This is a genomic window from Trueperella sp. LYQ141 (genome assembly GCF_046599555.1).
Classification (GTDB): Bacteria; Actinomycetota; Actinomycetes; order Actinomycetales; family Actinomycetaceae; genus Trueperella.
This window is the reverse complement of sequence record NZ_JBKIWQ010000011.1, coordinates 1-55,044: the sequence shown is the minus strand read 5'-3', so window position 1 is coordinate 55,044 and position 55,044 is coordinate 1. Positions and strand designations below refer to the sequence as shown.

The following is a 55,044-nucleotide window of genomic DNA, read 5'->3' as shown; positions in this document are numbered from 1 at the left end:
CGATGGTACTGCACCCGCGAGGGTGTGGGAGAGTAGGACACCGCCGTCACACAACCACATAACAACACATAGGCGCGAAGAGAAAAAACACTTCTCTCCGCGCCTAACACACACCCAAAAACACACATAATAACTTCCAATACCTAAAAGAAGAAAGAAAGGGCTCGTTGGCTCGCTCTACACGGTTCAACCCCTACACTGCTGATATTTCAGGTAATAACGCTCAAACGTACGAAGATCTGCGACCGAGCTACCCACGTGAGAAACTTGCTTGCTTAAACATAACTCAGGGTCAGACCATCGCAGATATCGGAGCAGGTACTGGAAAACTCACCCAACAACTGCGTACTTTCAGCGATAACGTCTGGGCTGTTGAACCGTCCGAACAGATGCGAGAACACCTGAAAACCCTGTTCCTGCCCACACAGCAGAGTCATTGCCTCGCAGGTCGCGCTGAGCAGCTCCCTTTTCCAGATGAGTCTATCGACGTTATTACCTACGGCCAGTGTTGGCATTGGCTGGATGAAATACGTGCCAGTGCTGAAGCTGCGCGGGTATGCCGTGTCGGTGCGCGTATCGCAATTATTGGTAACTACTTAGATATTCGCCACGATTGGGTACACCGCCTGAGTCGCATCATGCGTTCCGGGGATATTCGTCGTGCAACTGAAGCGCCAGATTTACGTGTTCCTGGTCATCACGGTCATATGGAATATATGTTTTCTGAGCCGTCCCTAGAGTACTGCGAGTGGACGGATCAGATTACCGCCCATGACGTTTTTCTCTTAACGACGACTCGCGCCTCATGGATCTTAGCAGACACGGTGCAGCGCGAACGCACGCAGGAAAATCTGCAGTGGTATTTGTACGATCATCTGGGGTATCGCCCTGATGACGTCATCGACTTACCGTATCGCATGTTTATGTGGGTAGCTATTCGCAATGATTGTTCGTGGACACCGGCCCACGAACGACTTATTAAACGCTGAATAGCTCATCTTTCATTGCAGGTACACGGTTACGCTCCGCTGTATAAGACAGATAACTCTATATATGTATTCCGCATTAGAATAGGGAGGAAAACGCATATATAGAAAGAAGGTCCTCTCGTGCCTCAGCTTCGCTCAGCAACGTCAACCCACGGTCGTAATATGGCGGGTGCGCGGGCATTGTGGCGCGCGACGGGAATGACGTCGGAAGATTTTGGTAAACCCATCATTGCCGTGGTGAATTCCTTTACTCAGTTTGTCCCTGGGCATGTTCATCTACGCGATATGGGGCAACTGGTTATTCGCGCAATAGAAGCAGCAGGGGGAATCGGCAAAGAATTTAATACCATTGCGGTGGATGACGGAATCGCGATGGGGCATTCTGGCATGCTTTATTCGCTTCCTTCGCGCGAAATCATCGCAGATTCCGTGGAATATATGGTCAATGCCCACTGTGCTGACGCAATGGTATGTATCTCGAATTGCGACAAAATTACTCCTGGGATGTTGATGGCGTCTTTGCGACTAAATATTCCGACGGTGTTCGTCTCCGGCGGGCCGATGGAATCTGGTGCAGCTATTGAGGGCGTCGTCAATCACCGCACAAATCTGGTGGACGCAATTGCTGAATCTGCTGACGATAGCGTTAGTGACGCTGATCTAGCGTTGATTGAGGAACATGCCTGCCCGACGTGTGGTTCGTGTTCAGGGATGTTTACGGCTAATTCAATGAACTGTTTGACAGAAGCCCTGGGATTATCCTTACCCGGAAACGGGACGACGTTAGCTACTGCTGCGAAACGTCGGGATCTATTTCTTGAGGCGGGTAGGCTTATTGTTGATTTGTGCCGTCGCTACTATGAAGATGACGATGAATCCGTATTACCCCGATCGGTAGCCTCGCCTGCTGCGTTTCGTAATGCGATGACGATGGATATTGCTATGGGCGGGTCAACGAATACGGTATTGCATATCCTTGCGGCTGCTTACGAAGGGGAAGTGGATTTCAGTATTTCAGATATAGATGCGTTGAGCCGGCAAACGCCCTGTTTATCGAAGGTTGCCCCGAACTCAACGACGTATCACATGGAAGATTTCCACCGTGCTGGTGGTATTCCGGCAATCCTTGGAGAGCTCTATCGAGGCGGATTGCTCAATCCGCACGTTCATGCTGTGCATGCCCCTGATTTAGAGAGCTGGCTGAATACGTGGGATATTCGCAGTGAGCATCCGGATCAGCGCGCGCGTGATCTCTATTTGGTGGCACCGGGTGGGCAGCGCACCACACAGGCATTCTCACAAGAGTGCTGGTACGAAACCCACGATGTTGATTCCGTGCAGGGGTGCATACGAGATATTGACCATGCATATACGAAAGACGGCGGCTTGTGCGTCCTGTATGGAAATTTAGCGGAGGATGGTGCAGTAATTAAAACTGCTGGTATTGACGAATCTCTCTTCCGCTTTGTTGGTCCTGCTCGAGTGGTGGATTCGCAGGAAGCAGCAATTGAGATGATTTTAGGTAAAAAGGTACAACCAGGGGACGTCGTTGTTATCCGCTATGAAGGGCCGCGAGGCGGGCCAGGTATGCAAGAAATGCTTTACCCTACGTCGTTCCTGAAAGGCCTTGGCCTGGGTAAGGTCTGTGCGTTGATTACGGATGGGCGTTTTTCTGGGGGCACATCGGGAATCTCTATCGGGCATATTTCACCGGAGGCAGCTTCTGGTGGTGCTATTGGTCTGGTACGAGACGGAGATAGGATCATTATTGATGTAACCCGACGCGAGTTGCGCCTTGATATTAGTGATGAGGAGTTAAACGCTCGTCGAGAAATGAAAGGCAATCTTCCGTGGCGTCCTGATGAACCGCGAGAACGGGAAGTATCGCGTGCACTGCGTGCCTATGCGTCGATGGCTAGCTCTGCCTCAACAGGTGGCGTTCGCGTTCTGCCGGAAGAAAGGCAGTAAGAACGCAATCATAGAGATCTCTTCCTGATAGACAAGGACAGATTGGGCGCTAGTCCTAGATCGGCAAAAAATATTCTGGCATATCGGGCAGAGTCAGCTAAATCACGGTGGAAAATGGCTATCGGATGTCGTGTTAAGCGGGCAGACGTAGCACAATAGTGGACCGTGAATAATGGGAAGATACCTGCTGACGTTGACCGTCTCGATGCGTATGCGTTGAGCCATCTTGATCTTGTGGAGAAATCTCAGGTTGTCCTGAGGCTAGGAAAGACCTTACTTTCCTGCGGTGCTGGAGCATATCGAGTGAAGTCTGCGATGTCTCGGGCAGCCCGGGCAGTAGGGTTGTCGCGGCACGAGTCGCATGTCTCGCTTATGGAGATTATTACTACCTCCTGGCAAGGGCATAACTATCGAACTGAAGTAGTGGAAATTCGCTCAATCGGAGTGAATGTTGACAAGCTCGATCAGCTCATGGCGTTATGTATTCGGCTCCATCACGATATGACTGTTGCAGAGTTAAATGCAGCATTGGATGAAATTGATAAGCGTACACGCCATTATCCGATCTGGGCGAGCGTACTTGCCTCAGCTATTGCTTGTGCGGCGTTCTCGTTCCTGAACTCTGGGCGATTGGTCGAATGTGCGACGGTATTTGTCGCGGCTGGCGCGGGGCAATGGATTCGTCGTCTGTTGCTGGGGCGCAAGGTGACGCATTTTGCCGTGTGGATTACCTGCGCGGCTGCTTCGACGTTGTTGTACATCGGTATTATTGCAGGAGCGACACACTTTGGCGTGATCTCGGGGGCGCATCATGCGGGGGTTATTTCGGCGATCCTGTATCTTATTCCGGGATTCCCGCTGACTACTGCGATCCTTGATTTCGTTCGAATGGATTTCTGGTCGGCACTTACCCGTATGAACTATTGCTTGATGGTCATCGGATCGGCTGGTTTATCAGTATGGATGGTTTCGCACTTCTTGGGATGGCCGGTAGAAGGCCCCGCTCCGGAACCGTTGAATTATTGGGTGCTTTTCGCGTTGCGAATCGTGACCAGCTTTGCGGCTGCCTATGGATTCGCGGTGCTATTCAATGCGCCGTGGAAAGTTGCTGCTGCGGGCGGTGCGATTGGAGCTTTCGTCAATACGGGGCGTTTAGTTTTACAAGGTCATGACATGTCCTGGCAGCTAGCTGTAGGTATGGCAGCCTTTGTGGCTGGATGTTTGGCAACACTTGTGGCCTCCCGAACCATGCATTCGCGGGTGTCGCTATCGGTTCCTGCAGTTGTCATCATGATTCCGGGTGTGCCGTTCTATCGGGCGCTTGTGGCTTTGAACGAAGGGGATTTCTTCTCAGCATTAGGTCCGATTTCTGAAGTCTTTTTCGTCGTCATGTCGATTGGTTTTGGTCTGGCGGTTGCTCGAATCGTCACTGATCCAGGCTGGTTATTTGATTCCGAAACTGCGGTGCTGCCTGATGATCTCGATAAGACGGCGCGCGCAGCGCATTATTAAAACTTGCTGATCGTCAGAATGTGCGGGCTGTTACTACGGTAACAGCCCGCACATGTCATATCTGGAGGGAGGGGGAAACGAGGGGAAAGCGAAACCTCTGGGAGCTAGATCGGGTTAGCGAGTTGTGGCGTCTTTTCTCCGTTATAGAACCGCAGTAACATGCGCCGTGCGGGTGTCTCTAGCAATCGCGCCAATGTGTGTTCTGCGTTTGGAATATGCAGAACACTAGAACACAAGAGCTGAGGGAACACCGATAACACATGCCAAGGCAGCACAAGTAAGCAAGATAAGACGAGAGATGACTGGGCAGAAGAGAGTGAAAATAGGGGATACAAAAAGGAAGATGCAAGAGGCGAAAGGAATTCAGGTAGGGCATACGTAGGTCGAGATTTCTGAAAGGCAAAACAGCGAGCTTTGAAACAAAAAGAATGTCGAAGAACGCAAAATCATCCTCAGCTTGGTCCTCCGCTGCTGCGATACACCAGGAAAGGCAAACACCGTGCTATTCATGTCCATACTCTTAGCAGGTTCGAAAGAAAGCGGGATCAGATTGAAAAGCGTAAAGAGGAAAACAGAAAGTGGGCTGGCAACAATTGCCAGCCCACCTATTTCTATGCCGTAGATAGGATTAGAAGAATCCGCCGAGAGAGCCAAGGATTTGACCGCAGAAGATCTTGGCGATCATTGCAACGGGATAGACCATGGCATAGCCCAACGCGACGCGAGGATCCGCATTGGTGCGGTCGTTAGCGAAGGCCAAGACAGCAGGTTGCGTCTGTGCGCCACCGATAAGGCCGGCTAGGCGCGTACCACCCATCTTGACGATATACCGCATGGAGAAATACAAGCCGCCGCCGACAATCGAGGTAATGATCGCTCCGAGTAGGAGGATTTTTGCCCATGACCCGCCAGTGAAAGCAGTTGATATTTGCGACCCTGCAGTGGTTCCGGCGTATGCCAAAAAGACGAGAAGACCAAATTCTGCGAGAACCTGGCAGGCGGTGTACGGCAAGGCGGTGACGATGCGCCCGATACGACCAATACGACCCATGATTAACCCGACAATAAGGGTGCCGGCTGCAGAACCAATGGAGAATGTTAACCCAGAGGGGGTGAGGATTTTCCATTCGCCGATAATGATACCGAGAGCCATACCAATGCCCAGAGCTACTGGGTTGATGTCATACATACCTTTAGAGGAATCGCCAAAATAATGCGAGATCTCTTTCATCTTTCCGATGGGTGCGACGACGCGAACGCGGTCGCCTAGTTGCAGTACAACTTCGGGTTGGGCCAGCATATCCGTGTCACCACGTCGGATACGAGACATAGAGCCGCCAAACTTGCCTTCCAGATCGACCTGTTCCACCGTCTTTCCCGCGATCTTGGGATCAGAGACGGTAATGCGTCGGAAATCAAGGTAGCGACGATCCGCCATGAGGGAATGCGAGGATCCGTGCCCGAGGTGAGCAATAACGCGATCGACTTGTTCACGAGTACCGACCACGGTAATTAGATCGTCATGCAGAAGCTGCTCTTCTTCTTCGGGAATCCAGATTGGCCCGACTTCTCCTCGGCGAATTCGCGAGAAATGCACGCCATCGCCTACGAGTTCGAGAATGTCGGCGAGACGTGGGCTATCCTGGCGCTCCACTCGGACGGTGCGATTGATAATCGGAGAGGGGGTGTCCTTATCTGTACGGCGCTTCGATAAGGCGAGCATCGTCCAGCCAAGCATGCCGATTACTCCGAACAGATAAGCGATTGCATATCCCACGGTTGCGGTTGCTGGATCACCAGAGGCCTGGCCAGCGGCCGATAGGGTCGGTGTATTGGTGATGGCTCCGGCGAAAGTTCCCGCGATAAGCGCCCAATCCATGCCGAGCCAACGCCCAATGACGGCGGCAGCGACTGCTGCCAGCGCGAACATAACCAGCATGAGTACCAGCGGACCGAATGAGGATTTCAGGGTGTGGAAGAAGTTTCGCCCAGAGTTGATTCCAATAGCGAATGCAAACAATGCGAGCCCGAGGATACCGAGATCATGATTGATGTGGAGCTCATATCCGGCAGCTAATCCCCAGGCAGTAATCGCGATGGCGAAAAAGAGAACGGCTGCGGCTCCGAGAGAGATTCCGCGAATACGGATGTGGGCGAAGAGCATTCCTACTCCCACGAGAAGGAAAAGCAAGAGGACTTGATTGTGGGAGAGAGCAGAGAAGATGAAAGACAAAAGGAACTCCTGGTTAGATTTGACTTTGCAGATGCTGCTTCAGCGTCATCGTTGAGCACTACACGAGTACTAACTTAGATGGTCGATATGGCGAGATTGTGGCCCTAAGGTCATAGCTCACCTCATCAGAGCGTATGTTGTGCGGAATGGTGGGGCGAGAGAATGGCGTAAAAACACAATTTTTCTCTAGTAATGCTACGGATGCACAGTGATCGGTAAAACGAGCGGGATATATAGGTTGGAGAAAATGCATCCATGATGTGAGATATCGGGAAGTATTTTTGGTGTGCTGACGGGTGTGCATTAGCCTAGTGGCATGGCTAATCGTCGTTCCATTATTCTCGTAGTAGTCCAGCGCACCTGCAGGTAACGCTGTTCTGCGGTGCGCCCCTCGATAACCGAGGGGTTTTTTCATGTCAGTGATGATATGAAAAAGAAACGAACGGTGAGAAAACGGAAACGTCGAAGAGCATGGGACACATCCGAGGAGGAGAAATGGCTAAAGTGCCTACACCGCCTGCTACACGTGAGCCAGCGGCGGCTGTGAGTCGAGAACGCATGACGGGTGCTCGTGCAGTTATTCGTTCATTGGAAGAACTCGGGGTTCGGGACGTCTTTGGTCTGCCGGGTGGGGCAGCATTGCCGCTTTACGATGCGATCTTTGAATCGACGAAGATCCGGCACATTCTCGTTCGGCACGAGCAGGGGGCTGGGCATGCGGCCGAGGGCTTAGCAGTATCGACTGGTCGCGTTGGGGTATGTATGGCAACCTCAGGACCGGGGGCATCGAATCTGGTTACTGCACTCTTGGATGCCAATTTGGATTCGGTTCCAATCGTGGCAATCACTGGCCAGGTGGGGGCGTCCTTGATCGGGACGGACGCTTTCCAAGAGGCCGATATTATTGGGGCAACTCTACCGCTGGTAAAGCACTCATTCTTAATTACCGACGCGAATGAGATTCCGGCGCGTCTGGCGGAGGCATTTCATTTAGCGGCTACGGGGCGTCCGGGGCCGGTGCTTGTGGACGTGACGAAGAGTGCACAAACCGAAGAATGTGAGTTTATCTGGCCGCCTCGGTTGGATTTACCTGGTTATAGCCCGCAGGCGAAACCTAATCAGCGGATGGTCCGGGAAGCGGCGAGAATCATTTCCCAAGCACGCAAGCCTGTGTTGTATGTGGGTGGCGGGGTCGTTCGGGCGCGTGCTCATAAGGAACTAGCAGAACTTGTTGATCTGACCAATATTCCGGTTGTGACGACCTTGAATGCTCGGGGAGCTTTCCCAGATTCGGATAAGCGCCATTTGGGTATGCCGGGTATGCATGGCACAGTTCCTGCGGTTGCGGCTATGCAAAAAGCCGATTTGCTTATTACCTTGGGCGCTCGTTTTGATGACCGAGTGACGGGAGTGCTATCCCATTTCGCTCCTGAAGCGCAGGTCATTCATGCAGATATTGATCCGGCAGAAATTGGGAAGAATCGAGCGGTTGATGTCGCTCTGCTAGGTGATGTGCGCGCTAGTCTTAGCGCCTTGAATCACGCGTTGCCGGAGGCATACGACCAGTATGGGCAGGCGAATCATGATGCCTGGTGGGAGTTCTTGAACAGGTTACGGGCAACCTATCCGGTGGGGTATGAAGAGCCGGATGACGGCTTGCTTTCGCCGCAGTACGTCATTTCCCGCTTGGGGGCTCTCGCTCCGGACGCTATCTTCACCACAGGTGTGGGTCAGCATCAGATGTGGGCACAACAGTTCATTCCGTGGTCTTTCCCTGGGCAGCTTGTTACCTCGTGTGGAGCTGGCACGATGGGGTTTGGGGTTCCGGCTGCAATGGGAGCGCAGGTAGGTAATCCGGATTCGGTAGTGTGGTGTATCGACGGAGATGGCTCATTCCAGATGACGAACCAGGAGCTGGCGACCTGCCGGTTGAACGATATTCCCATCAAAGTGGCTATCATGAATAATTCCTCGCTGGGGATGGTGCGTCAGTGGCAAAATCTGTTCTTCGATAAGCGTTTCTCGCATACGGATCTGAATACTGGGCACGGGACGAAACGAATCCCAGATTTCAGCAAACTCGCACAAGCATACGATTGTGCTGCGATTGTCGTTGACAATGCTGCCGATGTCGATGCGGCGATTACTCAAGCTATGCAGATTAATGACCGTCCGGTGGTTGTGGAGTTCGTTGTTTCCCCGGATGCGATGGTCTGGCCGATGGTTCCAGCAGGGGTATCTAATGATGATATTCTCTACGCTCGCGATTTACGGCCGGTGCAAGAAGAGGAGGAACAGGCATGATCTCACATCGTCGCACGTTATCGGTGCTGGTGGAGAATAAACCTGGAGTGCTTGCCCGAGTGTCTGGCTTGTTTGCGCGACGGGCATTCAACATTCATTCTTTGGCTGTTGGGCCGACGGAGGATCCAGATTTATCGCGTATCACGCTCGTCGTCGATGCGAATAGCGCTCCGCTTGAACAAGTGACTAAGCAGCTCAATAAGCTCGTTAACGTCATCAAAATTGTGGAATTGGAAGACGAGCAATCAGTTTTGCGCGAGCTTATGCTCGTCAAAGTACGGGTAGATGACAGCTTGCGGGCAAATGTTATCAATGTGGTGGATCTCTTCCGTGCGCATATCGTTGATGTGGTTCCGGGAGCGCTGACGATTGAGGCAACTGGTTCACAACAGAAAACGAAAGCCTTGCTCGCGGCCTTAGAACCGTATGGCGTAACGGAGATTGTGCAATCTGGGGCGGTGGCGATCGGGCGTGGGAGCGGATCAATGAGTGAATCCGTGGCTCGTGAACGCCGGATGATCCGGCAAGCTGAAGCAAACCCGTCGGATTTTGGGAAATAACATAAAATCACTAGCAGACGTGCAGAGATAAAGTGCCGTAGTTGAAGGAGAAAAACGTGGCAGAGATTGTGTACGACGACGATGCAGATTTGAGCATTATTCAGTCGAAGAAGGTTGCCGTCATCGGGTATGGATCGCAGGGGCATGCCCATGCACTGAACCTTCGGGACTCCGGGGTTGATGTTGTAGTGGGTTTGCGTCCGGGCTCAAAATCCGAACAGAAAGCACGCGAGCAGGGGCTGAATGTTGCAACGATTGAAGAGGCTACCCAGGTGGCCGATGTCGTCATGATTTTGGCTCCCGATCAGCACCAGCGCACGATTTATGCGGAGCAGATCGCACCGCATTTGAAGCCAGACGCGGCACTGTTCTTTGCGCACGGCTTTAATATTCGATTTGGTTACATTACTCCGGATGCGGGTCACGACGTGTGTATGGTTGCTCCTAAAGGTCCGGGGCATATTGTGCGCCGTCAATATGAGGACGGGCGCGGGGTGCCCGATATTGTTGCGGTAGAGCAGGACGCTTCTGGGCAGGCTTGGGATTTGGCTTTATCGTATGCCAAAGCGATTGGCGGTACCCGAGCTGGAGTCATTAAGACGACGTTCGCTGAAGAGACGGAGACGGATCTTTTCGGTGAGCAAGCAGTACTGTGTGGAGGCGTTTCGCAGCTTATTCAGTATGGTTTTGAGGTGCTGACGGAAGCTGGCTACCAGCCGGAGATTGCCTATTTTGAGGTGCTCCACGAGATGAAGCTCATCGTTGATCTTATCAATGAGGGAGGGCTGACCAAGCAACGTTGGTCGATCTCTGATACGGCAGAATACGGTGACTACGTCTCTGGCCCGCGAGTGATTAATGAGCAGGTCAAGGAGAATATGAAGCAGGTGTTAGCCGATATTCAGGACGGATCGTTCGCTGCGCGGTTCATCGCCGATCAAGATAACGGCGCGGTGGAGTTTGCACAGCTACGCGCTCGCGGTGAAGGTCATCCGATTGAGAAGGTCGGTGGAAAGTTGCGCAAGATGTTTGCCTGGCAGCAGATTGACTCGGACTATACGGACGGTTCTGCAGCGCGCTAAGCGATGTTTTCCGCTTTTCCAAAGACCAATGGGGAAAGGCAGCGCCGAGATTGTGTGTTACCGGCCAGCGGACGCAGCGAAATATTGCTGAGGCGGCTGGCCGGATATAACGTCTCTAGATGCGCGCAGAAGGGAAACGCCGAGAATCGATCGGTTTAGCTGTGCTGAAAACTGCCAGATGGTGAGGTGCACAGGTAGATTGCTGGTTGTGGATGTTAGCCAGCAACCATCGTCATTGGCTAGTAGCTAATGGCTTATCAGAGTAATAACTCGTGATCTTGTAGTGCTTGTGGGTAGTTTGCTGGCTACTCACGAGTACTGCCGGGTGGGGCAACAGCTAATAGCTACCAGCCATCGGCGCTACAGTTGGAAGCTGGAGAGGCGATGCTTGGCGCTTGCCAGCAGTGATATTCCACAGAGGCACCTTGCAATAACGAAGTAAAAACGTCAAAAACCAAAGCGGCCTTCGCGTCATCAGCGAGGGTCGCTTTTATCTCCCCGGAGCTGCACATTTGTCTTTATACTGGTAGCGGGTGCGAACGATGAGGTTCGCTCACGTCGCCTTAACCGTCGGTGCCAGCCGCGTGTATGAGGTGTACGGGCAAGATCGTGGCATATGGAGAAATAATGGTTTCTTTCCGAGTCGAAGAGGATCTCATTGGGTCGCGTGAAATTCCTGCGGATGCGTATTACGGAGTCCATACTCTGCGCGCAGTAGAAAATTTCCCGATTTCTGGGGTGCGGATCAGCGATGTTCCGGAGTTTATTCGGGGCATGGTGCAGGTCAAGAAGGCAGAAGCCTTAGCGAATCGCGATAAGCGAGTATTATCGGGGCGCATTGCTGAAGCGATCGTGGCTGCCTGCGACAAAATCTTAGATGAGGGCGTGGGGATGGATCAGTTCCCCGTAGACGTTTTCCAAGGCGGTGCGGGTACGTCCGTCAATATGAATACGAATGAAGTAGTGGCGAATCTGGCCTTAGAGATCCTGGGAGAGGAAAAAGGTCGGTACGACATTATTCATCCCAACGATCACGTGAATAAATCACAGTCCACCAATGATGCGTACCCGACAGGCTTTCGGGTGGCGCTCTACCGCATGATTGAGGGATTGATCGCAGAGATTGAGCGATTGGCGGGGGCGTTCGACGTCATTGCCAAAAAGAATGCAAAAGTGTTGAAGATGGGCCGCACGCAGTTACAAGATGCGGTTCCGATGACTGTCGGGCAGGAGTTTGCGGCTTTCCGGATTTTGTTGGACGAGGAAGTGCGCTATTTACAGCACACTATGGAGCTGTTACTGGAAGTGAATCTGGGGGCAACCGCGATCGGAACGCGGCTCAATACCCCGCAGGGGTTCCAGGAGATCGTCGTGCGGCGGTTGGCTGAGGTGACGGGCCTGCCGGTGAAACCAGCGACGAATCTGATTGAAGCGACGATGGATACGGGCGCGTATGTGGCTATTTCGGGAGCGTTTAAGCGTCTTGCTGCGAAGTTGTCAATGATTTGCAACGATCTGCGTCTGTTATCTTCCGGGCCGCGAGCCGGGCTGAATGAAATTAATCTGCCGCAAATGCAGGCGGGATCGTCAATTATGCCAGCGAAGGTCAACCCTGTTATTCCCGAGGTCGTCAACCAGGTGTGTTTTAAAGTTATTGGCAATGACGTGACGGTCACGATGGCTTCGGAAGCTGGTCAACTTCAATTGAATGTTATGGAACCAGTGATCGGTCAGGCTTTGTTTGAGGACATCATGTTGATGGAAAACGCCTGCCGAGTATTGCGGGAGCGATGTGTGGATGGCATCACCGTCAACGAAGAGGTATGCCGGAATTTCGTTATGAATTCCATCGGAATTGTCACGTATCTCAACGATATTATTGGGCACCACCAGGGCGATCTGATCGGCAAAGAAGCAGCCCGCACGGGGCGGAGTGTGCGCGATCTCGTTTTGGAGCGTGGATTAATGACGGAAAGTGAGCTGGATCGGGCCTTGTCGGTAGAAAACCTGATGGAGCCTGAGTATATGGGGATGATTTACGACGATTAAGCCTAGGGGTGCGAAGCCTTGCGGCTAATACTGTGGTGAAAAAAGGCGTATTCGTAGGGTGCCAGCGTGCGTTGCCCTGTGGTGTGTTGCCTGGATTGAGTTAGTTACCTGCGCGGTGCGCGCTTTGTAGGTATTTGCCAGTGGGGGATTGGTCTTGTCGGCTCACTGGGTGCGCCGGTCGGTGCTAGCTAAATCATGTAGGTGTTTGCGGTATGTGCGCATGGAGCGCCTAGTGCACGGTTGGGATTCTCAGGTGCGCGGCTTTATCGGGTGTATGAGCCTATCGCCTCGTTTCGGGGCGCAGATACGGGATCAGGGCAGGAATAGCCGGGGTTCACAGTGTGAAAAGTTCCTACAATGTGTGCTTTGAGGCAGTACACTCGCTGCCATGAGTGTGCAATTGGCAGTGATCCCGGGGGATGGGATTGGTCCCGAAGTTGTGGCTGAAGGGCTGAAAGTACTTGAGGCGGTCAGCGCTGGCAGTGAATTACAATACGATATTGCGCATTATGATCTCGGTGCCGAGCGCTATCATCGCACAGGTGAGGTCCTTACAGATGAGGAGCTAGCACAACTAGCTACCAAGGATGCGATTTTGCTCGGTGCAGTGGGCGATCCATCGATGCCTTCAGGGGTTTTGGAACGTGGGTTATTGCTGAAGCTCCGTTTTGCGTTTGACCAATACGTCAATATGCGCCCGGCGAAGTATTATCCGGGAACGCCATGCCCGTTAGCGCGCCCGGGTGAGATTGACTTTGTGGTTGTTCGGGAGGGGACCGAGGGGCTCTATTGTGGAAACGGTGGGGTCGTGCGGGTTGATACTCCGCATGAGATAGCAACTGAGGTATCTGTTAATACGGCTTTCGGGGTGGAACGTGTGGTGCGTTTTGCTTTTGAGCAGGCCTCTCGGCGCCGTCAGCGAGTAACTTTAGTGCACAAGCATAATGTTCTCGTCCATGCTGGCCATCTTTGGCGGCGTATTTTTGAACGGGTAGCGCAGGAATATCCTGAGGTGGCGACGGATTATTTGCACGTGGATGCGGCAACGATTTTTCTGGTTACCGATCCCGGGCGGTTCGATGTGATCGTGACGGATAACCTCTTTGGTGATATTTTGACTGACGAAGCCGGTGCGATTACTGGCGGTATTGGCTTGGCGGCTTCCGGGAATATCAATCCAGAGCGGGAGTTTCCGTCGATGTTTGAGCCGGTACATGGTTCTGCTCCGGATATTGCTGGACGCCAGATCGCTGACCCGACGGCAACGATCTTGTCTGTGGCGATGATGGTGGATTTCTTAGGCTATGGGCAGTTGGCGTCTCGGATACGCCAAGCTGTTGATATGGATATGGCGTGGCGGGCGCGTAGCGTGGCGTCCGGCCAGGTAGCACAGCGATCAACGAGCGACATCGGAGATGCTATCGTTGACCTACTTTCGAGTGCTCGGTAGCGGCAGAGAGGGAAGAAAATGACGCGACAGCCCACGCAGTTGGATCGTTTAGCCAGTGAAGCATGCCCGTCGGCAGCAGAGCTTGCGGGTACCTTTGCCCGTCAGCCTCATCCGCATCTGCGCTCGGATGAGGAATACCAGCGGATTATGGCGAATCTGCGCTTCGGGGTGGATTTTACGGATTATATGGCCCATGCGACGTGGACCCGAGATAACGGGTGGCATAATTGCGTTATTGAGCCCTATGGTCCGTTGAGTGTCGATCCGGCTGGAGCAGTGTTGCATTACGGGCAGGAAGTGTTTGAGGGCTTAAAGGCATATCGGCATGAGGATGGGTCGATATGGACGTTCCGCCCAGGGTACAACTCGGCTCGGCTCAATATGTCGAATCGCCGGTTAGCGATCCCAGATTTGCCGCGTGAGCTGTTCCATGCCTCGATTGTGGATCTCGTGCGCGCTGATGCGCGGTGGGTGCCTGATGCGCCAGGTAGTTCGCTGTATTTGCGTCCGTTTATTTTTGCTTCGGAGTCCTTCTTAGGAGTGCGGGCTTCTACGCGGTATGAGTATCTAGTGATTGCTTCGCCGTCGGGGGCGTATTTTGCCAATGGTCTAACGCCGATCCAGGTGTGGGTGGAGCGTGATTACCATCGGGCTGGTCCAGGGGGAATGGGCGATGTGAAGACGGGAGGCAATTATGCCGCTTCACTGTTGCCGAAGGTTGAGGCGTCGCAGCGGGGTTTCGACGAGGTGTTATTCCTGGACGCGGCGACGAACACCAACCTTGACGAGCTCGGCGGAATGAATGTTTTTGTGGTGATGTCTGACGGTTCGGTGTGTACTCCGGAACTTACTGGGACGATTCTGCCGGGTGGAACTCGGTCGGCTATTTTGCAGTTCCTCGAAGAGCAATCAGTGGTTGTGCGTGAGGAGGCGATACCGTTGCATGGTTTGTTACGCGGTATCGAGTCGGGTGAGGTAGCGGAGATGTTTGCCTGTGGGACGGCCGCTGTGGTGACGCCGATTGGCCGGTTAACAGGGACGGATTTCGATGTGGATGTGCCGGTTGGTCCGCGAACGCAGGAGATTTACGAGGAGCTGACGGCGATCCAATTGGGGCGTCGGGAGGATCGTTTTGGCTGGCTCTATCAGCTTGTGGAGGTGCCCACTCGGTGATTCGGGGCTGAGGTCCTATCCAAAGGCGTGAGGAGGAGCATGTCGGCCCTTAAATCGGATTTATCCTCCAAAATTGCGTGTGAGGATAGTCAATAAACTCATATTTGACTGTGTTAATTTCTAGAATGGATGGCGTAGTCGAGATTCCTCGTAAGGAGAGCATCCGTGACAAACGCAGTCGATCTTTGTCCCGAGTGGAAAGATTTTGCCGAAGGTCAATGGACGTCAACGATTGACGTTCGCGATTTTATTCAGAAGAACTACACCCCCTACGAAGGCGATGATTCCTTCCTAGCTGGGCCCACTGAAAAGACGCTACGTGTGTGGGATCACCTAGAGAAGAATTATCTTTCAGTGGAGCGCAAGCAGCGCGTATATGACGTTGATACCGAGATTCCGGCTGACGTCGATGCCTTTGGTCCAGGGTTTATCTCCGATGATGACAACGTCATTGTTGGTTTGCAGACGGACGTGCCGCTTAAGCGCGCCATGATGCCTAACGGTGGCTGGCGCATGGTGGAAACCGCGTTGCGTGAAGCCGGTAAAGAGCCAAATGAAGACGTGAAGAAGATCTTCACTCGCTACCGCAAGACCCATAACGAAGGGGTTTTTGATATTTACACCCCGCGTATCCGTGCTGCTCGTTCCTCGCATATCATCACGGGCTTGCCAGATGCCTATGGTCGCGGTCGAATTATTGGTGATTATCGTCGCGTCGCTCTCTATGGTGTGGATCGTCTGATTGAGGAAAAGCAGGCCGATAAGGATCGCTTTGTCGATCAGCCTTTCAGTGCTGAATGGGCACGTAACCGCGAAGAGATCGCCGAGCAGGTTAAGGCGCTGCAGAAGCTCAAGGTTATGGCGGCCTCCTATGGTTTTGATATTTCCAAGCCGGCTGCCACCGCGAAAGAAGCCGTGCAGTGGACCTACTTCGGCTACTTAGGATCAGTCAAATCTCAAGATGGTGCGGCTATGTCTATTGGCCGTCTGTCTGGATTCTTTGACGTGTACTTTGAACGCGATCTGAAGGCCGGTTTGATTACGGAAACTGATGCGCAGGAGATTATCGACGCGCTCGTTATCAAGCTGCGTATTGTGCGCTTCTTGCGTACCGAAGCCTACGATCAGATCTTCTCAGGTGATCCGTACTGGGCGACGTGGTCAGATGGCGGTTTCGGGCAGGATGGTCGTCCGTTGGTAACGAAGACGTCTTTCCGACTACTGCAGACCTTAATCAATCTCGGTCCGGCACCCGAACCAAATATCACGATTTTCTGGTCGGAGCATCTGCCGGAAGGCTACAAGCGTTTCTGCGCTAAGGTGTCGATTGAAACCTCGTCGATTCAGTATGAAGCTGATCGTCAGATCGTGGATCACTGGGGCGATGACGCGGCAATTGCTTGCTGTGTTTCGCCAATGCGCGTCGGGAAGCAAATGCAGTTCTTTGGTGCGCGAGTCAACGCGGCTAAGTCCTTGCTCTACGCCATTAACGGCGGGCGTGACGAAATGACGGGCAAGCAGGTTGTGCCTGGTCATGAGCCGATTGCAGGCGACGGCCCACTCGACTTCGATGAAGTGTGGGAAAAGTATGAAGATATGCTCACCTGGGTTGTTGAGACTTACGTTGAAGCACTGAATATCATTCACTACTGCCACGATAAGTACGCCTATGAGGCAATGGAAATGGCCCTGCACGACTCCGATATTGTGCGCACGATGGGCTGCGGTATTGCTGGTCTATCAATCGTGGCGGATTCGTTGTCGGCTATTAAGTACGCGAAAGTCACTCCGGTCCGTGACGAGACGGGTCTTGTCGTTGATTACATTACGGAAGGTGATTTCCCGCGCTACGGTAACGACGATGATCGCGCAGACGATATTGCCGCAACTATCGTTCATACCGTGATGGCGAAGATCAAGGCGATCCCGATGTATCGTGACGCTATCCCGACTCAATCAGTGTTGACGATTACCTCGAACGTCGTCTACGGCAAGGCAACAGGCTCCTTCCCTTCGGGGCACCGTGCGGGAACTCCGTTCGCTCCGGGTGCTAACCCAGAAAACGGGATGGATACCCACGGAATGTTGGCATCGATGCTTTCCGTGGCAAAACTTGACTACAACGACGCCCTTGACGGCATCTCGTTGACCAACACCATTGTTCCTTCGTCTCTTGGTCGCACTCGGGACGAACAGATTGATAATCTCGTCGGCATTATGGATGCCGGTTTCATCAAGCAAGGCTGAGGCACTGCTCGGTTCTCGGCATATCAGGTAAAACAAGGAGAAAAACCATGGCAAAGACATTCGAAGAGCGCCTCGCCTCGATGAAGGCTCAGCGTCAGTGCAACGGTGGTGTGCAGGGTCTGTACCACGCGAACATCAACGTGCTGAACCGTGAGACGCTGGAAGACGCGATGGAGAATCCGGATAAGTACCCGCAGCTTACGGTGCGTGTTTCCGGATATGCAGTGAACTTCGTGCGGCTGACCCGTGAGCAGCAACTTGATGTGCTCTCGCGTACCTTCCACGAGGGAATGTAAGGGTAACTTTTCGTCACGACGATAAGCTCGGGCGCCCGGGAATGACTCGGGCGCCCGTTGTTTTCCTGGTCTATCCAGGTGCGTGTAATACCGCGTAATTTTCACTACACCAGCTATGACGGTAGCGCTCACTTAGCTCACTTAATACGCTATTGAGCGAGTGAAATAAGGAGAAAGATGGCAGCGTCATTCGATGCTCGCAGTTATTTAACAGGTGAAGGCTCAACGGGGGAGTACCGTCCTGCTCCCTTAGAAGAGGAGATTCCTCGGCTATCCGGCGCAGGTATCAGCGGAATCGCAAGTGCTGGTTCGATGACACATGAGGAACACATCCGAGCGGTGCGTTCAGGCGAGTTAGGGTCAGTACACTCCTGGGAATTAGTTACCGCAGTGGATGGCCCCGGAACGCGGTTAACGGTGTTCCTCTCAGGATGCCCCTTGCGCTGCCTGTACTGCCACAATCCCGATACGTTGAAAATGCGTGACGGGAATCCCGTCATGGCTTCTGATCTGCTCGCGCGAATCCTGCGCTATCGAGCAATTTTTAAGGTATCCCATGGTGGAGTGACTTTCTCTGGGGGAGAACCGCTCATGCAGCCGGCATTCCTAGCCCGTATGTTGCGCAAATGCCATGAGGCTGGCGTCCACACCGCTATTGATACCTCAGGTTTCCTCGGTCATGCATTGAGTGATGAGATGATGGATAACCTCGATCTTGTGTTATTAGACGTTAAGAGCGGGATCTCAGAAACCTATCAACGCACCACTGGCCGTGACCTCGCACCTACCTTACGTTTCGGTCAACGTCTAAGCGATGCTGGAAAAGAGATTTGGATTCGCTTCGTTGTTGTTCCGGGATTGACGGACGCGCCAGAGAACGTCAACGCGGTGGCAGATATTGTGGCGAAATGGTCCACGGTTTCCCGTGTAGAAGTCCTGCCATTCCATCAGATGGCCCGCGATAAGTGGGAGACGCTAGGCCTGGAGTATCAGCTTAATGACGTCACGCCACCTTCGGCCGAACATACCGAGAATATTCGAGATGTATTCCGAGCGCGAGGATTGACGGTCTACTGAGGGTCAATCCTCGCGCAAGGCGATTCGGATTGCGCGTGCCCGTGCCCGCCTTGCTGTGATGATTGGGCATTTTGGCAGAAAGCGGCGTAAGCACCAAGAAAGGCAGCGCAGGTGAGCCGAAATGCCCCGCCACAGAGAGCTAAAGAAAACGCCAGTATAGGTGGCATTAGGCGGGCGTCGGGCGCGCTCCAAAAATTGCTGTTCCAACGCGCACGAGCGTTGATCCAGCAGCAATAGCCACATCTAGATCCTGCGTCATTCCCATAGAGATCACGTCAGCATGGGAAAGCCCAGGTAAACTACGAATCTCCGCGCTGAGCTGGCGAGTTAGGTCAAAACTTGCGCGGATGACTGCGCGTTCTGTGCTATGAGCGCCAATAGTCATCACCCCGTCAATACGAACAAGATCAATATGACTAATTCGTCGGGCTATATCGTAGGCCTCATCCGGAGCACACCCACTTTGCCCCACAGCATTCGCAGAATTGATCTGCAATAGGATCGGAAATGGGCCATCGGCTAGCCCCTCTTTAATCCGAGCTTCTTGGCGGCGGGCAATACGTTCGGCTTGCTGTAAAGAATCTACGGTGTCAATCCGGTGGGCGTTATCCATTGCGGCGCGCAACTTATTGGATTGAACCGGACCAATAACACAATGCTTTGCTGGCGCATTCGCCTCTTTGAGCGCTGGAGCAACAGTACATAGCTGTTGGACGATATTGTGCCCAAATAGCTGCTCCCCAGTGCTGGCAGCGGCCAAAATAGCAGCCAAAGGTTGATACTTGACGGCAAGCATAAGATCGACCTGCTCACCCGTTCGCCCGGCCTCACGCTGAGCCTGACGGATTTGGGCATGAACATGGCTAAGCCGTTCAGTGATGTCTTGCGCGCTAAGCATTGACGTACTTTCTTCCATAAAGACGATAAAAGTGGGCTGTGCGTACACGGCGTTGAAAATGCGGTGTAAGAATAACTCGCAGGCTACCTACTGCCTAGCTTACTCGCTACCGTGGGCCAACCCGAATAATCTCAATGACTGGCTGTTCGGCTGCATCACTGGCATCGAGATCGACAATAGCCCAGATAGCCCACGTCATCTCCGCCTCGTGTTGCTCATCGCCATCATTTAATACTTGAATGACGAGCCAGGCTCGACCCGCCTTATGGCTCTCAACGAGAGCGCAGGCGCGGTCCTCGGCAAGCCCAGCGGCCAATAAATCGGCATAAGAGGGGTCAGTGAGCACAGAGAAGAACCGATCAGAGCGCGAATCAGTATCTGTACCAATATGCTCATAATCGTCAAAGAACGGGTCAATGGCGGCTTCCCATCGCTGCGCGTCCCATCCGCAAGCACCATCCCACTGGGCAAGGCGTTCGTATTGCTCGTACTCTAAAGCCTCAACGCGACGGAACATAGCATTGCGCACGGCGCGCTTGAAGGCGTGCTGGTTGCGAGTTATCAGCAGATGCCCGTCGGCCTCGGCACCGAAAGCAATATCTGCACCAGTTTCCACGTCAGTATTACCCTCGTCAGCCTGCATGTATGTGCCATTGGCGAGGGCATTCCATTCATCAAGTAATGATGAATCGATTGCACGTACCAGGTTACCTAGCCAGGTAATGATGTCGCTCAGCTCTGGCGTGCGCATATTTATCGGGATCATTTGCCGCATGGCTCGGTAACAATCAGTGAGGTAGCGTAAAACCACCCCTTCGGAACGGTTCAGATCAAAACGAGAGATGAGATCGGAGAAAGACATGGCTTCTTCGATCATCATGCGAACGACGGATTTCGGGGATAGCTCGTGATCGCGCACCCACGGGTTTGCTTGCGCATAGATCTCCAGGGCCGGCGTCAGTACCTCCGCGAGAGGCTGTGGCCAGCTAATTTCATCAGCGCGGGCCATTCGCTCGTAATAATCCACCCCTTCAACTTTGAGCTGCTGGATCAGTTTGCCACGTTCGTGCTTTTGCTGTGCGATAAGTAACGGCATTGGGTTCTCTTGTACCGCTTCAACGACGGAAACAATATCGAGAGCATACTCGCTAGATTCGGGATCAATCAGATCGAAAGCAGCGAAAGCGAAAGGAGCGAGAGGCGAGTTGAGAGCAAAATCCTCGGGGACGTCCTTCGTGAATTCGATAGCTGGTTCGTCAGGGTGGGTCCGCCGCCAGTTTCGATCATGATGGACGATCACTTCACCCGTGCGCAGAGAAGAATAAATATCTATTGCTTGCCGGATAAATGGATTACGAGCAGACTTTGGATGGTGATTATCTGTTAATAGCGAGATGATGGCAGGGATTGGATCGGGGCGCTGGAGCAGATTGAGAATCATCGCATGGGAAAGCCGGAACTGAGACGTGAGAGTTTCCGGTTCGGCGGCACGCAATCGGTCAAATGTTTTCTCAGACCAGCTTATTCCGTCAGGAGCTTTGACTCGCTGTACTCGTTTTTGCCGTAGCGGATCGTCGCCAGCTTTGCGGAGCCGACGGGCGTTCTCGATCTCATGTTCGGGAGCCATGACGACGACATAGCCGATGGTGTCGAATCCGGCGCGGCCAGCACGACCCGCAATTTGGTGGAATTCCCGAGCGCCAAGTGTGCGCATCTGAGTGCCGTCAAATTTCACTAGCGATGTGATGAGCACAGTTCGGATGGGGACGTTGATGCCGACCCCGAGAGTGTCAGTGCCGCAGATGACAACTAAGAGTCCGGCTTGCGCTAGGCGTTCAACGAGACGCCGATAGCGGGGGAGAAGCCCTGCATGGTGTACGCCAATACCATTGCGCAACAGTTTTGATAGCGTCTTGCCGAATCCAGTGGAGAACTGGAAGTCACCGATAGCAGCGCGCAGGCGCTCGCGGTGATCGCTGGAGATAAAGGAAAAGGATTGGAGGCTCTGAGCTTGGGCAACGGCGTCACGTTGTGAGAAATGAACGACGTAGACGGGTGCCATGTGGGTAGTGACGAGCTCATGAATGTACTCTGCGATGGGCTCGGTGCAGTAGCTGAAATGAAGTGGAACGGGGCGAATAGCGTCATCGATAACACTTACTGTTCGCCCACTTCGTCTGTTCAGATCAGTAACAAAAAATGAGGTATCGCCGAGGGTGGCAGACAGTAAAACGAACTGGGTGGCTGTGAGCTCTAACAAGGGAATCTGCCAGGCCCAGCCGCGCTCAGGCTCGGCATAAAAATGGAATTCGTCCATGATGACAAGGCCAATATCTGCCTGTGTGCCGTGGCGGAGCGCAGTGTTTGCCAGAATTTCCGCAGTGGCACAGATTATGGGTGCTTGCGGATTGATGGAGGTATCGCCGGTAATCATTCCGACGTTGTGTGCTCCGAACTGCGCAATGAGCTCAAAAAACTTCTCCGAGACAAGGGCCTTTAATGGCGCCGTATAGTATGCGGTTTGGCCGGTAGCCAGCGCAGTGAAAAGCCCCTGCATAGCGATAAGGGATTTCCCTGATCCGGTCGGAGTGGCGACGATAACGTGATCCCCGCTGACGATGCTCAACAGTGCCTCGCTTTGATGTGAGTACATCTGTTTGCCGGTATCGGTGAACCACTGCGTGAATGTGTCGTAAATGGCTTCTGGTGGCGGGGTGAGGCCATATTCGTCTTCGAGGGCATCAAGCAGGCGGTTGAGCGCATGAGTGTGTGATAGCTGGGGATGTGCTGGTTGAGTATTTGGCGCTTGGGTATCGGACGTCGTCACAGTAATAGATTCCTCGTAATGCAGATATGAAATGTAGAGCTAGATTTTCTCAGACGAGGGCGACGGAGGGCTCTCAATGAGTGGCGGCTGGGTGGAAAGGTGTGGGTTGTGTGTGGGCTGGTCGGGTTTCTGGTGATGAGAAGCGAGATAGCTATCAGGTGTATGCGACTGTTCATGTTGGGTAATGCTATGACGGGCAGAGGTAGCATGGCGGCGTGTTCGTCGGTGAGTAAATAATTGCCAGAGAAGAGATACCAGTAAACATAGTGCTAATAATGCGAAGATGAGGCGTTCCGTGGCGTTGGCGCGAAATGCAAGAAAGCCGCATAAGATGGCGAGGAAAACCAGGAGCGGATGAAATGTTGAGCCCCAGATTCGGTGCACTGTTTTACCTCCTGGACGTGTGTAAATCCTACTGTGTATAAGCCTTCGCGCTCGGCTGTAGCTGACGTGGTTATGCCGGAGGGCATATCTGCGCAGAATATTGGCTGACGTTCCTCCCGCTGTATAGACCTTACCTCATGATGTTCGGGTGAAAGGCACTTAGTGAGACAGAAAAGCAGGCGTAATGGAAAGCTGCATGCTTCCCATTACGCCTGTTTGCGTGTTTGCGGTATCGATCTAAATGGCTAATTGAAATGGACGGTGAAGTTGCTAGCGTTGGAGCTCTTTGCCAGGGATTGACATGAGCTGCTGACGGCGTCGTCCATGTGGAGGAAGCCTCCGCCAAGGCTAACTTTTTGCCCTACAGAAAATATTTTATCTCCCGAGATGAGCTTTCCGTTTTCGGTGCGAGTATCGTCGCTAGGAAAAATAGGAATGGTTAATCCGCCGTCTTTGTTAATGACGATGAGGCAGCCATCGAGAACCTTGAGTGTTCCTTCTAATAGTGCGCCGTCACCAACGCCTTGATATGAGCCTGCATACGTTGAGATAGCAGTATCAGTGATCGTTTGGCTTTCAACGCCCTCTTTTATGGGATCAGATGTAGCGCTGGCGTTAGGATCTCCAGATTCTGACTGCGTTGGCGATGGGGCTGGTGTTTGCGAGGCTGAGGTAGGTGTAGTGGGTGTTTCGTTCCCTTCGGAATGTGAGCAGCCCGCTATCTGGAGGCATACGGTAATGGTGCAAAGAATTGTCAATACGCGTTTCATTGGCTGTTAAGACTTCCTAACGCAAAACCTATCTTGGAGTAAACCGAGAAGTTGTTATTTCCTCCTTTATGGATTCCAACGGCGTTTGTTCCGGAGAACGGTGAGTTCTGGTAAAAAGAACACGAGTGTTTGGAATCTTTGGATTTGTGGTGTGAATGTTTCGCACTAAGCGTCGCTAGTGTCTGATATTGCCCCGACAATATCAAAAACGACGGTTAGGGAACTAAGGATTTCTGTTTCCGGTGACTCGGCGGTAATGGAATGTATCCGAGAATCAAGAATGTGCTGCAAATCTTGTCGTATTGGGGAATCATGTGCAATGTTGATATGGAGCGTCCCCGTCTGTATGTCAGTATAGAATCCCATAACTCCTGGGGTGTTATCTAATGTTTCAGCAACTTCGTTCCATACGATCTGCGAGATCACCTCAGAGGGATCACCTGTCGGACTAATGCGGTGAGCTAGTTCTGTTAAAGGTTGTGAGTTACTACTTTCTGACGTAGGAGTGGGAGCAGAAACACTCGCGTTAGCGGTAGATACTAAGGCAGCAGTGGCGGTAAGGCAGGCGAATGCGATGAGGCTTGTGAGCCGTTTCTTTCGTATAACGTGCAGAGTCATCGTAGTGCTCCCCTCTATTCTTACACATACCTCCCATAAGATGTGTGATTAGAATCATATTAGAATCGTTGCAATATGGTCAATAGATAATTTGCAAACTATACATTTTAATGGTAATACGATTGTTTTAGTTTTAGGGCATGTCTAGGTGGGGAGCGTCCCTGTGGGTGTGGTGAGAAGCGTGCTGAAGCGGCTCGACGCCGTAGTAGTTCTTCGTTTATCATGCTGATTCCTTAAGACTGGTAAGCATGCGGCTGATGGCTGTGCGTGCTGCGATCTGGCATTGCGCCCGATATTCGCTGTCATTGCTTAGCCGTTGTCGGTGTTCGCTTTCGCGTTTATCGGTAAGTCGCTGGCGGGTTTGCATGTTGAGGATTTCATTTCTACGGAGGGCACTCCTTGAGGTGTCCTCCGTAGGAGAGAGGAGGCTATTAGTCAGTTCCGCATGGTTTGACCTGCGCGAATACCTACCCCAGATAACTGAATGGGGTGAGATTTTGGATAGTCGTTGCGCTGTGCGTACTTTGCGCATAGCGCGGAGTTCCTCAATGGTCGCGCGGGCTTTGCGGATCAGGTCGATAAGGGCGCGTTTGGATACCTCGATAAAGGATGGGGCGGGCTTGCCGTGAATGATTCCGCCACGAACCCACCGGATTATCCCTAGCTCTTCTAATCTGTTTAGTGCGTGTCTGGTCCAGCGCTCAGATAGCGCGGTGACATCGGCTACCTGCGTAGCAGTGACTAGGGCACGCCCTGAATAATCGTTGACCAGATCAGATAACCCGCGCAACACCAGGCGAACCGCCGGAATCTCGCTAGTCAGTTCACCCCATCCAGCGCGAGAGAGCGAGCGTAATAGCGAGGGCAAGGGTGCTCGAGCGTTAAGCGTCGTGCTACTCACCGCTATCACCATCAATATGAGCGATGAATCTACCAGCGATAAAGCCAAGCCCGAATATGAGAACGCTAAGCACGGTGGCTATCTCGCTCGACGTGCCATTAAACGCCAGCCCGATACATGCGCCAATAGCAACGGATACAACAAACACCAGGACTAGGAAGATGACCAGTACCCAATTCACTTTATACATGGCTCACCTGCTTCACCCGTGGCAGGGGAATATCAACCCCGAGAGCGGCAAGACGGTGTAAGTCCTCGATAGTCCATTTACGCCGCCCGCCCATCCGTGCATAGAACGTCCCGCGCTCCATGTGTAAACGCTTCGCAAGATAGACGCTAGAAACACCCGTATTACGCATATACCGCTTAACGGCAAGATAAACAAAGTCTGAGTAATTATTCATGCGCAAATACTATCTCGGAGAGGATGGAATTATTACGAACTGTAATTTATGGGTGTGTCGTATTTGCTAATCGTCAAATAATGTTTATGAAATATTGCAACGATTTGTAATAATTGGCTAAACTCGTGTTATGAGCATGCATAGTCTTGAAGTTTCTGAATTAGATAGACCGCTATATGTTTCGCAATTGGTTGCGGCTAATGTGCGCGCCGAAGCGGCTCGGCGGTTGTTGACGCAAGGTGATCTAGCGAGAGCGCTAGGAGTGACCCAGGGCGCGATTTCTATGAAGTGGACGGGACGTAGGGCATGGAAGCTCGATGACCTTGGACCGCTTTCAGAATTGTTCGATATTCCGTTATCTCAGTTCTTTATCTCAGATATGAATAAAGACGCCCGAACTATGTCGAGCGTCTCATCTGTACACCGCCTGGGACTCGAACCCAGAACCCTCTGATTAAGAGTCAGATGCTCTGCCAGTTGAGCTAGCGGTGCGCAACGAAAAACTACTTTAGTGTGCGCAGGTGGCAAAGGCAAGTTATTTTCGTGCTAAGGGCTGTGACTTCATGCACAAGCTACTATTGTCTGGCTATGCGTCAATGGTAGGCGGGGCGTGAGCTGCTGGTGAAGCTCGGGCGTAGAGCGGAAATATATCTGCGTCCGAGGTTTGCCTCAGGCAGCTTGCACGAGAATTAATCGTAAAACCTGCGACAGGTACAGGCTCTAGATAATCACTACCGGCAACAGAGCTAGCAGTAGCAAAGCGCGAAGAGGAAATCTTGTGCGTTACATCTGAAAGCGTCAGTGTGCGTCACTGCTTCTTACTACTGAAGATTCTTCGTGATCTGCCGTTCAGATTATTCAAGCACCTGCACGGTCCGCACAAAATCCACTAGAGTTGGGGCTGTGGCTCAACCGAAAGTTTTTCTAGCGACGTCTCGCGAGCTTCCGCAGCTCGACCAGGACGAAAAAGATCTCCCTGACGCCCTTCGCGATCGAGGGATTGAACCCCGTGTTGCGGTATGGAATGATCCCAGTGTGGATTGGGGCGAGGCAGATCTCGTCGTTGTTCGATCAGTGCGCGATTATGCGAAGTATCCAGATAAATTCCGGCAGTGGGCACGTTCCATTCCGCGGATTGCCAATTCGGCTGACACGATGAGCTGGAATATGGATAAGCACTACATGCAAGCCCTTGCTCGTCATGGATTGCCAATTATTCCGACGATGTGGCTAGAACCAGAGCAAAATCTATCCAAACAGCAGATTCATTCGCGTTTTCCTGCTAACGGGGATTTTGTTATCAAACCAGCGATTTCTTCTGGCGGGCGTGGTACTGGGCGTTACACTGCTACCGACGTGTCGTCGCGAAGTGAAGCGATTGCTCATGCGCAGTATGAACTCAACGCTGGGCGATCCGTGATGGTTCAGCGTTACCTGAAACAAATTGATGAAGTTGGCGAAACCTCATTGATTTATCTCAACGGCTTGGCCTCGTATCAGGTGGAGAAAGAACCAATGCTGCACCCGCGTTTCCGAAATGCGAAGGATTCTGGGGTGGTCGAGGAAGTGCTTCGTTCGGCAGATGCCTCAGAAGAATCGTGGCGTTGGGGAGAGAAAATCCGCCAGGCTTTGCACGGGTATATTAAAGAAGTTAACGGGCGAGATGAGTTGCTGCTGTTCAATAGGGTAGATATTGTGCGCGGCGGTCCACAATCACCGGAAGAATTCTACGTCATGGAGATTTCCTTGATTGACGGATCGCTGTATCTGTCGGCGGATTCTGACCATCTGGAGAGGTTTGCAGACGCTATTCAGACGCGCGCATTTTGGTGATGCTCCTCGGTAGGTGAGCGGCTTCACCGTAGCGAGTTTCTGTTTCTGTTCGCAGTGTTGATATAGTTTTCTCCGTTGCAATGGTGGCTGTAGCTCAGCGGTAGAGCATCTGGTTGTGGTCCAGAGGGTCGCGGGTTCAATCCCCGTCAGCCACCCCATTTTTTTGCTGGCATTTGCCTACGTCTTTTGTTGTAGGTTTTGCGTGTGGGACCCACAGGAGCTGATTGCAGCTTTCTGTGTGGCGGTCTTTACTGTAATCACCGCCTGTGTGGGGCTGTCTGCTGCACGTATGTTTCATTTTGCGCAGAATAGTAACCCCGATAGCGAATCCTCTCGGTCGTGGTCTTACTATTTCTCAGTTCGCCAGAGTATGCAGCATAACTTTACCCATAGCCGCGAGAAGCCATGCATTCTTAATTACCAGGTTTGGAAAATTGCGAATTTCAGGCATTATGACAACGAAAAACCCCGATTTCAGACATGCTTTTGACCTTAAGGTTGGAAAATAATATGTAGCTCCGGAACCTATTAGGGTGGGGGAGCTATGTGTGCTGGCGGCGCGATTGAGAAAATACATGCCTGGCGCCGTGCGAGATGACGGACATTGTGGTCGAATGGAGATATGTCTTCTGGCTTGTCGAATACGTCTGCGGATGAGACTCGCGTCCGTGCTGCCTGCGTGCAATATATGTGTTCGCAGGCGATGCGAGATCTTCTTGAGCTGGCCTGTGCTGCCTTCGGTGTTCAGCTCGCGCAATTCTCCTGGGATAAGCCGCACATGCGCCCGGGGGCGGGCATATCCGTGGGATACACGATAAGCGATAGACAGGGGAAAGAGCACTATATTGTGGCGTCAACGGAGCGTATTAGTTCCACATACGTCCAGGATAATTCTGAGACGTGCTATCAGATCGCTGATCCGCCATCTCCGTTTATTTCCCCCGTAACCCTCTGGCTTTTTCCCCATGATCCCCTGTTGCCTGCACTATCGCGTGCGGTAGACGATCAATATATTGCCGACGTCTTAGGGCTGCCGGGTTTAACTTCGCGAGTCGTGGTATATCGTCCTACCCGTCGGGCGGTGGTGAAATACCATGTGCATGATCGGGCCTATGCGTATGGAAAAGTCGTCCAGAAACGTCACGCGCAAGCTCTCATACGTCGTGTTGATGTAATGACCTCGGGTGAGATTGATACTGCTATATTGGCCTTTGCTGCCTCAGATGGTTTGATTGTGACGCGTTCACTTAGCGGCTATCCGTTATCGCACGATATTGCCTATCGTCCTGATGTGGCCTGTGAGCGCATTGGTGAGTTGGAACGTCTCCTAGCAGCGATGCCAGCGACCATTGCCGAATTTGATGTTTACCCGTCATGGTCAAAACGGATAACACAGTATGCCCGTAATGCTCGGGCGTATATGCCGGAGTGGGCAACGGCGATTGATGTGATTGCTGACAGCGTCTCTCGCCATGTTGATACTGTTTGCGCACCAAGTGTTCCCACGCATGGTGATTTTTTTGAGGCGAATGTTTTTGTGCAAGACGACGGGCGTTTGGCCATGATTGATCTCGATCATATTGGACCCGGGCAACGAAATGACGATTGGGCATGTTTATTGGCCCACGTCTCGGTTTTGCCGTTCCTGACGGAGAATCGCTGGGTGGTGGCAGATCCGCAGGAGCCATATCGTGACGAGGTAGAGCTACTCAACCCCGGAGGGTTGCGCTGTTCGTACTATCCGCAGGCAGAGCGGGTGCTGCGTTCCTGGTGCGCCTATCTGGAAAAGCGTGTAGATGGGCGTGATCTATATTTGCGGGCAGCGGCAGTCACGATTTCGATTGCGTCAAACAGTGACGTCGCCCATGCTCCACGAGAAGCGCGGGCGAGGATGCGGCGTGCCATGTGGTGGTACGAATGTGCTCGTCATGGTCGGGTTGTTCCGGTGACGCCGGAGTGCTTCATCGATATTGCGCCGATATAACAGCAACTGACTGCCGTCTTGACCCTTTAATGTCGTCAACAACATTGCCAGAGCAGGGGCAGTGTTTAAGGTATGCGGCTCAATACGCACGGCGAAAGTGTTTTATTGAGCGCGCTTTACGGTAGTTAGCGGTAGCTAGTTATCGGGAACTGTGGAGGTTATTCATCGCCGCGAGCGCGCTGCATGGCGTGCTCTTCCGCTTGGGTGCGAGTGAGGTTCTCGCAAATCTCCTTAGCGTAGCTGTTTGCTTCTTCGCTGCTGGGCCCGTCACCGTCAGGAAATAATGCTTTCCGGTAGTAACGCAGCTCGTCAATAGAATCGTAGATATCTCCGAGGGCCGTATGATTGCCTGTTTTAGCGGGCGCCGCAAAATATACGCGCGGATACCAGCGTTTTGCTAGCTCTTTAATGGTGGAGACGTCAATGACGCGATAGTGGAGGTGCTCAATAAGTTCCGGCATATCCCGCGATAGGAACATCTTATCCATCCCGATTGAGTTGCCGCCGATTTGAGCTTTACGCGCTTCCGGGACGAACCTCTTCACGTAGGCCAGCACTTTTTTCTGGGCGTCAGGGATGGTCAATCCGTCATCCCACTTGTCAATTAACCCTGTTCGAGTGTGCATTGTTCGGACGAAAGAATCCATATTGGCGACAGCCTGGGCAGATGGTTTAATGACAAGGTTTAAGCCGGCGTTATATGGATGCAGCTCGCTATCTGTGACAACCACGGCTATTTCGACGAGATCGTCGTGCTCAATATCTAGGCCGGTCATTTCACAGTCAATCCAAACGATAGGGGTCGTTTGCGCAGAAAAAGTACTCACCTATTAACCATACCAAGAGCGCCCCCAGCAGGACTCGAACCTGCGACACATGGCTTAGAAGGCCACTGCTCTATCCGCTGAGCTATGAGGGCAATGCGGCTCACATACTACCTGGTGTTAGCTTCGCTACGGTAATTATGCGCCAAGATCTTTTGTTATGTAATCAACTGGTCAGCCTGTGAGCGGCGCGGATGTAGAGCGTATCGGTTTATCACGTGCTCATCGAATTTTGCGCGTATTTGAGGAAGAATAATAGACGTGAGTATCCCGGCAATTTCTCGTTATGATATGGCGAATCGAATTGAGCGCACGGTAGCGGCCTTGCGTTCGACGAGCCTGCCTTTGCAGATGCCTGGCGCTCATGAATGGGAACAAACACGTCGGCAGCTCATCACTCAGCTAGAGAACAGGATTTTGCCGCATGTACGGCAGGTGAGCACCCCAACGGTAATGGTGTTTGGGGGATCCTCAGGTGCTGGAAAATCGACGTTGGTTAATTCACTCATTGGAGAAGAGATTTCGCAAGCGTCGATTCTCCGGCCAACGACGCGAACGCCTATTATTGTTATCCATCCTGATGACGAGGCGGCCTTGCAGGATCATGCGTTACTGAATTTAGGGACCTGCGTATGCCATCAGCGGGCGATTCGTGGCGTGGTTATCGTCGATGCGCCAGATCTGGATTCGGTTGATGATTCGAATCGGGAGCTATCGGCGCGATTAATTGATTCGGCAGATCTGTGGGTGTTTGTGACGACGGCTTCGCGGTATGGGGACGCGCTTGCGTGGAACACCTTGACGATGGCGCATCAACGCGGCATAACGTGTGCTGTTGTGCTAGATCGTGTGCCAGATCGTGCATTGGCTCCGGTGCGAGCTGATCTGATGAGGCGAATGGCGTCAATGCAGATGGCTGATAGTCCGCTATTTATGGTGCGAGATATGGGGCCTCATTCGGGATTACTGCCGGTTGAAGAAATCGCTGATATTCGTCAATGGGTGGAGTTGATTGCGCGAACTCAGGCGGGTAACGCTTTGGTTGATCGCACGACCGCAGCGACCTTGCCGCAGCTTCGCTCGGATTTGTTGATGTTGGCAGATGTTGTTGATCTGCAGGAACACGCCAGAATAGATTTGCGAGATAAGGCGCGTGAGGCAGCAGCAGCGCCCATTGATAAATTGCTGACCAATATCGAACATGGGCGTTTTGCTAATGGTGCGCCGACGACCTCCTGGCTTTCCTTAGCTTCTGCGGGAGGACCATTGGCAAAATTAGTAGCCAGACGCAAACCGCGCTTTTTTGCTACTCGTAGTGCTATTCGAGATCGCGCAATGATAACCGTATTTGAATCGGTGCTGACGTCAGTTCGCGTAGCGCTCACTCAAGGACTGACGGCTGCTGATATGAATGTCACTGAAGCGTGGCGGCAAGATGTTGTTCAGACTGAGGAACTGTGCCAGCAAGCGGCGGTAGGCGTCGATATGGATGCGATTGTGGAGCGGGCAGTGGATCGTTGGAAGGCGGATCTCGCTCGACGCCAGGTATCGCCAAATCCGTGGTTAGCTGCCTCGGGGACGGCAGCTTTGATTGGGGTGGCTGCTGGGGGAATTGCTGGTGCGCAAACGATTGCGCAGTCGTTGGGATATGCGGCGGAGGTTCGCCAAGCTCGCGATGATTTATCGCATCGAGTTCGTCAGGCGTTGCGCGAACTCGTCGGAGTTTATATCGCGATTATTGATGAGATAGCGATGCCACCTGCTGCAGTATTGCGGGCTCGTGCGAGCGAGTTCTTATACCAGTAGGGATGCGAAAGAAGAATGACGTGGTAGAGGTGCTACAGGTGCTGCGAGACGATGAGCAGGTTACTGGGCGGTTAAAGGCGCTCCAGCGTGCGGTTAGTGCGGGAGGAGCCTTTTTTGATCCATACGTGGCTGGGCGAGCGCAGGATGATCTTGCCCGTACACAGGAACGCATGCGTTTAGGGGCTGGATTGACCGTCGTTGCTTTGATGGGGGGAACTGGATCGGGTAAATCGACCATGTTTAACGCCATCACGGAACTCGATTTTGCGGATGCCGGTGAGATTCGCCCGACGACCCAATATGCGTCGGCCTGTACATTCGATACGGATGCGCAATCTTTGTTGGATTATTTGGAGGTCAATAAGGAGCGACGGATTGAACATTCGTCAATTCTTACCGCGGGCTCACAGTATCCGTCGGGGCTAGTGGTTTTGGATGTGCCGGACCACGATTCGGTAGAGGTTGGGCACTCGGTGCAAGTTTCCCGATTGATCCCGATGGTAGATCTGTTGGTGTGGATTGTTGATCCCCAAAAATATGCCGATCAAATCCTGCATCGTGATTATTTGTCAGCGTTGCGGCTACGGCAGGATTCGATGGTTGTAGTAATGAACCATATTGATACTGTGCCTTGTGAGCAGCGTGGGGAATTGTTGGCGGATGTGCGCGCGATTTTGGATCGTGATGGGCTGAGTAGTGTGAGAGTCTTGGCTGCCTCCGCTTTGTATGGTGAGGGTGTCGGTCAGGTGCGTGAATGTATTATGCGTGCGGCTGAGCAGCCATCGGCTTGTGTTCGCACGGCTGCGGCAGAGTTAGATGCTATTGCCGCCCGCCTGCGGGCGAATGTGGGGCAAAGCGAGATGGAGTTATCCGATGACGTTATTGCCCAGATGTCGCAGACGATTGTTCAGTCCTCCGGTGTTCCGGCAGTGGTGGAAGCGATTGCCGATTCTGGGCGAACGTTGAGTTCGCATGCCTTTGTTGTGCCAGATCAGCCGGCAATGACGATGGTGACGGCTATCCGCGATGCGTGGGTGGCGCAAGTTGGGCGAGGGTTGCCATCTTTGTGGAAAGCCGCGGCAGTGGAATCGGTCAGTAGCGCGGAGAAGTTTCGTCGGGCGATTGGGACGACGTTGCGATCTATTGATCTTCCTCGTATTTCCCGTCGTGCTCCCTTTGGGTTGATTTTTGCTGCGGGGTGTATCGCCCTTTTAGGGATAGTGATCGCTGTATGTGTGCCAGGTATTGCGGCTATCGGGCGGGGCGGTATATGTGCTGCAGGTGTAATTATTGGCTTAGGGGTGGGGTATTGGGCACGTCGCCGTCTGCGTTGTGCGGCTGAACGTGCGGCCCGTGCTTATGAGCGTCAAGTGCAGGTGGCGCTTGATGATGTGACTCGGCGGTATATGGTTGATGGTCCAGCGCAGATCTTAGCTCTGCATCGTCAGACGCGCCAGGCATTAGATGATGAGGTTTTTGCTCGCTGAGTAATGCGTGTATGCCGATGTTGGCGGGTGGCTAATGGCTGCCAGGTGCGTTGTTGTGAACACCGGCGATAGTGACGAGTTTTCGTAATTCGTTACGTTATGGGGTGGTAGCTCTTCTTACGGGTTTTGAGATTTCAGCAATAGATATGTGGGATGGGCTAGTAGGAAAAGGGTGAGCCTCAGCTCTTTCTAGTGGCTACGTTCTTGGCCTGGACAAGCATATTAGTTAGCTGGAAATCTAGTGAGAAGCCGTGAGAAGTCGGTTGGGTATTCAGGTAAGACGGGGTACGGAAAGCAAGGCGGAAAAGCAGAGGTGGCAACTCGAAGCAAAACGGAATCGAAAGCGGGAGGTAATGGCAATCAACATCCGCTTAAGAAGTATCCACAGTTTTAGTGTGCGTATGTAGTTTCCACAGATCGTTGCGGCAGGCCTCCTATCGTATTGCCGTTCAGGCACACTCATATCTCCTGGTCCATCTATGAAGGAGAATGAAAATGAATGAAACGACCATTACGATCCGTGGTTGGGTGGGAGCGACACCGCGGTTGTATAACAACAACTCACACTCGGAGCATCCCTCAGGCGGCTCTGGTACTACGACGGTATTTCGAGTCGGAGTAACCCCTCGGCGTTATTCCCGTGCCCGTGATTCATACCAAGACGGGCATACTGCCTGGTATTCAGTGCGCTGCTATGGAGCGTTGGCACGTCATGCGGCAACGTCTTTACATACTGGAATGCCGGTTCTGATTCGTGGCCAACTTAATGTCCGGCCATATACCGATAGTGCAGGGATAGAGCGTAATGAGCTGCTCGTGTTGGCAGATTCCATAGGGGTAGAGCTAGCCACTGGCACGGTACAGTTCGCCAAACATGGGATGCGCTCCTTAACGCCTGTCTTTGGTGAAGCTGGGGAGTTTAGGGAAAATCAGACGGATATACAAGCAGAAAACAGCGAGTACGGGGAACCGCAAGCCGCTATCTCGGATTCGTTGGAGAGGCAGGCAGAATGAAGAGATGATGGTATGCCGAGTAGCCGTGGAGCGGGTATCGCGGGTATGTAGCCCAGTTTGTGCTTATGGCTGGGGTGGAGCAGTGAGCTGATGGGCGGCGTCGCAAAGGTAGTCAAGAGAGCTGTACATGTTTCGACGTGGGCGATTCCTCTTTACCTGTAGGCGCCAAAGTGACCTGACAACCGATAGCATAGGCAGAGCAAAGACAATGCTCGCAGGCGCGTATGCCGGAGCAAATCGCAGTAATGGAGTATCGTGGCTGAGTTTATTTACCAAATGATCCACGCTCGCAAAAAGGTGGGCGATAAGGTCATTCTTGATGATGTGACGATGGCGTTTTATCCTGGCGCAAAGATCGGCATGGTTGGTCCTAACGGTGCTGGTAAATCGACAATCCTGAAGATCATGGCTGGTATGGATCAGCCCTCAAACGGTGAGGCGCGGCTGTCGCCAGGCTATACGGTGGGGATTTTGCTTCAGGAACCGCCATTAACCGAAGGAAAAACGGTATTAGAAAACGTCCAAGAGGGCGTGGCTGATATTCTCGCAAAAGTCAATCGGTATAACGAGATCGGTATGGAAATGGCTGATCCAGATGCTGATTTTGATGCGCTCATGGATGAGATGGGCAAGCTGCAGACGGAAATTGATGCAGCCGATGCGTGGGATATTGACGCGCAACTTGGCCAGGCGATGGAAGCATTGCGTTGCCCGCCACCAGATGCCATTGTTGATGTGCTATCTGGGGGTGAGCGCCGCCGAGTTGCTCTGTGTAAATTGCTGTTATCGGCTCCGGATCTGCTACTGCTTGACGAACCGACGAACCATCTAGATGCCGAATCAGTGCTTTGGCTGGAGCAGTACCTCGTTAAGTATCCTGGGGCAGTTATTGCCATTACGCACGACCGCTATTTCTTGGACAATATGGCGCAATGGATTGCGGAAGTTGATCGCGGGAAGCTCTATCCTTACGAAGGAAACTACTCGACCTATTTGGAGAAGAAGGCCGAGCGGATGAAAGTCCAGGGGCAAAAAGATGCCAAGTTGCAAAAACGCCTCAAGGATGAACTGGAGTGGGTGCGGTCCTCGGCAAAGGGGCGTCAAGCTAAGTCAAAGGCCCGTCTGGCTCGTTACGAGGAGATGGCGGCAGAGGCTGAGCGCACGCGCAAGCTCGACTTTGAAGAAATCCAGATCCCGCCAGGGCCACGCTTAGGTAACTTGGTTATTGAGGCAAAAGATCTGCGTAAGGGCTTCGGTGAACGGGTCCTTATCAATGACTTATCCTTTACCTTGCCACGTAACGGTATCGTCGGGATTATTGGTCCTAATGGCGTTGGAAAGACGACGCTGTTTAAGACCATCGTCGGCCTTGAGGAACTTGATGAAGGAAGCCTGCGTATCGGCGAGACGGTCAAGCTCTCCTACGTAGATCAGAACCGAGCAGGAATTGATCCGGATAAGACCTTATGGGAAGTCGTTTCGGACGGGCTGGATTATATTCAAGTTGGTAAGGTCGAGATGCCTTCCCGTGCATACGTGTCAGCATTCGGCTTTAAGGGGGCTGACCAGCAGAAACCTGCAGGCGTTCTCTCCGGTGGCGAACGAAATCGGTTAAACCTCGCTTTGACTCTTAAGCAGGGCGGAAATGTGATCTTGCTAGATGAGCCGACGAATGATCTGGATGTGGAAACGCTGGGCTCTCTAGAAAACGCCCTCTTGCAGTTCCCCGGCTGTGCGGTTGTTATTACCCACGATCGGTGGTTCTTGGATCGCGTAGCCACTCACATTTTGGCGTGGGAAGGCAATGAGGAAAATCCTGCAGCCTGGTACTGGTTCGAGGGGAATTTCGAGTCCTACGAAAAGAACAAGATCCAACGCTTAGGCGAGGAAGCTGCTCGGCCAAATGCGACGACGCATCGCAAGTTCACGCGTCACTGATAACCTGAGCAAGGGGTGTGTCGTTATAGGTAATTGACGACGTAATTCATAGAGGTCGGGGAGGGCAACGAGATATTTTCGTTGCCCTCCCCGAATAATGCGGTGGTGTAGCTACGGGCGCTTCTTCTGGCTTGCTGTTTTATCAGCTAGCTTTTGAAACACCGTTCAGTGCGCCATAGCCTATGCGGATAACCTGGCCGCCTATGAGCTTGCTAGAAATACCAAGGCGCGATAGGTATCTCGTTTAGATGAACACTTCTCGCATATCTTAAACAGATCCGCTAGCTAGTGGGGCGCATACGAACCATTCCCTCCTGGGACATCGTGGCAATATGGGCACCCTCTTGAAAGAAACGTGCCACACACAGACCTCGACCACCTTGCGCACTCGGGGAAGATAACTCAGCGAGGATCCAGCGTGACATATCGACATCGCGATGCCACCAAATTGAATGATCGAGAGTAGCTAGCGAGATCTCTTTGCTCATCCAGTACATTCCATGCCGCCGCAGAATCGGCTCTAACATGAACTGATCGGTACTGTAAGCCAGGATAGCGCGGTGAAGTAACTGGGAGGAATCTGCGGGCATAGGATTGCGCAGCTTAAACCAGATCAACGTCGGCTCACTCGTCGGTTCTACCGGCTTGAGCCAGATAGGACCGCCGACGTGTCGCAGATCAACCGCATTAGTCGAACTCATTGCCCGTGCAGCCGGATGATCAAACTGGGCGAAGAACCGAGCCGAGGATTCCAGTGTATGCGGATCGGGGGCAGCGGGTTGCACTGATTGGTGCTCAACGCCAGCCTGGTGTTTTTGGAAAGACGCGCGTGCCGAGAAGATGGTATTACCGTCTTGATACGCCAAAACGCGCCGAGTGGAAAATGAGCGCCCATCAAGCACATCTTCGACTTCGAACACCGTCGGTTCATCAATTTTTCCAGGACGTAAAAATGCTGCAGTGATGGAGTGAATATGCCGATCCGCATACCCCTCATCCATAGTTGCCCAAGCGGCGACCACGGCCTGAGCGAAAACTTGCCCACCGTAGACTCGACCAGATAATTGCGGCAAGTTTTTCCCCACGTAACGCCCAGCTTCGACTTCTTGCATCCGCAAGGTTGCCAGCACGGAAGCCAAGGGTTCATCAGTAGTTTTTGGAATAGCAAGATATGACATGATCGTCTCCTGGTGAGCAGACAAAAAGCTCGTTTAATTATCTCGCGTGCGAAGAAGTTTGCAAACCCGCTAATAGGTTTTTAGAAACGCCGCACACTCTGGCAAAATCTGTGTTAGTTACATACAACCAAGGAGTTGCAATGACGCACGAGGAGCTCAATCGCGATCTGCTAGCCGCATTAGCCGATGCGTATGGGGTAGCCACCAGTTTCTGGGATTTTGACGGGAACTACAACGAAGTATCTGCACAAACCCTTGTTGCGGTGTTCCAGGCAATGGATATTGACGCGACGACAGATGAAGCCATCAAGCGGGAGCTCGCTACTTTGGCAGATCGTGACTGGCGTCGGGTTGTGCCGCGCTGCCTCGTCGTGCGTAATGATCGTCAGACTCCGTTCGGTGTTCACGTTCCACACGGATGGAACGTGGAGGTTGACATCATTTTGGAAGACGGCGGAATTTTGGCAGCTCGCCAGATCGACGATTTTACTGAGCCGCGCACTATTGATGGGCATACCGTCGGTCAAGCCTCGTTTGTTGTTCCTGAGGGAACAGCATTGGGATACCACACCTTGCGAGCGCGAGTATGGCATGCGGATGACTCGGAGATTCATGAGGCGCGGGGCTCATTGATCGTGACTCCGGCACGCCTTGAGGTAGGCAAGAAACTTCAAGGTCGAGCCTGGGGCATGATGGCTCAGTTGTACTCGGTGCGTTCTCGTGATTCCTGGGGGATTGGCGATACGGCAGATCTTGCAGAGATGGGATCGCTCTTTGGGTCGCTTGGCGCAGACTATTTGCTGGTTAACCCGCTCCATGCTGCAGAGCCTATCGCGCCGATGTCGCCTTCGCCGTATCTGCCGGTTACTCGTCGTTTCTTTAACCCGATTTATATTCGCCCCGAAGATATTCGTGAGGTGGCCTATATGACCGGCCCGCAGCGGGCTTTGGTGACGTGGGCGGCAGAAAATGTCAAGAAGCTCTCCACAGAGAACTCCCTCATTGATCGCGATGCGGTGTGGACGGCGAAACGGGAAGCCCTGGACGTCATCTATGCTGCGGGGCGCTCTGAGGCACGTCAACGTGAGTTCATGGTGTTCCGCCAAAACGAGGGGCAAGGTTTAGAAGATTTCGCGTTATGGTGTGCTCTGCAAGAGAAATATGGCTCTGAGTTCCCGGCCCAGTTGCAGGATATTCATTCGCCATACGTCAAGCGTGAGCGGCGAGAGTTACAAGATCGCGTTGATTTCTGGGCGTGGCTGCAATGGGTGATGGATGAACAGTTGCGCACAGCGCAGCGCCAGTCCCTGGTTTGTGGTATGCGAATTGGTATTGCGCATGATCTGGCGGTGGGTATCCATCCCGAAGGCGCCGATGTATGGATGAATCCGGAAGCCTTTGCAAAGGGGATTGGTGTGGGTGCACCGCCGGACATGTATAACCAGCAAGGGCAGAACTGGAGCCAGCCGCCGTGGCGTCCGGACACGATGGAAGCGATGGAGTACGCTCCGCTGCGGGATATGTGCCGCACGGTCATGCGTCATGCTGGTATGTTACGGGTCGATCATATTATGGGGTTGTTCCGCCTGTGGTGGATTCCTGAGGGATCTACCCCCAAGGATGGAACGTATGTGCGTTTCAACCATGAGGCGATGGTAGGAATCGTCCTATTGGAAGCCTATCGGGCTGGAGTGATCGTCGTCGGGGAAGATCTGGGGACGGTTGAGCCTTGGGTGCGCGATTATCTGCGTGAGCGGGGAATTTTTGGCACGTCTGTGTTCTGGTTTGAAAAGGACGAGAATGGCTGGCCGATCCACCCGCACGATTTCCGTTCGGATGCCCTCGTTTCGGTCGATACTCATGATTTGCCACCAGCGGCCGGTTATCTTGCCGGTGAGCATGTGGACTTGCGCGATAGTTTGGGCTTGCTGGTACATCCGGTTGAGCAGATGCGCCAGGAAGCTCGTGAGGAAAAAGAGCGGGTTCTTCAGCGGCTTCGGGAACATGGGCTAGTTGGCGAAGAGCCAACAGAGCGCGAGATTATTGAGGCGTTGCACTGCTATATCGCTCAGACGCCAGCACCGCTGCTGCAGGTCGGATTGGTGAATGCGGTAGGTGAGCGCCGGGCGCAAAATCAGCCGGGCACTGACCAGGAGTATCCGAACTGGCGAATCCCGCTAGCTGATGGGACGGAACAGGTGGTTTTGGTCGAAGATTTGGGCACGAATCCTCGACTGCAATCCCTGGTTGCCGCCTTTACGGAGGAACTGCAGCGCTCTCGCGATTGAGGAGAGGGAACTGCGCGCTCATTGGGATCTGGTAGGCGGATTGACGAGACAACCCCGCAAATCCGGATGCAGGAGATAGACTGAGAGGATATACGAGGTAACTGAGTAGGGGAGCCGGGATGGACGCGGAGAATTTGCTGGCCGCTTTAGGCGGTCGAGTCAATATCACTAGCGTCGAGACGGCGATTACTCGGTTACGGGTGGCTGTTGTGGATAGTCGCCATGTTGATGAACGGGCAGTGCGGGAATGTGGCGCGATCGGAGTTGTCGTGCAGCGCGGTGCAGTGCAGGTAATCCTTGGGCCGGCAACTGAGGAGATAGCTGCGGCGTTGATGTGCCTCCTGCCCGGGCAGCGCCAGTTGTAAGAAGCGTCCTCGTCGTTGTTAAAGCGTTCGCCTGTGAGGGTGTGAGGTAGTTGCGTGCCGCGTGGGGAGTTTTCTGCGCACGCGGTTGCGGTTTTTACTGGCAAGCCACTATGCCGGTTTTCGTTTATATCTTGGCTTCGCGCAGGGCGTGCCCCCTAGCCGGTGAGTTTATTGCGGTTTGGTTTTTGCTGGCCGATATTGCTGGCTCGTGTGCCGAGCTGGAGCGGGCGTGTAGTTATTCTCTTTTGATTCGGTAAGTTTGTGGGTTTTCTGTGCCGAGTTTATTTACCGCTAAGGCGAACGTGTTTGCGTCTTAGGCAAGTGATTAACAGACGGGCGAATGTGGACATGTTGCACGGGGCGGGAAAACTAGCCTCCATGATTGGCATTGCGGCCTAATATTGGCGCTGGTGGCGAGTTTGCCGATATTAGCATTGCGTAAAAACTGTATGAAAAAGATGACGTGGACGGTAGATATAAAGAGTAAGTAGATATAAAGAGTGTGGGGCAACCAGGCGGTTGCCCCACACGTGTACCGGATTATTCGTATGCTGTGACGTATCAGAGCTTTCGTATATTCCGATTGTGGTGTTGGTCTTGCGAGATATTACTGGTCGTGGCGGGCTGCCTGGGTATCGCAACGTTGGGCGTGCTGTGCGCGTTGCGCCCGAGAAAGATTCTCAGAGACGAGCCGCCGTAACGCAGGCGCAGCATCCGAATGTTCTTCCAACCAGTTTTGGGTACGTTCGACAATATCGACGCAGACGTCCATGCCGGTGAGCTGTGTGGGGAAGGTGTGCCGAATAAAGCTTGAGGCAAATTCGACGGTGCGATCCTCCCACTGCTCAACGAGTGCGCCGAAGTACCGATCAACGAAGGCAACTAACAGTTCTGCGTCGCCGTCGGTAAAGCCGAGGCACAGAGAACGGTGGATAGAGTTCGGCATTTCCCCAGCGATAATATCGCGCCAGACGGTTTCCTTGCTGGCCGGATCGGAAAGTGCGGCGCGGGCTCGGGCAGCACTGGCAGCTCCCGAGGAAGTGTTATCGCGCTCGTTCTTTTCGGTGGCAATATCTTCTTCGGTGATCCGCCCGACGGCTGCCAAGCGGCGCAGGATTACCCAGCGGAATTCGGCGTCGATCATCAACCCTGGAGGTACGTCGTGGCCGGAGAGCCAGTTGTGGATACGGTCCAGATCGCTTTGCGCGGTGGCAAAGCTGACGGCAGACATGCCGATTTGGAGCTGACGATCAGATTCTGGCTCACAGTTAGCTAGCAGCTCAAAGAGCGAGGTGCCAACGAGCTGTTCTGCCTCCTGGCGGTATTCAGGTGCGGTGTATAAGCGGGCGGCGAGAGTGAGCTCAGCAAGCAGATAACGCAGTACGGTGCCGTGATCTTCGGTGCGAAGTGCGTTAAGGGCTAGAGCGATGAAATCGCGGGCTGGTAGTTCGCCGTCACGGCACATATCCCACATGGAATCGAGAACGAGAGTGCGCGTGAGCCTATCGGAGAAGTCGTTGATATGATCGCGAGCAACCGCGGCAGATTCCTCGTCGAGGCGCACTTTCGCATAGGCCAAGTCGCCATCGTTAATGAGGATCACGTCGGGGCGTTCTGCTCCTGCGAAATCCGGAACATCGCTGAGTTCGCCGTCAATATCGAGTTCGCTGTGCAGCACTCGGACGAGTTTGCCTTCGCGTAGCGAGTAGCCGCCAATAGCTATGCGGTGTGGGCGCAGCGAGGCGTGTTCGTCGCAGCTTTGTTCGATGGCGAAACGTGTGATGCGTGTGCCGTCAGTTTCGATTCGCGGAGTTAAGGTGTTGATTCCAGCTTCTTCGAGCCACAGGGCAGACCAGGTGCGCAGGTCACGCCCGGAGGCGGCTTCAAGTTCGACGAGCAGATCGCGCAAGGTGGCATTGGACCAGGCCATCTTCTTCAGATATTTCGATACGCCACTCATGAAAGCGTGGTAGCCCACATAGGCAACGAGCTGCTGGAATACGGAGGCGCCTTTACCGTAAGTGATCTGGTCGAAGTTCACTAGGACGTCTTCTAGATCGCGAATATCGGCTGCGATGGGATGGGTGGAGGGCAACTGATCTTGTTGCTGAGCGCCAACTTTTTCGGAGGCGTTGAAAGTTACCCAGGCGTTGGTCCAACGGGTTGCATTGGCGGTGGCCACATGGCTCATGAATTCGGCAAAGGACTCGTTGAGCCACAGGTCATCCCACCATTTCATGGTGACGAGATCGCCGAACCACATGTGAGCTAGTTCGTGTAGGACGGTGATGGCTCGTCGTTCCACGATAGCTTCGGTGGGGCGAGAGACGAATACGTAATCGTCCAAAATGGTTACGCATCCTGGATGTTCCATGGCGCCAGCGTTGAATTCTGGCACGAAGATTTGGTCGTATTTACGGAATGGGTAGGGGACGTCGAATTCTTTTTCGTAAAAGACCATGCCGGCGATGGTGATGTCGATGATTTCTTGTGCGTCTAGGTGCTCGTAGACAGAGGCACGGCAGTAGACGCCCATTGGGATGTCTCGCCCATCAACTGAGGTGTAGTTTCCGGTGTCTCCAAGGTATGGACCAGCGATGATACAGGTCAGGTAGGGGGAGATTCGCTCAGTGGGGGTGAATACCCAGCGGGCGTATTCGCCATCGCGGGTGGGCTCTGGCGTCGGTGAGACGGAAAAGACTTTCCAGCGTGCCGGTGCGGTGATGTCGAAAGTGAATTCGGCTTTCAGGTCTGGTTGTTCAAAGACAGCGAATACCCGACGGGCGTCGGCCACTTCAAATTGGGAGTAAAGGTAGACTTCGTTATCGGCTGGATCAATTGCGCGATGTAGGCCTTCTCCGGTGTGGGAGTATTCGCAGGTGGCGTCGATGTATAGCTCATTGTGTTCGGCCAGATTGGACAGCGCGACGCGGCTATCGGCGAAAGCGGAGACGGGCAGTTCGACGCCGTTGAGGGTGATCTGTTCGACGGATTGTGCAATGAGATCAATAAAGGTATCAGCGCCGGCTGTGGCGGTGAATGTGACGGTCGTCTGTGAACGGAACGTGGTATCGCCCGTCAGATCAAGAGCGACGTAATACTTTTCGGTTTGGAGCAGGTCAGCGCGTTCGGCAGCTTCGCTGCGCGTGAGATTTTCTGCAGGCATAACATCTTTCTTTCCTGGACAATATCGGCTCCTAGTCTACGCGCGAGTGGGGGTGAGCCGATAACTGAGAGGAGGGAAAGGATACGATGTGGCTATGAGCATTGATGATATTCGAGATGTTGATTTTTGGTTTGATCCGTCGTGTCCGTGGACGTGGATTACCTCGCGTTGGCTGGTTTCGGTGGCACAGTGCCGGTCGCTGTCGATCACCTGGCATCCGTATTCCTTGTTGTTTGCTAATGAGGGGGCGGATATTTCTCAGGAGTATCGGGATCATCTGGCGCATGGATCGGTGTGGTCGCGCCTGTGTGCTGGTGTGTATGAGCAATATCCGGATCTTTTGGGGCAGTGTTATACCCGTATTGGGCAGATGATTCATGGCTCGGAGCAGCCGGCGCAGGTGGCGCAGGTTGTGGCTGCGATAGCTGAGGTGACCGGCGATGCTCAGGTGGGGCAGCGGGCGCTGGATGGAGGCTATGACGAGGTTTTGCGGCAGCAGACGCAGGTCGGGCGGGCGCTGGTTGGTACGGATGTTGGGGTGCCGATCATTGGCTTTGGTGATCGAGGAATATTTGGGCCGGTGTTGTCTCCGGCGCCGACGGGGCAGCAGGCTTTACGCCTGTGGGATGCGGTCGTTAATGCCACGATGATTGACGGTTTTTATGAGCTGAAACGGACTCGCACGGTACCTCCGATTTTCGCCGTGCCGGAAGGTCAGAGCCTGCAGTCGTAAATCTTAGGTGAGGGTCAGCCGGATAAGAGCTGGTCTATGCTGATCGGCGGTATTGCTTTTGGTGCAATACCGCCGATCAGTCCATATATTCCTTAGCAGCTATCGCTGTTTTGCTCGATTTTTATCTACCAGATCCGGACGCGCTGTTCCGGAGCGAGGTAGAGGGCGTCACCTTCGTGTACGTCGAATGCTTCTGCGAAGGCATCGATATTCTTCACGACCCCATTGCAGCGGAATTCGGCAGGGGAGTGCGGATCAATGGCGAGCATCTGGATGGCGTATTCGTCGCGTACTTTGCTTTGCCATGCCTGTGCCCAGGAGAGGAATACGCGCTGAATTCCGGTGTATCCGTCAATGACGTCGGCTTGTGCAGCACTGGCATGACCATCGCGTTTCATGGCAATGTCGTAGGCTTTTAATGCGATGGAGAGGCCGCCGAGATCGCCAATGTTTTCCCCGAGAGTCAGTTCGCCGTTGACGTGGTGTGGGCTATCCGGGCCAAGTTGAGCGGGGATGTATGCGTTGTATTGGCTGACCAGATTTCCCGTCCGTTTTTCAAATTCGCTGCGGTCGGCGTCGGTCCACCAATTATTTAACCGACCATCTCCGTCATACTTTGATCCTTGGTCATCGAATCCGTGCCCGATTTCATGCCCAATAACGGCTCCGATTGCCCCATAGTTTAGGGCGGCATCTGCGTCTGGATCGAAGAATGGTGGGCGCAGGATTGCAGCCGGGAAAACGATCTCGTTGACGAGAGGGTGGTAATAGGCGTTGACGGTATGCGGCGTCATGAGCCATTCGTCTCGATCAATAGGGCCGCCGAGCTTAGCGAATTGGCGGTTGATCTCGAAACGGGCTATGTTGCGAACGTTACTCATGAGGGAGTCGCTGGCTTCCAACGCAGAGTAATCTCGCCAGGAGTCGGGGTATCCGATCTTGGTGCGGAAGGTTGATAGCTTTGCGAGGGCCTTTTCGCGGGTCTCGTCGGTCATCCAATCGAGTGCGCTGATGGATTGCCGGTAGGCTTCCAGGAGATCGGCGACGAGTTGCCCCATTATTTCTTTGCTGCGAGGCGGGAAATGCGTGTCAACGAAGAGCTTACCGACGGCAAATCCGATTGCTCCGTCAACGAAATCTAAACCACGCTTCCAACGGTCACGCATTTCTTCCACGCCGCTGAGAGTCTTGCCATAGAAATTGAAGTGTGCTTGCACAATATCTTTGTTGAGGTAGCGTGCCCGCGAGAGAATGACTTGCCAACGCAGATACGTCTTTAATACGGATAGCTCTGCTTTAGCCCATTCGGCTGCAAATCCGCGCAGTGCGTCGGGATTCATCACCATGAATTCTGGGGCAATTTCGGCGTTGAGGCCGAGCGCATCCAATACGGTTGCCCAATCGAATCCGGGTGCGCTGTCGATGAAGGCGTCCCATGCGATGATGTTGTGCGTCTTATCTGCATCGCGGGCCTCAACGACTGTCATGTGATGTGCGGCGATAGCTTTTTCAAAGTTCAGAATATCGCGGGCGGCGTCTTTGGATACTGCGTCATTTTCTCCGGTTGCCAGCGAGTAGAGAAGCGGAATGAAGTTCTCGTATTTCTCTAGGTACTCAGCATATTCTTCGGATCGGTAGTAGGCCTCGTCAGGCAAGCCAAGCCCATCTTGTGCCAGCCATGTAATGTACTGGGTGGGGGTATCAGGGTTAGATTCGACCGTCCAGGCGAAAGGAGCCGATACATTGGTGGCCATGAGGCGTCCAACGGCAAGGTCGAGGGCAGCTCGGTCGGTAGCTTCGTCGATGATGGCGAAATCGTCATCGAGTGCACTTGCCCCGATACCTTCAATGCGGTCTTCATCCATGAATGATTCGTAGAACAGGGCAATCTTGTGAGCGTCTGTTCCTTCAAATGCACGTTTTTCTTCTGGATCGGCATCTGGCTCAGTTAAGGCGTGGGCACGAGCAACTTCGGCTTCAACGAGCGCGCGGGCATCGAGTTCGGCTTGGTCACGCAACATATCAAACGTGCCGGTTCGGGGTTTGTCTGCTGGTATGTCGTTTGCGTCCATCCAGGTGTTGTTAACATGACGGAACAGATCATCTTGCGGGCGGATGGAGTGGTCTAAACCGGCGACCAATCCAGCGAATGATGGTTGAGTCATAGAAGCATCCTTCAATCATTAGGGGAACGGATCCTACGGTGAGTTCCCTGGGTATGTTTAGGAGTATAGTGGCATTATGCGTATACATATTGCAGCCGATCATGCCGGCTTTGAACTTCGTCAGCATCTTATTGAGCATCTGCGCAGTGCAGGTCACGAGGTAATTGACCATGGATACACCGAATACGACGCCCTGGATGCGTATCCGCCGGTTTGTTTCGCCGCTGGCGAAGCAACAGTTGCCGATGAGGGATCGTTGGGCATCGTGATTGGTGGCTCTGGTAATGGTGAGCAGATGGCGGCGAATAAGGTCGCTGGTGTGCGTGCCGCGCTGGTATGGAATGAATCAACTGCGGAGCTTGCTCGTTCGCATAACAATGCGAATGTTATTTCTATTGGAGCGCGCCAACACACAATAGAAGAGGCTACTCGCTTCGTTGAGGTTGCTATTGCCACGGGTTTTGACCCGGAATCTCGCCATCAATCTCGGATTGAGATGATGCGCGACTACGAGCAAGGCAAGCGGGACTTCCAGTAAGCGGAAGAAACGGCGGAGGCGTATCGCGTCGTATCTGGGCTGCCACGTCTGGGTGAGGGAAAGCGGGGTTGCTTGCCCTTTCTAGGCTTTCCGCCATCACCTTTTACGTTTCCTGCGTTGCACCTTGGGTGTAGCGCATTTCGCTGTAGCATCCTGAGGCGATTCGGGTATGCCGCGCGCGTGCATAACTCAGCCGATTTTCCGTGTGTGCGCTGGTTCTATGCCGCTGGGTGTGCTGATGATCGTCGGTTGGCAATACGAGACGGCATGAGGATTGCTCGGATGTGCTTATCTTGCTGCAGTGCTCATGGGAGATATATCGCCGGATCAATACCTGGTTCGGCGATATTTTTTGTTCGAGCATGCGCCGGGATGCCGACGGCAGTACTGTTAGCAGGAACATCTTTGACGACAACGGCATTTGCGCCAATACTGACGTCATCTCCGATAGTGATTGCGCCGAGAACTTTCGCACCCGATCCAATGGTGACTCGATTGCCCACGGTGGGATGGCGTTTCCCGCTTTGCATGGTGGTGCCGCCGAGCGTCGTCCCGTGAAAGATAACGACGTCATCCCCAACTTCTGCGGTTTCGCCAATAACGACGCCCATCCCGTGATCAATGAAGAGGCGGCGCCCCAGTTCGGCTGCCGGATGAATCTCAATTCCGGTGATAGCCCGCATGAACTGGGTCAGCATACGGGCAGGTAAGCGTAGCCGATCATGGCGTTGCCACATGCGGTGAGCAACTCGATACGCCCATACGGCATGGACGCCAGGGTAGGTGAGGAAAACTTCCATAGCAGACCGAGCGGCTGGGTCATGGTTGAGTGCTGCATGCAGATCCTCACGCATAGCAGCAAGGAGGCGGGGTTGAGTCATGGAATATCCTGTTCTTCTGTCCAAAGGTAAGGCAATCGTCTGACCGTTAGACGGGTGTTTAGGCTTTAGCTGAATTGGGCAAGGTGCGTGCTGTTCGCTCATGCTGCCATGTGCGCTCGCGGAACAGCGCCGATGTCGTGGCTCGTCTGGATAGCATAAAGATTAGCTGGCCAATGATCCAGTGAACAGCGACGTATTAGCAGGCTATAGCTGACCTAGTTGCGGTAATAATGGCAATAGCACGGGAGAAAATAACAGCAAGTAGGCTTTCTGTTATTAACTGGGTGCATTAGTACCGTCAGTTTAACTGGTGTCAGCTATGGCTGCCGCTACTGGCTGGAATACTCGCTATCATCGTCGGTGCTAAACAAGGCAGTTGATACGTAACGTTCGCCGAAGTCGGGAATGATCGTTACGATATTCGCTCCGGCATATTCTGGGCGGCTGGCAACGCGATAGCTGGCAGCTAAAGCGGCACCACTGGAGATTCCTACGAGCAGACCTTCGCGATGTGCAGCCTGACGAGCGAAGTCAATGGCGTCATCGCCGCCGATAGCGACGATCTCGTCAAAAATTTCGGTATCAAGCACATCGGGTATGAAGTTTGCGCCGATGCCCTGGATGGGGTGCGGGCCTGCTTTTCCGGTGGAGAGCAGGGCAGAGGCTTCTGGCTCTACGCCGACGATGTGTAAATCGGGATTCTTTTGCCGCAGATAGCGGCCAGTTCCGGTGATTGTTCCACCAGTTCCGATGCCAGCTATGAGTACGTCTACCTGCCCGTCGGTATCTCGCCAGATTTCTGGGCCGGTTGTGGTTTCGTGGATTGACGGGTTGGCAGGGTTGGTGAATTGCGATGCCAGAATAGCGCCAGGTGTGCTTGCGACGATTTCTTGAGCGCGGTCAACTGCCCCTTTCATGCCGGTACTGGGATCGGTGAGGACGAGTTGCGCACCGAAGCCACGCAGGAGAGCGCGACGTTCGTATGACATGGAGGCAGGCATCGTTAGAATGACGCGATAGCCGCGGCTTGCACCGATCCAAGCGAGAGCGATTCCGGTGTTGCCTGAGGTGGCTTCAACGATGGTGCCGCCGGGCTGGAGGATTCCTGATCGCTCAGCAGTGGTAATAATGGCTAGGCCGACACGATCTTTGACGGAGTGTGCTGGGTTGAAGTATTCCAGTTTGGCAAGGACGGATGATCCCTTGGGCATGATTCGGTTAAGGCGTACCAGTGGGGTGTTGCCAACCAGTTCAGTCGCACTATTGAGAATTCGCATCTCCCGATCCTTTCCGTGTGGGGCGTCTGGCCAGTAGACATAGACGCACGCATGTAATGCAATTTTCTATTATCGGGACTTATTGTAATTGTACTGTTCGGCATGCGATAGGTTGTTCGCGCTGAACGATACCGAGATGATCGGCAGTAATAGCTCCTGTGGTCAATTCGGCAAGATCTCGGGTGAATGCAGTATCGTCACGGGCGGCAATATGCATAAGTGCGCCGGTGGGTTGGTAGACCACGTCCATCACGGTATATCCCCGAGCGCGCAAATCGGATTCTAATTTTCCGGCAGTCGCATGGGGGACGCTAATACTCAGGTGGTGGTGGGCGATAAGCTCGACGAAATGAGCCTGCTCCAAGGCTGTTTTGACGGATTCGGAGTATGCGCGAACTAATCCGCCTGTTCCCAGGAGAGTCCCGCCAAAATATCGGATGACAACAGCGGCAATATCAGTGAGATGAGCGCCGAGGAGAACGTCGAGCATGGGGCGCCCCGCTGTTCCAGAGGGTTCCCCGTCGTCAGAGGAATGTAGGATCGGGTTGGCATCTGGCATGCTCACAATAAAGGCGCTGCAATGGTGGCGAGCATCGGGAAACTCTGCGCGGGCGTGCGCTACCAGGTCGCGTGCGGCGCTCTCGTTATCCACTCGGCGGATACAGGTAATAAAGCGCGATCGTTTTATTTCTATTTCGGCGCGTAATTCTTGGTAGGTGGCGAGGCGCAGATGCGTCATGGGGTCAATTATGTCAGTTTGCGGGCGGAAATGTCAGTTTCTGGGGTGCGTAGCGCACGGCGCGGTGGCATAAATAGCGGTATGCCTGATGTTATGGCCTCCGCTCGTGCTATGTGTGGTCACGTGGGATGAGAGATGTGCGTAGAAGGGGGCTGTCGGGGGTGCTTTGAGTAATTGGGCATGAGGTATTGACGGGAGTGCTGAAAGGAGCTTTCGTCATGAGTGGTGATAGGGATTGATTCTTTGGCTATGCGCTCCAGGCAGAATACGGATTGGTTTGGCTGAGGATCGCGGCAGAGGCAAGTTTTATATAAGTCGGGGTAGCGCTATATCTGTAGGTAGGCGGGTTATAGTAGGTGTGTAGATTGTCTGTAGATATGCATCAGGCAAGCTGTGCGGATAAGGTTAGGCAGACGTATAGCTATAAGATAATCAGCGTTGAAATGATAGGTCATCGGCGTCAAGTGATAGCTCGTCGGCATGCATATTCTCCGTCAGGCATATATGTGCGTGTTTCCTAGCACACTTAGACGTATCATTATGGCGATTTAATCCAGACCTAGTAAAGTGGATCTTTGGCTGCGCGGAATACCGCGCATAAGAGAGACCTAAGGTCTGGAGAATTGAAAGGAGCGGTTGGATATGCCAGTTCCCAAGCGCAAGATGTCTCGCAGTAACACCCGCTCTCGCCGCTCCCAGTGGAAGGCTGAGCTGACCCAGCTTCAGCCCGTTCGCGTTGGTGGGCGTGAGAAGCGCGTTCCGCGTCGCCTGGCAAGGGCTGCGCAGAAGGGTCTTATTGATCTCGGTTAAGCGCTCAACGCTACGTTGATATTGAAGGTCTCAGTTAGTAATGCTGAGGCCTTCATGCATACCTGTGGTCTATAGGTGGTGCTGAATTCAAGCAATATAATCGATGGGTGAGGAATGTCGAGCTATTCGTGGCAGACAGTCAGTTCAATGTAGTACCTGCTGCGTCATTCTTCGGAGTAGGCTGAGAAGTGCTATGCGTAATCGAAAAATTATTTGGGTAACTGTGGCGGCATTTTTGCTCGCCGGATGTACAGATTCAGCGTCTCCGGATACGCCGGCGCAGTCGCAGGAGCACAGCGCTTCCGATAATCAGGGGAGTGATGACGCTCCGGCAAACCCGAGTCAAACAGCTCCAGCGGATCCTGCGCGCCATATTGCCTCGCATCCTGAGGCAGATGGCACTGTGTATCTTGCGGGGGATAACGCTTTCGAAGTGAAAGTGCCGGCGCAGTGGGCACCGATTTCTTCCCCAGCAGATCAGATGCCGATAACGGTTGCGAATCCGGATCATTCACAAGAATTATCTATAAATTACATTGGGGCTGAACGATTATTAGGCGATCCGGCTGCTTATGGTGAACATTTGCAGGCTAATCTTGGGTTGTCGGCGGGTAGTGTGACCTATCTCGATTATCGCTCTGCCGGTGAACATAAATACCCGACGTTCCGCGTCACCACTGATACATATCAGGCATACGTATATGTAGTGACGGTTCACGGAAAGGTCTACGAAGTTACAACGTGGGGTCGCGATAGCCAAAATGCAGTAGCCGCAACGAGTCTGATGGATTCCTTCAAAACGCACGAGTAATTGTGGGATGCCGCCCCTCTCTCCCCCCCCCGCGGTACCTGGGTGCGAGTGTGCCATTGGGGGCGTGTATTGGGGCGTAAAGATATAGGGAGATTGAGAGTCGGGCGGTAGTGCCCGCGTAGTTAGCGCTGTGGGCGTGGGTGCGCTGTGCTGGCGTGTTCCCGAGGATTGATTCGTGCCATTTTGCGCGTTCTTGTGGTGTGCGTATGAATCTCAGAAAATACGGAGTCTGGGTGCAATATTGACGCCAATATTAAAAACCGACGATAACCGAGCATAAGTCAGTTATCGTGTTCCCAGTGCTTGTGACCAGTGGGTATTCTCATCAGTGCCCGCTTTCAGATAAGTTTCGCTCTGCAGGCTAGAAAGGAAAAGGGGAGGGCCGGAATTAGCTGTGCCGTGGGCAATACGTGGCTCATTCGAAATCACGGCTATGCTCGCTATCGGTAGATGGATTCTCCTGTACCTGACCGCAAGGTAGCGGATATATTGGCGTAAGGTTTGGCTTTTATCAGGGGTAAGACGCGGTATCTATCTAAGGGGAAGCGTTCTAATGAAGATCGCCCCCCAGCTAACGAGAACTCCTGATCTGATGAAGGGTGCCCGCTTAATAAAAGCCCCTGATCTGGCGAGATCCCTTGATCTGACGAGTTCCCCTGATCTACTGAAAGTCAGCCGTGAATTACCAACTCTCCTGCATGCTTTCCTGGGTATATCAGGAAATACCAGGGTGTGCGGGCAGGGGTACAACAAAGCCGCTGTTTTCCTTCGGTAGTTTCATGGAAGACAGCGGCTTACCGTCGGGGTAACAGGATTTGAACCTGCGACCTTCCGCTCCCAAAGCGGACGCGCTACCAAACTGCGCTATACCCCGTCTCGCCTATCTTAGGGGAGAGTGGGGCTGGGAACGAATTTTGAACTCTATGATGAGTGATAAATCACGCCGGGAGCTTTTGGTCTGGGCAATATTCTTGTTAGACTCAGATTCGCTACGTTACAGATAGTGGCGTTGTGCGAGTGTAGTTCAATGGTAGAACCTCAGCCTTCCAAGCTGATGGTGCGGGTTCGATTCCCGTCACTCGCTCCATGATTGCCTGGTTTTTAACCAGGCATGTTCCGCATTTACGCCTTTGTGGTTATATCCCTGCGGTGATATTCAGTGAATGAGTAGAGATCGTCTACAGCAAACGGTGTTTTTATTTTGGGCATTTTTGTCGTTTCGGTTTGTGGCGGGGCATGGTGTTTTAAGAAATGGTGGCGATGGCCCATGCTTTATGAGGTGAAGCGTCAGTGTGCTTTCATCTTCGCCATTGTTAATCCTGAAGTGATGATGTGTCGTTTCGTCGGTGTGAAAGACGTGAATGTGCTTGCCTATCACTGTGTTGGGGCTATAAAGCTAGTTTTGCGCGCTCATAGGGAATTTAATGCCATTGATGTATGGCACTACGAGAAAGTGCCAGAATTTTCTGTGTGAAGATGCCATGCTGATTGAGTAAAAATGACGTTCTTGGCGTCGTGCATATATTGCCTGATAGTTAAAGATAGCTCCTTATATAAAGAGCGTGTTTCCGTATAAATAGGTAAAACTTCTACGGATTTCATATATCCTGAAAGAGGCTGTGCCGTATAGGTCGTATTTTGTTAGTACACGAGGACGTGTTGATAAACGATAGGGGTAGATAGATGGAGCTTTCCGCGATTACACAATGGACTTTCTTTGAAGAAGTGCCGGTCCCTGCTGATATTGTCCCGCTTCTCTTACCTGGGGAGCAGGCACATTCGGCGTATAAAACACTGCGTGATTCTGCCGTATTCACAAATAAGCGCCTCATTGTTCGAGATGCTCAGGGAATAACTGGAAAGAAAGTAGAAGTGTATTCGCTGCCGTATTCGTCGATATGTATGTGGTCTACTGAAAATGCGGGAAAGATTGATCTCAATGCTGAGATTGAGTTATGGACGAAAGCTGGGCATATCAAGGTTAATGTCGGTAAAAAGGTGGATGTGCGTCGGATTGACATGCTTATCGCCCATGCGGTTCTGGCGGATTGATTAGGAAATAGGGCAACGAACTTTCAGTAGGGAAGAATTCGTTTTCTTGCTGTTCACTGCAGTAGCACGGGCGGTGCGGCACTGTTATACCGAAGAAGAGTTACTATTTGTTAGGCGGGGCGTGATCGGTACTGTTCGCGCTGACGAGGTACAGCAAACGGACCGGCGTGCAGGTAATTCAGGGTGGTATTGAGGTATGCGTGAATTTGTTGCCATTGATTTTGAGACGGCAAATGAGCAGCGGCGATCTGCGTGCTCGGTTGGAATGGTCCGTTTTGATAGTGAGGGGCAGATAGCGGATCGTTACTATCGGCTTCTACGTCCACATCCGGATGTTGACTATTTCAATCCGGTTCACGTGCGAATTCATAATATCCGCCCTAGTGATGTGGCACAGGCCCCTCAGTGGAATGAGGTGTACGGCGAGGTTTGCGCTTTCATTGGTGAACGTCCGATAGTGGCGCACAATATGGCTTTTGATGGGCATGTTTTATTGGGTTTGGCGCGGGCATACGAATTGCCGCGATGGGAAAATGAGCTGTTTTGTACTGTACAGTTGGCCCGCAGATTGCTTAGTGATCGGTTAGAGCAGCGCACTTTGCAACGGCTCTTTGCGTATTACTTCCCAGGTGAATCATTTACCCATCACGAGGCACTTTCAGATGCGCAGGCTTGTGGTCGGATTTTTGCGCGCATGCAGTCAGAATACGGATACGAGAATCTCAATCCGACTCGGCTAAATGATGGCTCAAGCTCCCGTAACGCTACTACAAGGGTGCATACTGCTGATAGGGCTAGTGCTGCTGAGCTAATCCAGCACTATGGGCATACCGCGGCTCTTGAAGGGGAGCGGGTGCTTTTTACTGGGACGCTTACCAGAGCGGCGCGCTCTGCTTTGCAGGAGCTTGTGGCGGCTATAGGTGCCACTCCAGAGAGATCTCTCACAAAGAAAACCACTATGCTTGTCGTTGGTGTACCAAATCCGCGTGTTTGGGCTGATGAATCGGCTGGTTCTCGCAAGCTACTGGCGGCAATTCGCATGCGAGACGCGGGAATTCCTATTCGGATCATTACGGAGGAAGAATTCTTCAATCTTCTCACAGATTAACGAATTATCGAAGAATAGCGATAAACATCCCATAGCTCTTTATTGGTCATACGAAAAATCTCGTTACCTTTATATGTTTAGGCGATAAGTGGCGCTATTGCTTGCTTTTCTGGCTGTATGGTGTCGGGGGGGGGGGGGTAATAGTGAATGGTTCCTGTATGAGATTGTGTAATGTTTTCGGGTTATAGGACAAAATGTGTTGCTATTTTTCGGGTTTTTCGTTGTGTTGATGCGCGAAAGTGGGGGTTTTAGTTGGTTGTAGTCAACTAATTGGTCGGACAAATTGTGTTGCTTTTGTCGGGATT

Annotated in this window: 44 protein-coding genes and 5 tRNA genes; 31 read left to right on the top strand and 18 right to left on the bottom strand. The window is 52.9% G+C overall.

The genetic code is table 11. From position 1 onward, the window contains the following. Positions 1-167: 167 nt before the first annotated feature. From ACLHIJ_RS08285 to ACLHIJ_RS08275, 3 genes are all read left to right on the top strand, one after another. Positions 168-989 carry a class I SAM-dependent methyltransferase gene (locus ACLHIJ_RS08285; protein ID WP_411297231.1) on the top strand — a complete coding sequence of 274 codons (822 nt, stop codon included), beginning with the start codon at positions 168-170 and terminating at the stop codon, positions 987-989. 120 nt (positions 990-1,109) lie between these two features. Further along, the gene (ilvD, locus tag ACLHIJ_RS08280) at positions 1,110-2,957 is read left to right on the top strand and encodes a dihydroxy-acid dehydratase (RefSeq protein WP_411297232.1); all 1,848 of its coding nucleotides are present in this window, start codon (positions 1,110-1,112) and stop codon (positions 2,955-2,957) included. Between the two features lie 165 nt (positions 2,958-3,122). Beyond that, on the top strand, positions 3,123-4,469 hold the full coding sequence (locus ACLHIJ_RS08275; RefSeq protein WP_411297233.1) for a threonine/serine exporter ThrE family protein: 1,347 nt from the start codon (positions 3,123-3,125) through the stop codon (positions 4,467-4,469). A 628-nt stretch (positions 4,470-5,097) separates the two neighbouring features. Here ACLHIJ_RS08275 and ACLHIJ_RS08270 read toward each other — a convergent pair. Further along, positions 5,098-6,702 (bottom strand): aspartate:alanine exchanger family transporter, encoded by a 1,605-nt coding sequence (locus ACLHIJ_RS08270; protein WP_411297234.1) that lies wholly within the window; start codon positions 6,700-6,702, stop codon positions 5,098-5,100. Positions 6,703-7,197: 495 nt separating this feature from the next. On the opposite strand from ACLHIJ_RS08270, the gene ACLHIJ_RS08265 reads away from it, so the two are divergent. From ACLHIJ_RS08265 to pflA, 9 genes are all read left to right on the top strand, one after another. Continuing rightward, positions 7,198-9,006: an acetolactate synthase large subunit gene (locus tag ACLHIJ_RS08265; protein WP_411297235.1), complete on the top strand. Its 1,809-nt coding sequence runs from the start codon at positions 7,198-7,200 to the stop codon at positions 9,004-9,006. Further along, the gene (gene ilvN / locus ACLHIJ_RS08260; RefSeq protein WP_411297272.1) at positions 9,006-9,566 is read left to right on the top strand and encodes an acetolactate synthase small subunit; all 561 of its coding nucleotides are present in this window, start codon (positions 9,006-9,008) and stop codon (positions 9,564-9,566) included. Before ACLHIJ_RS08265 ends, ilvN begins: the two co-directional genes overlap by 1 nt. 56 nt (positions 9,567-9,622) lie before the next feature. Next, positions 9,623-10,648, top strand: a complete 1,026-nt coding sequence (ilvC, locus tag ACLHIJ_RS08255; RefSeq protein WP_411297236.1) for a ketol-acid reductoisomerase — start codon at positions 9,623-9,625, stop codon at positions 10,646-10,648. Between the two features lie 624 nt (positions 10,649-11,272). Continuing rightward, complete coding sequence (gene aspA, locus ACLHIJ_RS08250) at positions 11,273-12,697, top strand: aspartate ammonia-lyase (RefSeq protein ID WP_411298908.1); 1,425 nt, start codon at positions 11,273-11,275, stop codon at positions 12,695-12,697. Positions 12,698-13,085: 388 nt separating this feature from the next. Then, positions 13,086-14,147 (top strand): 3-isopropylmalate dehydrogenase, encoded by a 1,062-nt coding sequence (locus ACLHIJ_RS08245; RefSeq protein ID WP_411298907.1) that lies wholly within the window; start codon positions 13,086-13,088, stop codon positions 14,145-14,147. Positions 14,148-14,165: 18 nt separating this feature from the next. After that, a complete protein-coding gene (locus ACLHIJ_RS08240; protein WP_411297238.1) occupies positions 14,166-15,320 on the top strand; it encodes a branched-chain amino acid aminotransferase in 1,155 nt (384 codons plus the stop codon). 165 nt (positions 15,321-15,485) lie between these two features. Next, positions 15,486-17,567 carry a formate C-acetyltransferase gene (gene pflB / locus ACLHIJ_RS08235; RefSeq protein ID WP_411297239.1) on the top strand — a complete coding sequence of 694 codons (2,082 nt, stop codon included), beginning with the start codon at positions 15,486-15,488 and terminating at the stop codon, positions 17,565-17,567. A 47-nt stretch (positions 17,568-17,614) separates the two neighbouring features. Then, on the top strand, positions 17,615-17,863 hold the full coding sequence (grcA2, locus tag ACLHIJ_RS08230; RefSeq protein WP_411297240.1) for an autonomous glycyl radical cofactor GrcA2: 249 nt from the start codon (positions 17,615-17,617) through the stop codon (positions 17,861-17,863). 177 nt (positions 17,864-18,040) lie between these two features. Beyond that, positions 18,041-18,940 (top strand): pyruvate formate-lyase-activating protein, encoded by a 900-nt coding sequence (gene pflA / locus ACLHIJ_RS08225; protein ID WP_411297241.1) that lies wholly within the window; start codon positions 18,041-18,043, stop codon positions 18,938-18,940. Positions 18,941-19,106: 166 nt separating this feature from the next. Here the strand turns inward: pflA and ACLHIJ_RS08220 are convergent, their stop codons facing one another. The 7 genes from ACLHIJ_RS08220 to ACLHIJ_RS08190 all read right to left on the bottom strand — a co-directional run bounded on the left by ACLHIJ_RS08220 (position 19,107) and on the right by ACLHIJ_RS08190 (position 25,742). After that, complete coding sequence (locus tag ACLHIJ_RS08220) at positions 19,107-19,886, bottom strand: YggS family pyridoxal phosphate-dependent enzyme (RefSeq protein WP_411297242.1); 780 nt, start codon at positions 19,884-19,886, stop codon at positions 19,107-19,109. A gap of 58 nt (positions 19,887-19,944) precedes the next feature. After that, complete coding sequence (locus ACLHIJ_RS08215) at positions 19,945-22,587, bottom strand: DEAD/DEAH box helicase (RefSeq protein ID WP_411297274.1); 2,643 nt, start codon at positions 22,585-22,587, stop codon at positions 19,945-19,947. A gap of 707 nt (positions 22,588-23,294) precedes the next feature. After that, positions 23,295-23,819: a hypothetical protein gene (locus ACLHIJ_RS08210; protein ID WP_411297243.1), complete on the bottom strand. Its 525-nt coding sequence runs from the start codon at positions 23,817-23,819 to the stop codon at positions 23,295-23,297. Between the two features lie 165 nt (positions 23,820-23,984). Next, complete coding sequence (locus ACLHIJ_RS08205) at positions 23,985-24,437, bottom strand: hypothetical protein (protein WP_411297244.1); 453 nt, start codon at positions 24,435-24,437, stop codon at positions 23,985-23,987. A 220-nt stretch (positions 24,438-24,657) separates the two neighbouring features. After that, positions 24,658-25,338, bottom strand: coding sequence for a hypothetical protein (locus tag ACLHIJ_RS08200; RefSeq protein WP_411298906.1), 681 nt, complete (start codon positions 25,336-25,338; stop codon positions 24,658-24,660). Then, positions 25,331-25,528: a hypothetical protein gene (locus ACLHIJ_RS08195; protein WP_411298905.1), complete on the bottom strand. Its 198-nt coding sequence runs from the start codon at positions 25,526-25,528 to the stop codon at positions 25,331-25,333. The genes ACLHIJ_RS08200 and ACLHIJ_RS08195 overlap by 8 nt, the downstream gene beginning before the upstream one ends. After that, positions 25,521-25,742: a hypothetical protein gene (locus ACLHIJ_RS08190; protein WP_411298904.1), complete on the bottom strand. Its 222-nt coding sequence runs from the start codon at positions 25,740-25,742 to the stop codon at positions 25,521-25,523. The genes ACLHIJ_RS08195 and ACLHIJ_RS08190 overlap by 8 nt, the downstream gene beginning before the upstream one ends. A 130-nt stretch (positions 25,743-25,872) precedes the next feature. On the opposite strand from ACLHIJ_RS08190, the gene ACLHIJ_RS08185 reads away from it, so the two are divergent. Next, the gene (locus tag ACLHIJ_RS08185; RefSeq protein ID WP_411298903.1) at positions 25,873-26,196 is read left to right on the top strand and encodes a helix-turn-helix transcriptional regulator; all 324 of its coding nucleotides are present in this window, start codon (positions 25,873-25,875) and stop codon (positions 26,194-26,196) included. Here ACLHIJ_RS08185 and ACLHIJ_RS08180 read toward each other — a convergent pair. Then, a tRNA-Lys gene (locus ACLHIJ_RS08180) sits at positions 26,162-26,234 on the bottom strand. The two genes, ACLHIJ_RS08185 and ACLHIJ_RS08180, sit on opposite strands and share 35 nt — an antisense overlap. Positions 26,235-26,645: 411 nt before the next feature. Here ACLHIJ_RS08180 and ACLHIJ_RS08175 point away from each other — a divergent pair. The 3 genes from ACLHIJ_RS08175 to ACLHIJ_RS08165 all read left to right on the top strand — a co-directional run bounded on the left by ACLHIJ_RS08175 (position 26,646) and on the right by ACLHIJ_RS08165 (position 29,559). Continuing rightward, the gene (locus tag ACLHIJ_RS08175; protein ID WP_411297248.1) at positions 26,646-27,575 is read left to right on the top strand and encodes a RimK family alpha-L-glutamate ligase; all 930 of its coding nucleotides are present in this window, start codon (positions 26,646-26,648) and stop codon (positions 27,573-27,575) included. A gap of 83 nt (positions 27,576-27,658) precedes the next feature. Then, positions 27,659-27,733, top strand: a tRNA-His gene (locus tag ACLHIJ_RS08170). A 464-nt stretch (positions 27,734-28,197) separates the two neighbouring features. Beyond that, positions 28,198-29,559: a phosphotransferase gene (locus tag ACLHIJ_RS08165; protein ID WP_411298902.1), complete on the top strand. Its 1,362-nt coding sequence runs from the start codon at positions 28,198-28,200 to the stop codon at positions 29,557-29,559. Between the two features lie 158 nt (positions 29,560-29,717). Here the strand turns inward: ACLHIJ_RS08165 and orn are convergent, their stop codons facing one another. Together orn and ACLHIJ_RS08155 are read right to left on the bottom strand one after the other, a co-directional pair. After that, positions 29,718-30,386, bottom strand: coding sequence for an oligoribonuclease (gene orn / locus ACLHIJ_RS08160; RefSeq protein ID WP_411297250.1), 669 nt, complete (start codon positions 30,384-30,386; stop codon positions 29,718-29,720). Between the two features lie 19 nt (positions 30,387-30,405). Beyond that, positions 30,406-30,478: transfer RNA gene (locus ACLHIJ_RS08155), tRNA-Arg, on the bottom strand. Positions 30,479-30,644: 166 nt separating this feature from the next. On the opposite strand from ACLHIJ_RS08155, the gene ACLHIJ_RS08150 reads away from it, so the two are divergent. From ACLHIJ_RS08150 to ettA, 5 genes are all read left to right on the top strand, one after another. Continuing rightward, positions 30,645-32,189 (top strand): GTPase domain-containing protein, encoded by a 1,545-nt coding sequence (locus tag ACLHIJ_RS08150; protein ID WP_411298901.1) that lies wholly within the window; start codon positions 30,645-30,647, stop codon positions 32,187-32,189. Positions 32,190-32,191: 2 nt separating this feature from the next. Next, on the top strand, positions 32,192-33,676 hold the full coding sequence (locus ACLHIJ_RS08145; RefSeq protein ID WP_411297252.1) for a GTP-binding protein: 1,485 nt from the start codon (positions 32,192-32,194) through the stop codon (positions 33,674-33,676). A 241-nt stretch (positions 33,677-33,917) separates the two neighbouring features. Beyond that, complete coding sequence (locus ACLHIJ_RS08140; RefSeq protein ID WP_411297253.1) at positions 33,918-34,070, top strand: hypothetical protein; 153 nt, start codon at positions 33,918-33,920, stop codon at positions 34,068-34,070. Positions 34,071-34,171: 101 nt separating this feature from the next. Next, positions 34,172-34,690 carry a single-stranded DNA-binding protein gene (locus ACLHIJ_RS08135; RefSeq protein WP_411297254.1) on the top strand — a complete coding sequence of 173 codons (519 nt, stop codon included), beginning with the start codon at positions 34,172-34,174 and terminating at the stop codon, positions 34,688-34,690. 255 nt (positions 34,691-34,945) lie between these two features. Next, complete coding sequence (gene ettA, locus ACLHIJ_RS08130) at positions 34,946-36,628, top strand: energy-dependent translational throttle protein EttA (RefSeq protein ID WP_411297255.1); 1,683 nt, start codon at positions 34,946-34,948, stop codon at positions 36,626-36,628. A gap of 281 nt (positions 36,629-36,909) precedes the next feature. Here the strand turns inward: ettA and ACLHIJ_RS08125 are convergent, their stop codons facing one another. Then, on the bottom strand, positions 36,910-37,806 hold the full coding sequence (locus ACLHIJ_RS08125; protein ID WP_411297256.1) for an acyl-CoA thioesterase: 897 nt from the start codon (positions 37,804-37,806) through the stop codon (positions 36,910-36,912). 140 nt (positions 37,807-37,946) lie between these two features. Here ACLHIJ_RS08125 and malQ point away from each other — a divergent pair, with 140 nt between their 5' ends. Both malQ and ACLHIJ_RS08115 read left to right on the top strand, forming a co-directional pair. Continuing rightward, positions 37,947-40,094 carry a 4-alpha-glucanotransferase gene (gene malQ, locus ACLHIJ_RS08120; RefSeq protein ID WP_411297257.1) on the top strand — a complete coding sequence of 716 codons (2,148 nt, stop codon included), beginning with the start codon at positions 37,947-37,949 and terminating at the stop codon, positions 40,092-40,094. Between the two features lie 119 nt (positions 40,095-40,213). Then, on the top strand, positions 40,214-40,459 hold the full coding sequence (locus ACLHIJ_RS08115; protein ID WP_411297258.1) for a glucose PTS transporter subunit EIIB: 246 nt from the start codon (positions 40,214-40,216) through the stop codon (positions 40,457-40,459). A gap of 607 nt (positions 40,460-41,066) precedes the next feature. Here the strand turns inward: ACLHIJ_RS08115 and pepN are convergent. Further along, positions 41,067-43,625: an aminopeptidase N gene (pepN, locus tag ACLHIJ_RS08110; RefSeq protein ID WP_411298900.1), complete on the bottom strand. Its 2,559-nt coding sequence runs from the start codon at positions 43,623-43,625 to the stop codon at positions 41,067-41,069. Positions 43,626-43,719: 94 nt separating this feature from the next. On the opposite strand from pepN, the gene ACLHIJ_RS08105 reads away from it, so the two are divergent. Next, a complete protein-coding gene (locus ACLHIJ_RS08105; protein ID WP_411298899.1) occupies positions 43,720-44,358 on the top strand; it encodes a disulfide bond formation protein DsbA in 639 nt (212 codons plus the stop codon). Between the two features lie 125 nt (positions 44,359-44,483). Here the strand turns inward: ACLHIJ_RS08105 and ACLHIJ_RS08100 are convergent, their stop codons facing one another. Next, on the bottom strand, positions 44,484-46,523 hold the full coding sequence (locus ACLHIJ_RS08100; RefSeq protein WP_411297261.1) for a M13 family metallopeptidase: 2,040 nt from the start codon (positions 46,521-46,523) through the stop codon (positions 44,484-44,486). A gap of 76 nt (positions 46,524-46,599) precedes the next feature. Here ACLHIJ_RS08100 and ACLHIJ_RS08095 point away from each other — a divergent pair, with 76 nt between their 5' ends. Further along, the gene (locus ACLHIJ_RS08095; protein WP_411297262.1) at positions 46,600-47,061 is read left to right on the top strand and encodes a ribose-5-phosphate isomerase; all 462 of its coding nucleotides are present in this window, start codon (positions 46,600-46,602) and stop codon (positions 47,059-47,061) included. A 305-nt stretch (positions 47,062-47,366) separates the two neighbouring features. Here ACLHIJ_RS08095 and epsC read toward each other — a convergent pair whose 3' ends face one another. The 3 genes from epsC to ACLHIJ_RS08080 form a co-directional block, all read right to left on the bottom strand. Continuing rightward, the gene (gene epsC, locus ACLHIJ_RS08090) at positions 47,367-47,942 is read right to left on the bottom strand and encodes a serine O-acetyltransferase EpsC (protein ID WP_411297263.1); all 576 of its coding nucleotides are present in this window, start codon (positions 47,940-47,942) and stop codon (positions 47,367-47,369) included. A 329-nt stretch (positions 47,943-48,271) separates the two neighbouring features. After that, complete coding sequence (cysK, locus tag ACLHIJ_RS08085) at positions 48,272-49,219, bottom strand: cysteine synthase A (protein WP_411298898.1); 948 nt, start codon at positions 49,217-49,219, stop codon at positions 48,272-48,274. Between the two features lie 79 nt (positions 49,220-49,298). Further along, positions 49,299-49,958, bottom strand: coding sequence for a YigZ family protein (locus ACLHIJ_RS08080; RefSeq protein ID WP_411298897.1), 660 nt, complete (start codon positions 49,956-49,958; stop codon positions 49,299-49,301). Between the two features lie 642 nt (positions 49,959-50,600). Between ACLHIJ_RS08080 and rpmF the strand changes: the two genes are divergently transcribed. Next, the gene (rpmF, locus tag ACLHIJ_RS08075) at positions 50,601-50,768 is read left to right on the top strand and encodes a 50S ribosomal protein L32 (protein ID WP_411297266.1); all 168 of its coding nucleotides are present in this window, start codon (positions 50,601-50,603) and stop codon (positions 50,766-50,768) included. Positions 50,769-50,961: 193 nt separating this feature from the next. Further along, positions 50,962-51,579 carry a hypothetical protein gene (locus ACLHIJ_RS08070; RefSeq protein WP_411297267.1) on the top strand — a complete coding sequence of 206 codons (618 nt, stop codon included), beginning with the start codon at positions 50,962-50,964 and terminating at the stop codon, positions 51,577-51,579. Positions 51,580-52,379: 800 nt separating this feature from the next. On the opposite strand, the gene ACLHIJ_RS08065 is transcribed toward ACLHIJ_RS08070, so the two are convergent. Continuing rightward, positions 52,380-52,453, bottom strand: a tRNA-Pro gene (locus tag ACLHIJ_RS08065). Positions 52,454-52,592: 139 nt separating this feature from the next. Between ACLHIJ_RS08065 and ACLHIJ_RS08060 the strand changes: the two genes are divergently transcribed. The 4 genes from ACLHIJ_RS08060 (at position 52,593) to ACLHIJ_RS08045 (ending at position 54,739) form a co-directional block, all read left to right on the top strand. Beyond that, positions 52,593-52,666 (top strand) — tRNA-Gly (locus tag ACLHIJ_RS08060). 180 nt (positions 52,667-52,846) lie between these two features. Then, positions 52,847-53,053: a hypothetical protein gene (locus ACLHIJ_RS08055; RefSeq protein WP_411298896.1), complete on the top strand. Its 207-nt coding sequence runs from the start codon at positions 52,847-52,849 to the stop codon at positions 53,051-53,053. A 209-nt stretch (positions 53,054-53,262) separates the two neighbouring features. Further along, positions 53,263-53,631 carry a PH domain-containing protein gene (locus ACLHIJ_RS08050; protein WP_411297269.1) on the top strand — a complete coding sequence of 123 codons (369 nt, stop codon included), beginning with the start codon at positions 53,263-53,265 and terminating at the stop codon, positions 53,629-53,631. A gap of 196 nt (positions 53,632-53,827) precedes the next feature. Continuing rightward, positions 53,828-54,739 (top strand): exonuclease domain-containing protein, encoded by a 912-nt coding sequence (locus tag ACLHIJ_RS08045; protein WP_411298895.1) that lies wholly within the window; start codon positions 53,828-53,830, stop codon positions 54,737-54,739. Positions 54,740-55,044: the final 305 nt, after the last annotated feature.

Excerpts from the sequence above, each read along its gene's own strand:
- ACLHIJ_RS08265 (WP_411297235.1), top strand. The coding sequence starts at position 7,198 with ATGGCTAAAGTGCCTACACCGCCTGCTACACGTGAGCCAGCGGCGGCT.
- ACLHIJ_RS08245 (WP_411298907.1), top strand. The coding sequence starts at position 13,086 with ATGAGTGTGCAATTGGCAGTGATCCCGGGGGATGGGATTGGTCCCGAA.
- ACLHIJ_RS08240 (WP_411297238.1), top strand. The coding sequence starts at position 14,166 with ATGACGCGACAGCCCACGCAGTTGGATCGTTTAGCCAGTGAAGCATGC.
- grcA2 (WP_411297240.1), top strand. The coding sequence starts at position 17,615 with ATGGCAAAGACATTCGAAGAGCGCCTCGCCTCGATGAAGGCTCAGCGT.
- pflA (WP_411297241.1), top strand. The coding sequence starts at position 18,041 with ATGGCAGCGTCATTCGATGCTCGCAGTTATTTAACAGGTGAAGGCTCA.
- ACLHIJ_RS08210 (WP_411297243.1), bottom strand. The coding sequence starts at position 23,819 with ATGAAACGCGTATTGACAATTCTTTGCACCATTACCGTATGCCTCCAG.
- ACLHIJ_RS08205 (WP_411297244.1), bottom strand. The coding sequence starts at position 24,437 with ATGACTCTGCACGTTATACGAAAGAAACGGCTCACAAGCCTCATCGCA.
- ACLHIJ_RS08195 (WP_411298905.1), bottom strand. The coding sequence starts at position 25,528 with ATGTATAAAGTGAATTGGGTACTGGTCATCTTCCTAGTCCTGGTGTTT.
- ACLHIJ_RS08190 (WP_411298904.1), bottom strand. The coding sequence starts at position 25,742 with ATGAATAATTACTCAGACTTTGTTTATCTTGCCGTTAAGCGGTATATG.
- ACLHIJ_RS08185 (WP_411298903.1), top strand. The coding sequence starts at position 25,873 with ATGAGCATGCATAGTCTTGAAGTTTCTGAATTAGATAGACCGCTATAT.
- ACLHIJ_RS08165 (WP_411298902.1), top strand. The coding sequence starts at position 28,198 with ATGTCTTCTGGCTTGTCGAATACGTCTGCGGATGAGACTCGCGTCCGT.
- ACLHIJ_RS08145 (WP_411297252.1), top strand. The coding sequence starts at position 32,192 with ATGCGAAAGAAGAATGACGTGGTAGAGGTGCTACAGGTGCTGCGAGAC.
- ACLHIJ_RS08135 (WP_411297254.1), top strand. The coding sequence starts at position 34,172 with ATGAATGAAACGACCATTACGATCCGTGGTTGGGTGGGAGCGACACCG.
- ACLHIJ_RS08125 (WP_411297256.1), bottom strand. The coding sequence starts at position 37,806 with ATGTCATATCTTGCTATTCCAAAAACTACTGATGAACCCTTGGCTTCC.
- malQ (WP_411297257.1), top strand. The coding sequence starts at position 37,947 with ATGACGCACGAGGAGCTCAATCGCGATCTGCTAGCCGCATTAGCCGAT.
- ACLHIJ_RS08115 (WP_411297258.1), top strand. The coding sequence starts at position 40,214 with ATGGACGCGGAGAATTTGCTGGCCGCTTTAGGCGGTCGAGTCAATATC.
- pepN (WP_411298900.1), bottom strand. The coding sequence starts at position 43,625 with ATGCCTGCAGAAAATCTCACGCGCAGCGAAGCTGCCGAACGCGCTGAC.
- ACLHIJ_RS08105 (WP_411298899.1), top strand. The coding sequence starts at position 43,720 with ATGAGCATTGATGATATTCGAGATGTTGATTTTTGGTTTGATCCGTCG.
- ACLHIJ_RS08100 (WP_411297261.1), bottom strand. The coding sequence starts at position 46,523 with ATGACTCAACCATCATTCGCTGGATTGGTCGCCGGTTTAGACCACTCC.
- ACLHIJ_RS08095 (WP_411297262.1), top strand. The coding sequence starts at position 46,600 with ATGCGTATACATATTGCAGCCGATCATGCCGGCTTTGAACTTCGTCAG.
- epsC (WP_411297263.1), bottom strand. The coding sequence starts at position 47,942 with ATGACTCAACCCCGCCTCCTTGCTGCTATGCGTGAGGATCTGCATGCA.
- cysK (WP_411298898.1), bottom strand. The coding sequence starts at position 49,219 with ATGCGAATTCTCAATAGTGCGACTGAACTGGTTGGCAACACCCCACTG.
- ACLHIJ_RS08080 (WP_411298897.1), bottom strand. The coding sequence starts at position 49,958 with ATGACGCATCTGCGCCTCGCCACCTACCAAGAATTACGCGCCGAAATA.
- rpmF (WP_411297266.1), top strand. The coding sequence starts at position 50,601 with ATGCCAGTTCCCAAGCGCAAGATGTCTCGCAGTAACACCCGCTCTCGC.
- ACLHIJ_RS08070 (WP_411297267.1), top strand. The coding sequence starts at position 50,962 with ATGCGTAATCGAAAAATTATTTGGGTAACTGTGGCGGCATTTTTGCTC.
- ACLHIJ_RS08055 (WP_411298896.1), top strand. The coding sequence starts at position 52,847 with ATGCTTTATGAGGTGAAGCGTCAGTGTGCTTTCATCTTCGCCATTGTT.
- ACLHIJ_RS08050 (WP_411297269.1), top strand. The coding sequence starts at position 53,263 with ATGGAGCTTTCCGCGATTACACAATGGACTTTCTTTGAAGAAGTGCCG.
- ACLHIJ_RS08045 (WP_411298895.1), top strand. The coding sequence starts at position 53,828 with ATGCGTGAATTTGTTGCCATTGATTTTGAGACGGCAAATGAGCAGCGG.